We start from the raw sequence: 55,955 nt of genomic DNA, 5'->3' as shown, positions 1-55,955 counted from the left end.
TAGCCCGCGACCAAGGAGGTCACGCCGACATGCAAGGTACCGGACAGGGTTTCGGCCTCTTGCGTCAGGGCAAGGCGGGCATCCGAGACGCCAGCCAAAATGCCGGTCGCATGGCGCAGGAATTGATGGCCTTTGTGGGTGATGTCGAGACCGCGCGGATGGCGGTCAAATAGGGGCACGCCAAGGTCGGTTTCCAACTCGCGAATGGCCTCGGTCACCGCCGATTGCGAGATCGCCAAGGCCTGTGCCGCACCGGACACGGTGCCGACCTCCGCCACAGCGATGAAGTACCGCAGTTGTTTGAGTGTGAACGCCATGTGTTTCCCTTCCGCCGGTCCGTCTTGGGACAGACCGCGCCCGCCGCCTCCCGTGTCACAGGTAGGTTGCAGGCGGCTCGGCTTGTCAAGCGATGAGGTGACGCTGGGACGTGGCGTAGGGGGGGGCGCGGGTTACTGCGGCACTACGACAAAGCCCTGACGTTCGAACGCTGCGCGGGCGGCGCCGCTAAGCAGGTAATCCAGAAACGCCTGTGTCGCCTCATCATCATGCTCGGCAATTGCGGCGGCGGGGTAGACAATCGGCGGGTGGGTGTCTGCCGGAAAGGTTGCCACCACGCGCACGTCATCTTCGGCAACCGCATCTGTGGCATAGACGATCCCAAACGGGGTTTCTCCCAGCGCCACAAGCGAGAGCGCGGCGCGGACATTGTCGGCTTGGGCCACCAAAGGGGAGAGTTGATCCCATAATCCCAGCGCCTCAAGGGCAGACTTGCCATAAATTCCCGCCGGAACCGCATCGACCAGCGCCATCGCCAGCCGATCCTTGCCAAGCGCCTCTGGCAGATCAGAAATCTCCATCGGGGTGGCGTCTTGGCCATGGGCGATCAGCACGAGGGTATTGTTCAGGAGATCAAAGCGGGAGTCCTGCGCAAGCAGCCCGTCGTTTTCCAAAACATCCATCCAGTCGGGATTGGCGGAGATGAACACATCCGCAGGCGCGCCCTGTTGGATTTGTCGCGCGAGGGCGGAAGAGCCCGCAAGCGAGACGATGAGGTCATGCCCGGTGTCAGTTTCAAACGCCTGTTCGATTTCGGCCATCGCATTGGTCATGCTGGCAGCGGCAAAGACGATCACCTCTTCGGAATGGACGGTGAGGGGCGCGCAGGTGAGGAGGAGGGTGGCGGTGAGGCGGGCAAAGGGCAGGGACACAAGCAACTCCATTCAATATGTTTGTGAAAACATATCGCAGTCGATCCTTGGTCTGGCAAGCGTTATTTTCCTTCGGACATATCGTCTAGCAGTGCCGCAATCGCTTCGATCTGCTCAGACCCGGCCGCAAGCGCACGCTGCTCAAGCGTCCGATAATGAGATAAAACGGCTTCTCCCGCCTCCGTCAGATGTGCGCCGCCACCCTGCGCTCCGCCCCGCGACGAGATCACCAGCGGCGTCCCAAAGGCCGCATTCATCTCTTCGACCAGCGACCAAGCCCGTTTGTAGCTCATCGACATGGCGCGCCCAGCGGCGGAAATCGACCCGGTGTCACGAATGCCGGCAAGCAAATCGGCCTTGCCGGGGCCAAGCATCAACCTGTCCCCGAAATGCAACCGCAGGCGCATCCTGATCGCTGTGGTATGGTTTTGATCTGAACTCATAGCGTGACTGTGCCGTGTCTGCGGGACAATCGCAACGCCAACCTACCCGGCGCTTACGCCAAAGATCATCCCAACCCCCGCTGTGGCCGCCATGGCCAAAGCGCCCCAAAACGTCACGCGTAGCGCGCCTTTCAAAATGCCCGCCCCGCCGGCAGAGGCCCCAAGCCCGCCCAGCACAGAAAGCGCGACCAAGGTGGTGAGTGCGACGGTCAGAGAGATTTGGCTTGTGGGGGCCATCAGCGCCACGATCAGCGGCACAACCGCCCCCACGGCAAAGGTCACCGCCGAGACAAGCGCGGCTTGGATCGGATGGGCGGTCACTGTTTCGGAGATGCCAAGTTCGTCACGGGCATGAGCGCCAAGCGCATCCTTTTGCGTTAGCTGCACCGCCACTTGACGCGCCAAAGGTTCATCAAGGCCGCGCGCCACATAGATGCCGGTCAGCTCCTCCAATTCGGTCTCGGGCGTCTCCAACAATTCCTTGGTCTCGCGGGCCAAATCGGCCTGTTCCGCATCGGTTTGCGAACTCACGGACACATATTCCCCCGCCGCCATCGACATTGCGCCTGCGACCAGTCCGGCCAGACCGGCGATCAAAATCTCAGGCCTCCCCGAGCCCGCTGCGGCGACGCCAACCACAAGGCTGGCGGTGGAGACAAGCCCGTCATTCGCGCCCAGCACAGCGGCGCGTAGCCAGCCGATGCGATGCACCATATGGGTTTCTGAATGGGAAAGGCGGCTCATGTTATCTATCCTTTTCAAGGGTTATTCGGCGGCAAGGAGGCCCGTGGGCGTGATGCGTAAGGCCCGTAGCGCGTTGAGGATGACGGCCACGTCGATCACCTCTTGCAACAGCGCGCCTTGCACCGGCGTGAGGTATCCAAACGCCGCCGCGATCATGCCCAAAACCGACAGTCCGATGCCGGCCACCACGCTTTCAACAGCAATGCGACGGGCGGAGCGGGCAATCTCGATCCCCGGTCCAAGCCGGTCGATCCGGTCCACCAGCAAGACCACATCGGCGGCCTCAGCCGAGGCGGCGGCCCCACGCGCGCCCATGGCGACGCCGACATCGGCGGCGGCCAGGGCGGGCGCATCATTCACCCCATCGCCGACCATCATCACCGGGCCATTTTTGCGCTCGGTCAGAACCAAAAGCACCTTTTGATCGGGCGACAACCCGGCCCGAAGCGCATCAAGGCCCAGCCCCTCGGTCACCCGTTCGGCCACGTCTGCACGGTCGCCGGTGGCCAGTACGATCCGCAGGATCCCTTGTGCGCGCAGCCCGGCCAACATGGCCTGTGTGCCCGCGCGCAGCGGATCGGCCATGACGAGATGCCCGGCCATCTGTCCGTCTACCGCCAAAGCCACAAGCACCGACCCCGCAGACCGCATGGGGCGCGGGGCAGGTCCTGTCACGTGCTGGGCGATCAAATCCGTGCCGCCCACGACGACCGCATGGCCATCGACCCTGCCGCTGACGCCTTCGCCGGGGATTTCAACCACATTGGTGGGCAGGGGCAGGGACAGCCCCCTGGCTTTCGCGGCGGCGACAATCGCCTGAGCGACCGGGTGTTTTGACGCCTGATCAAGGGCTGCGGCGAAGCGCAAGATGTCGGTGTCGCTGTGCGTGTTTTGAGTGTCGATGCGGATAATTTGTGGCCGCCCATCGGTGAGCGTGCCGGTTTTGTCCAAGATCAACGTGCGACTGCGCGCCATGGTTTCAAGCGGAGCAGCGCCTTTGATCAACACGCCAAAATGCGCCGCACGCGACAGGCCTGCGGTCAGGGCAACGGGCACGGCAAGGATCAGCGGGCAGGGGGTCGCCACGACCAAAACCGCCACCGCCCGGATCGGATCGCCGGTCAGTCCCCAAGCGGCCCCGGCGATCACCACGGTGACGATCAAAAACCCCAAAGACCAACGATCCGCCAACCGCGCCATCGGCGCCTTTGAGCGCTGGGCCTCTTCGACCAGACGCACGATCCCGGCATAGGTGCTGTTTTTGGCCGGGTGGGTTGCGGTCAGATCAAACGGCGCGCCCGCATTGGTCGACCCGCTCATCGTCTCAGCGCCCTGCGTCAAACGCACCGGAAGCGACTCGCCGGTGAGCGCAGAGGTATCGACAAAGGCGGTCTCGGAGGCAATCACGCCATCAACGGGCACCACATCGCCTTGGCGGATCAGCAAAAGGTCACCGGGCTGGATGTCGTCCAGGGGCACGTCTTCCAGCCCGCCATTTCGATGTCGGGTGGCTGTGCGCGGCACGCGAGACAACAGATCATGCATTTCACGGCGGGCGCGGCCCTCGGCCATGCTTTCAAGGAAGGTGCCACCGGAATACATCACGGCAACTACGGCTGCCGCCATGGTTTCTCCAAAGCCAAGCGCCGCCGACATCGACAGGGCGGCGACAATATCAAGCCCGACCTCTCCAGCGCGCAGACTGCGCAGAATTTCGACCAAAAGCGCGATCAACACTGGGAGAACACCGAGCGTCCAGACAAGGTGTGCGAGGTCTTCGATCCCCGCGAGAAACAGGCCAAGCCCGATCACAAGCCCGGCGATCGCCAGCCCCAACAGTCCGGTTTTCATCCGGTCGATCCGCGCAAAGTCCATTATACGGCTCTCCTTGGGGCGTGTGCCGCCGCGTCCTCATCGGTAAATAAACGACCGACGCCAAGGCTGCGATACTCGGTTTGGCCCGTGCGGAGCAAGAACAGCGCCTCCAAGCCCCGCGCGCGGGCAAGGGCAGCGCCCTGTTCGGTGCCGAGCACCATCAGTGCGGTGGCCCAAGCATCGGCTTCGGCACAGGTTTGGGCCACAACGGTGACGGAGGCGGGAGAGTTCATCAGGGGCGCGCCCCGGTGCGGGTCCATGGTGTGCGACAGATGGCGGCCTTGGACTTCGACCCAATGGCGGTAATCGCCAGAGGTGGCCACAGCCGCGTCTTGCAAGGCCAACACCGAATGCGCGCTGCGGCTTTCTGCGTCCGGGGCCTCGACCGCGATGGACCAAGGCGCAGCGTCGGGGCGCAGGCCCATCGCGCGCATTTCGCCGTCGATGCCGACGAGCGCATTCATGATGCCAACGCCGCGCAGGGTCTCGGCCAATCGGTCCACGCCATAGCCTTTGGCAATGCCGTTGAGGTCCAAAGCGACGGGTGCGGTTTTGCGCAGGCGTCCTGCCGCGACATCCAGATCAAGCGCCTCAGAGGCGGGCACGCGATTGGTGTTCATCGCGGCCTTGATCCGGTCGGGTGCGGCCTCGGCGGGGCCGAAACCCCATGCCGTCACCGCATCCCCCATGCCAATATCGAACGCGCCCTTTGAGGCACGCCCGATCTCAAGCCCAAGGCTGATCACGGCCATCAGCATGGCAGGCACATCGCACCACTCGCCCACGGGCGCTGCGTTGAGGCGCATCAAATCGCTGTCGGCGGACCATGTCGACATCTGCGCGTCGACCTCGGCAACAGCCGCCTGAAGTGCGATTTGGATCACAGATGGGTCCACGTCCGGGGCGGTGTGAAACTGCGCCGACCAGCGTGTGCCCATGGTCGGGCCGTTGAGCGCGTGGCGGGTGAGATCAGTAGACATCTTCGACATAGCGTCCCTCTGACTTGAGCATGAACGGGGTGAGTCCCACAGGAGCCAATATATCCGTCAAGGCCTCGGACACGCCTTGCGCCATGTCACGTCCGCCACAGACCATCACACGGGCACCGTCGCGGATCAATCGGATCACGTCGCTTTGTTCGGAGCGGAGAGCATCTTGGACATATTGCGGTCGTGCGGTGCGTGATACGGCGGTGGTGAGATGTGTCATCTGCCCGGCGTTTTTCCAATCCCGCATATCCGACCCATACAGGAAGTCACTGTCCGGGTGGCGCATGCCAAAGAACAGATGCACCGGGCGTTTGCGGGTGTTGCCACGGATGATCCCGGCCAGCGGCCCGATGCCCGTGCCCGCCCCAATCAAGATCAACGGCGCGCGGCCTTTGTCCGGGTGAAACACCGTGTTGCGGCGCAAGAAGCCAGTGACCGTCTCGCCCACTTTCAACTCAATCAGTTGGCCGGAACACAGCCCGCCGGGATGTTTTTTAACCACGATTTCGACAAAGCCGTCATGGGTGCCAGAGGCCAGCGAGTACAGCCGGGGCACAGCGGAGCCTTCGGGCAGGATACCGATCAAATCACCCGCTTGGAACCGCCCAAAGCCGCGCCGCATCAACCGTTGCATGAGCGAGGTTTTGGGCAAGGCGAAGCGCAGGATTGCCGTCGGGGCCTGAACCTCGGCACCATAATCGCGGCGATCTATCAGGGTCAGAACCTGTGTTGCGGGTTGGACCGGATGGTGGGCCAGTTCAAGCGGGATTCCCATCGCCGTGCCAAGCGCACGGCCCCAGCGGGCGAATTCTTGTGCCGATTGCCGATCGACGGTGTGAAAGGCCAAAAGTTCGGACCAGCCCTTGGCCCGTGCCGCCTGTGAGACCGCTTGCGCATAGGCGCAATAGGCCGGAAAGCTGCGATCGCCCAGGCCAAGCACCGCCAGCGGAACATTTAGCAGGACCTCAGATTTGGCGAGTTGATCGAGAAAGCCCTTGGCGGTGCTCGGCGCGTCGCCATCGCCATAGGTGGCGGCCAAAATGAGGATGCGTTTGGCGTTGCCATAGCGGCTTGGATCAAAGGCGGAGAGCGCGGTGGCATGGACGGTTTGCCCGACCTCGGTCAAGGCTTTGTGCAGCGTCGCGGCAAAGCCCCAAGTGCTACCGCCTTCGCTACCGACCAAGAGGATCGTTTCGGCGCGACTGGCTGGGGCATTGTGATGCAAACGCGGCCGCCCACGGCGACCCGAGAGCCAGATCAAAACGCCGGTAAACCCCATCGCCGGAATGGCCAGCGCCATCATGCCAAGCACCAGGCCCAACAGTGCGGCCCCTTGACCCGTGTGCAGCATATAGATGGTCTCAGACAGGCTTTGCATGGGACTCAGATCGGCCCAAGCCAGCATCTTGCCGGTGCCTTGGTCGATAAACCCCGTGCCCTGATCGGTCGTCAGGGAGAACACGTCACTGGCATCATCGGGGTAGGGAAAGCTCAATTCGCGCAACTCAGACACTGGGGTGCTCGCAAGGCGCTCCATCGCGGCAAAGGCCGCGCCCGTTTCGCCGCTGGTTTCAGTGGGGAAGGCCGGGATCGCTTCGCCATCCGGCAAAAGATCAAAGGTTGAGGAGGTCATCCACAGGGCGGTCACCGACGAGAGCGCAAGGCCCAGAACCGCCACGCGGGCCAGTTCAACGTGAATGCGCCCCGCCCATGGCCCGCGCAGAGGCGCAAACCAGCGCCGCCAGCCGCCAACGCGCCGCACCACCAAAAGCGTGCCAGAGATTGAAAGGACCAGCATCGCCAAAGCCCCAACCGCCATGGCAATCCGTCCGCCATCGCCCAAAAACAGCGAGCGGTGCAAATTGGTCAACCAGCGCAGCACCGGGTTTGGATCGGCGGAGGCGACCGCTTGGCCGGTGAGCGGATCAATGATGCCGGCGCCGGGGGTGCCGTCTTTGAACCAATAGGCGGTGATCTGCCCCGAAGGCGCGCGTTTGATTTGCTCGACACCGGGGAGGGCGCTTTGGATGCGCGTGGCGAGATCCGCCACGCTTTGATCGCTGACCGTTTGCGGCGCGGACAGATGTTCGAGGCTTGGAAAGATCGACAAAGCCGCGCCACTGAGCGCCAGAAGGGTGACTAGAGCCAGAGCCAAAAGACCCGGCCAACGGTGGAGTTTGCGGATCATGGCTCTGTCCTTTTTACATGTCGTAGGTGAAATTGGCGATGTAGCTGCGGCCCGTCACGGCGGTTCCGGCCCCCTCGGAGGTCAAAGGCACAGAAATCTCATTCGGGCTGTCGCGGCGATCTTCGACGGCGGCGTCGATATGAAGCGTATAGCCAGCATCAAACAGCGCATCCGCCAGATCCAGCGAGATTTTCAATGATCGCCCCGCCCCCACACTTGCGCCGGTGATCCCATTGATCTGCGCCGTGTCGCCACCGGTGAACCGATACCAATCGGTCAGGTGTTTGTAATATTTCGACTTTCGACCCGCCATCCACAGGCTGCCAGCATAGGCCCCTTGGGGGTCGGTGACATACACCGCCAGATAGGCCCCATCGCCACCATAGTTTTTGAGCTGTGTTGTGAGGGTCACGGGGCGCGCCATGGCGAGGCCGGGCAGGGTCAGCGCCGTGGTGAGCGCCAGAGTTGCGAGAACAGATTTCATCTTGGGCTTTCCTTTTTTGTCACAGTTTATACGCGCTGCAGCGGCCGTCCCGGCGCAGCGCGGTGTCATTTAATTCACCTGAACTTGCGGTGGGGTGTCGGTGCCAAAGAGTCCGTTTTGCGGTGGGGCAACGGTGCCTGCGGCGGCAGGCGTGTTGGTGATCCCGCCGCAGTCATCATCATCGTCATCGTCGTCGTATCTGTTTTTACGGCGGTCCTCATCGTCATCGTCTTCGTCCTCGTCATCATCTTCGCACTCGTCATCATCATCATCATCGTCGTCATCATCCCCAAGCCAACGCAACCAACCGCGCCCCTCATTGTCATCATCACTGACAAACATGAGAGAGGGTGTGTTTGAGGCGTCGGCACCTGCGGACGCGGCGTCGAGCGGTATGCCATAAAGCGGAGCAGAGGGGCCGCTCCATGCGGGCAAGCCGAATGTGGCGGACAGGGCGGTTGAGGCGACAAGAAGGGTTACGGTCTTTTTCATGGGTACGGGTCCTTTGTTCATTTTGTGACACACTGTGGTGCCAAGCTGAGCGTCGCCTGACGCGGAAAAGATTTTTGCTTCAGCTTGCTGTCAGGTGCCAAAGTCAGGTCCAAAAAAAGGCCCCGCCGGTCAGGACGGGGCCAAGGGGGCCGAGGGGACACACGGCATGGGATACAAGGCGTGGGAAAACAAGGCGTGGGAAAACGAGGCGTCGGAAAACTAAGGCGCAGGCCTTCAGTCATCATGACGTTCGTCACGTTCAACGTGGTGATGATCGTCGTCCTCCGCCTCGTCTTCATATTCGAATTCAAGCACTTGAAGCGTTGCGGGGTGTACCGTCACTTCAATCGCGCGGCCCTCGGCATCGCTGCCGATGATTTCATAGCAGCCATCGTCGATCTTGATCCGGCGCACCGTCCAACCGCTTTCTTGCGCCAGTTGGGCCACCGCTTCGCGCGGTTGCCAATCGGCCATGGGCACGAAACAATCGTCCTCGGCCAAGGCCATCCCGGCGGGCAAGGCCAGGAGAAAGCTCAGAATTGTCAATGGTGTCTTCATGGGCCAAACTCCGTTTTGCGGCCATCTTGGGAGGACTGTGCATCTCCAAGCTGACGGGAACCTGACGCGAGACACATCTCTGCGTCAGCTTTGCGTCAGCCAGAAAGGTGATAGAAGATCATCAAGAGATAAAAGGGAAAGCCATGCGACTCCTGTTGATTGAGGATGACACTGTTTTGGGCGCCGCCGTGCGCGACCAGATCGCGGCGGATGGCCATTCGGTGGATTGGGCCAACCGTCTTGATGCAGCTATGGATGCGATCCATGGCGCGGCGTTTGATCTGATCCTGTTGGATTTGATGCTGCCCGATGGGCGCGGGATCGGATTTCTCAAAACCCTGCGCGCGCGAGGGGATGTGACCCCGGTGATCATCTTGACCGCCTTGGATCAGATTTCAGACCGGATCGAGGGGCTGAATGCAGGGGCCGATGATTATCTGGTCAAACCGTTCGATTTGGCGGAACTCTCTGCCCGGATCGGATCGGTCGCGCGGCGCTATTCCGGCAACCCAAATCCGATCATCAGCCACGGCGCGCTCGACATTGATCTCGCGGCGCACAGCGTGCATCGCGATGGCAAACAGGTGGCTTTAACCGCCCGCGAATGGGCCTTGCTGGAGGCGTTTTTGGCGCGTCCCGGCCAGCTTTTGTCGAAACCTCAACTCGAAGAAAAACTCTATGCCTTCTCCTCGGAGGTCGAAAGCAACACCATCGAAGTTCATGTCAGTCGCCTTCGCAAGAAGCTGGGCGCGGGGGTGATCGAGACGGAGCGTGGCATGGGCTACCGTTTGGGCAAACCATGAGAATGCCGCGCAGTCTTCAGGCCCGATTGGGGCTGTCGCTCGGCGTGTTGTTGACACTGTTGTGGATTGCGACGGCCTCTGTGACGGCGGTGATTTTGCGCCAGGAAATGGATGAGGTGTTTGACAGCGCATTGCAAGAAACCGCCCAACGAATTTTGCCACTGGCCGCCGTCGATATTGTCGGGCGCGATGACATCGGTGCGACGCAAAGGATCGGTGAGGTCCGCGAGCACAGCGAGTTTTTCACCTATGTCGTGCGCGACAGCGAAGGCCGCATCCTGTTGCAATCGCACGCCGCCGATCCGGCGATATTTCCCACCTATGATGGGCCGGGGTTTCGTCAAACCGCCACGCATCGGCTCTATAATGATGATGTGTTGCAAGGCAGCATTCGCATCACCATCGCCGAGCCTTTGGACCACCGCACACAGGTTGCGCGCGAAATTCAGATGGGGCTCGGCTTGCCGCTTTTGGTGGTGATCCCGGTGGCACTTTTGGCGATTGCTTTGGCGGTGCGGGCGAGTTTTGCGTCTCTACGCCATTTCCGCGCGCGGCTTGAGACGCGCAATGCGCGGGATTTGTCGCCGATTCCGGTGGATCATATGCCTGCCGAAGTCGCGCCGATCGCCGCCACGCTCAATGATCTGTTGCACCGTTTGAACGGTGCGTTTGAGGCCGAGCGCAGTTTTGCCGCCAATGCCGCGCATGAGTTGCGCACGCCTCTGGCCGGGGCCATCGCGCAGGCGCAGCGATTGCAAACGGAGACGGCTGATCCTGCGGCCCGCGCCCGCGCCGGCGAAATCGAAGCGACGCTGAAACGCCTCACCCGCCTGTCCGAGCGACTGATGCAATTGGCGCGCGCCGAAGGGGGGCGGTTGCGGTTGGATCAGGCCTCGGATTTGCGCGTGGTGGCGCAGATCGTCGTTGAGGATATTGCGCGCACCACCGCCCCGGATCGCATTGTTTTGACCCTGCCAGAAAGCCCGGTGATGTCTGATCTGGACCCGGACGCTTTGGGTATTCTGTGCCGCAATCTGGTTGAAAACGCGCTGCGGCACGGGTCACAAAGCGCGCCTATCTTGGTGACATTGACAGCCGATGGTCAACTGAGCGTGTCCAACGAAGGCCCCGTGGTACCGCCCGAAACGCTGGCCCGCCTGACCGCCCGTTTTGAACGCGCCAGCGCCCAAACCGATGGCAGCGGGCTTGGCCTTGCCATTGTGGCGGCAATTGCCGAACGGATCGGCAGTCCGCTTGTCTTGATCTCGCCGCGGGTGGGCTCGGCGTCCGGCTTTGAGGCCAGTGTGCGATTGATCGCAGCGGATTTGGTCACACCTGCGCGCTAGGTGTGCGGGCGAAGAGGCTCCTCAAATCAAAACCCGAAGCACGCCAGCTTTGGGAGTGTTGTGATAGTCCGAGTGGATGGGAAAGGCCGCATAGATGTTTTCTCGATAGATGTTTTCTCGCCTGTGGATTGGCCTTGTGAAAGCCTCGGTGGTTGTCGACCAGAGGGTGCCAGCCCCCGGAGCCAGTTGCCGTACCGGCAAAGCCGTTGGGTGTGGCCTACCTCATTGCGAACTGAACCGGATATGTGGCCGGTCGGCATCGGGCGATCCGCTTACATGCGCCGTGACCCGGAAGACATCGCGCAGGATTGCCTGTGTCAGCACAGCGTCGGGCGTGCCGCAGGCGCGAAGAGCCCCGGCCTCCAGTACCACGATCCGGTCGCAAAACATGGCGGCAAGGTTGAGGTCGTGTAGCGCGATAACGCTGGTCAGATCGAGATCGCGCACCATGCGCAGAATCTCTATCTGGTGGTGAATGTCGAGATGATTGGTCGGTTCGTCAAGGAACATCACCTGTGGGGTCTGCGCCAGCGCCCGCGCGATATGCACACGCTGACGTTCCCCTCCCGACAGGGTTTGCCAAGATTGCGTCCTGCGGGACGTCATGTCCACACGCTCAAGTGCGTGGGCCACCGCGGTCTCGTCGGTCTCGGACCAGCCCGCAAGGGCCGAACGGTGTGGTGTTCGACCCAGCCTCACAACATCGCGCACCGTGACATTGGTGTCGGTCGCCGCGCTTTGCTGGACAAAGGCAATCTGCCGCGACAGCGCTTTGCGGGGCACCTGCGCAATGTCCTGACCGTTGATTTCGACCCGCCCGGACAATGGGTGTCTCAAACCTGCCAGCAACCGCAACAAAGACGATTTGCCCGATCCGTTGGGGCCAATCAGGCCAAGCGTTTCACCCGGGGCGACTGTCAGTGATACGTCAGACACGATGGTCTTGCGCTTTACGCCCCATCTCAGGTTTTTCGCAACGACACTCATGTCTGAGGCCTCGCGCGGTAGAGAATGATCGCAAAGAACGGCACGCCGACCAGTGCCGTGACGACCCCAATTGGCACTGTTTGCTGTGTGGCGATGACCCGCGAGGCGATGTCGGCGATCACCATAAAGACCGCCCCCACGACCGCGCAGGCCGGTAGCAACCGTAGATGCAACGGCCCAACCACATATCGTGCCGCATGGGGCACGACCAACCCGACAAAGCCGATGGCACCCACCATGCTGACAATGGTCGCGGTCAGAAGGGCGGTCACCCCGAACAACACCAGCCGGATGCGGGCCACCGGCACGCCAAGCGCCGCGGCGTCTTCGTCACCGAAGGTAAATGCGTCAAGCGCCCGGCCCATCCAGATGCAGACGCTCAGGCTGACGATCACCACCACCAGAAGAAGCTGGACATCCAGCCAGCGCACGCCGCCGAAGCTGCCGAGAAGCCAGAACATCACGTCCCGTGCCTGTTGGGCATTACCGGACGTCGTAACGATGTAGGAGGTCAGCGCGTTGAACAGTTGCGACGCTGCCACACCGGCGAGGATCGTGTGGTTCGGGCCGCTCGTCGCCCCGTTGGACAAAAGCGCCACCAGCGCGAAGGCGGCGAAGGCGCCGGCAAAGGCTCCCAGCGACAGCGACAGTCCGCCCGCGCCGATGCCCAGCACGATCACGCAGACCGCCCCGGTCGACGCCCCTGCCGAAACGCCCAGCACGAAAGGCTCGGCCAAAGCGTTGCGCAACAATGCCTGTAGGATCGCGCCGCATATCGCCAGCCCGGCTCCGGCCAGTGCGGCCACCAGCGCGCGGCTCAGGCGCAGGTTCCAGACGACGCTCTGCTCAATCGGTGCGATGTCGGCGCCGGTCAAGCCCAGCTCGTTGGTGACCGACAGGAACACCGTCTTCAGACTGATGTTGTAATCACCAATCGCTGTCGCAGTGGCGACGGTGAAGGCCAGAACAATCAATGACAGGCACAGAAAGAGGGCAAGGCGGCCAGCCCCGCCCTCTGGCGCTTCGGACGCCATCATGGAAGATCGAGCGCCTTGAGTTGCTCGGCCACCTGCTCGGCGCCGTAGAGCGTGCGAATACTCGGGTTCATGGCGGCGCCGCTCATGACTACGATCCGTCCGTTGCGCACCGCCTCCATCTGGCTCACGGTTGGATCGGATTTCAGGAAGTCGATCTTGTTGTCTGCGGTGTCCAGATCCCAGCGGTTGCGGTCGACCTGTGCCACGACAAAAACCGTGGGATCGGCGGCCATAATGCCCTCCCAACCAACGGCTGGCCAGTCTGCTTCGGTTGTGATGGCGTTGGAGCCGCCAAGAACATCTGCGATGTAACCCGATGGCCCGTTGCCTCCGCCAAGATAGGCATCATCGGCGGGTGATGGGCTGGAGAACCAGAAAAGGAAGGTCAGGTCCTCGTTCTCGGAGAATTGTGTGCGCAGGGCGGCTTCGCGCGCTTTGAAATCCTCGATCAACGCTTGTCCGCGTTCGGGTACACCGAAGATTTGGGACAAATCCTTGATCTCTTTATAGAGCAGGTCCATGCTCCAGAGCGCGTCGCGCGAGCCATAGGCATCGTTTGCATCGAGCGTGGTCGAACAGGCACTTGGCGAAAGATATGTCGGGATTCCAAGGTCCTCGAAATCCGATCGCTTGGCGACCTTGCTGTCAGGGCCGAGCAGCGTCGTGAGCATTGCCGCCACGAAGTCGGGTTGCTTCGAAAGCACGGATTCCAGCGATGGAAATTCGACGGTAAGTAGGTCGATCCCGCTATTGGCTTGCGCCACTTCTGGCAGCACGGCATTGGGCCAGAAGGCGGTTGCGGCCATCTGGTCTGACAAGCCCAGAAGCAACATGATTTCTGCGCTGTTCTGCCCCAAGGCCACGGCATTTTGCGGGGCCTGTTCGAAGGTGACGGTCTGACCGCAGTTTTCGATCGTCAGAGGGTAGTCCGTTTCAGCCTGTGAGGCCAGGCTGGAAAACGCCAGCGCAGCACTTCCCAACGCCAGGATCAACTTGAGTCGCATCAACAGCCTCCTAATTCTTGAGTAGTTCAGTCGGAAATCGATTAATGGCATGCGAAACCAAGTTCAAGAGTGTTTTTGTCGGGAATTCACTGATGGATGTCTCACCTAGCGTTTCTCCTTCCCTCAGCACCCCCGAACGCCTGATGGCCGTCTCATTTTTCAGAAAAGAGTGCGGCCGCCAGAATCTGTAGCTGCCTGACCAGAGGGCCCGTACCCCGGAGCCAGCTTTCAATGAAAAAGGATCACTCATGGCGGATCGCGCGTTTGACTGGGGAAGGGCTGCAAAGCGATCAACACGCCGAAAGGCGCGGATCGAAGCCGCTTAGATTTTCGTAGGGAAAACAGCACCCGTCTTCGCGACAGAGGCAAATCCCCTGACACGAAAGGCAGAACTATCCGTCACTTTTCAATAGGAATTTGGTGGAGCCTAGCGGGATCGAACCGCTGACCTCCTGCATGCCATGCAGGCGCTCTCCCAGCTGAGCTAAGGCCCCATTTGACCGATTTTACCGCTGTGTCTGGCGGGGTGCGAGGGGCAATTTCCGCCCGCTCGCGCTTCCTAGGGTGTCTCGCTTGGGGTTGCAAGCGAAAAAATCCGGCCCCGTGAACTTTTTTACGAGGCCGCTTTCAGCCTTCAATCGTCGTCGTCTGCGGCCACGTCAGCGATCTCGTCGAGCGAGACATTGTCGTCATCGTCATCCACGAGCAGATCGTCTTCGATATCGACATCTGCATCATCATCAATCAGCAGATCTTCATCATCGGCATCGTCGTCGATCGGGGCTGTTTTTTCGGCAATGGCCACGCGCGACTTGTTGTTCATGTCAAACGTGACGGTTTCGCCGGTGTAGGGCGACACGATCGGAGTTTTGTTCAGGTCGTAGAACCGTTTGCCGGTGGTTGGGCATACGCGCTTTACGCCCCATTCCTCATTGGGCATGATAATCCCTTTCGTCATAACTGGTCCAGGTGCGGAGATTGACGCGCCATGCCATATCACGGCGGGGGTGTCAAAGCCTTTCGCCCTCATCTAAAGTAAACACTGGGACAGACGGGTGGTAAAGAGCACGGACTCTTTAGCCCTAACGGAGAAAAGAGACGTCGTGAGCGAGACCATTTTGTTGGGCCAGCCGCCTGTGCAGATCACCCTGCGCCGCTCTGGGCAGGCACGCAGGCTCTCGCTGCGCGTGTCGCGGCTCGATGGTCGTGTGACCTTGTCGATGCCAAAGCGGGTGCCTGAACGCGAAGCCATGGCGTTTTTGAGGGAAAAAGAACTTTGGATCAGAAAGCATCTTGAGGCCCGCACGCCCGACCAGACCGTGGGTTTTGGTCAGGCGATTCCTTTCTTGGGGCAACAGGTCAAGATCGTTCCCGGACAGGGGCGGGCGGCGCGTCTGATCGAGGGACAATTGCATGTGCCGGGTGCGGAGGATCGCGTGGCGGCCCGGGTGCAGGCCTTTCTCAAACTCCAAGCGCAACTGCGCCTCAGGGCCGCCTCCGATCACTATGCTGAGGCGCTTGGGACCACCTACGGGCGGATCTCCCTGCGCGACACCCGCTCGCGTTGGGGGTCATGTACCAGCGCGGGCAATCTGATGTATTCATGGCGGCTGGTGATGGCTCCGGCTGAGGTACTGGACTATGTTGCGGCGCATGAGGTGGCACATCGGTTGGAGATGAATCATTCGGACCGGTTTTGGGCGCATGTCGCCAGGGTTTGCCCCAATCATGCGCAACATCGGGCCTGGCTGCGTTCAGAAGGCGAAGGATTACATGCCTGGCGGTTCGAGACGGATTGACCTTGCGATGTTTTGTGATCACATTGCCCCCATGATCACACCCATCCCACGCCCCTCTGATACGCTCGGTGCCGCCCATGATCGGGTGTACCGCACTTTGCGCACGCGCATCATGCATGGCGAATTTCGCCCCGGCGAGGCGCTGACCCTGCGCGGGATTGGCAAAATGTTTGACGTGTCGATGACGCCCGCGCGCGAAGCGGTGCGGCGGTTGGTGGCCGATGGCGGGCTGAACCTCAGCTCCTCCGGTCGTTTGAGTACGCCGGAGCTGAGCAATGAGCGGATCGAAGAATTGGCCTCGATCCGGGCTCTGATCGAACCGGAACTGGCTTCTCGGGCCTTGCCGCGGGCGCATATGGCCCTGATCGAACGGCTGCAAACCATCAATGGCTCGATCGCGGAAATGGTCGCGAAACACGATGATGTCGGCTATATCCGCACCAATCTTGAATTTCATCGCACGCTGTATTTGCGGGCGCAAGCTCCGGCGATGTTGGCGCTGACGGAGACGGTTTGGCTGCAACTTGGCCCGACGATGCGCGCGCTTTATGCCCGTCTCAATCGCACGGAGGTGCCGCAAAACCACCGGCTGATTGTGGCCGCTTTGCGGGCGGGGGATGAGCCGGGATTGCGGCTTGCGGTGCGCTCCGATGTGACTCAAGGGTTACGGATGTTGGCGGTCTGAGGCGGGGTTTTGCCTAGAGTTCAATGCTTGACCTTTTCTGCTCTGCAGCGTCTTTTGGAGGGTAGGGTTTTGAAGGGATCGCCATGGCACGTTATTTAGAGATGACCGAACTGATGACGCCGGATATGGCGAATTTTTCCGGCAAGGTGCATGGCGGTGCTTTGCTCAACCATCTTGATCGCGTCGCCTTCTCTTGCGCCTCGCGCTATTCGGGCAAATATGCGGTGACCTTGTCTGTCGATCAGGTCACGTTCAAGGAACCGATTGCCGTGGGCGAATTGGTGCATTTTCGGGCGACGGTGAATTACGTCGGTCGCACCTCTATGGAGGTCGGCATCCGGGTCGAGGCCGAAGACATCCGCACCCAAACCGTGCGCCACACCAACTCCTGCTATTTCACCATGGTGGCGGTGGATGACGATGGTAAATCCGCCCCCGTGCCGCAGTTCGTGCCGGAGACGGAGATGGACCAGAAGCGTTGGAACTCCGCCGAACTGCGCAAAGTGTTGCGCCGCGAACATGCCGCACGGATGGCCAATATCGCCGCCACGGGCGAAGATAAGGCATGAAAAAAGGCGCCGGTTTAAGGCGCCTTTTCTTTGATCTTAGAACCGCTTAGGCGTGGATCGGACCGTCGCCACAGGCCAATGCCGCCTCACGCACAGCTTCCGAATAGGTCGGGTGGGCGTGGCAGGTCAGCGCGATGTCTTGGGCCGAACCGCCGTATTCCATCGCCACACAGATCTCGTGGATCATGTCGCCCGCTGCCGGGCCGATGATCGCGGCACCAAGCAAACGGTCGGTCTCTGCATCCGCGATGAGTTTGACGAAGCCATCGCCCTGGAACACGGCCTTGGCGCGGGCGTTGCCCATGAAAGAGAACTTGCCGATTTTGACCTTGCGGCCTTCTTCTTTCAGCTGCGCTTCGGTCTGGCCGACGGTGGCGACCTCGGGTGAGGTGTAGATCACGCCGGGGATCACGCCGTAGTTGACGTGGCCATGTTTGCCCGCAAGCACCTCTGCCACGGCCATGCCTTCGTCCTCGGCTTTATGCGCCAACATCGGGCCGACGATGGCGTCACCGATGGCGTAGATGCCTTTGACATTGGTGGCCCAATGGGCGTCGGTTTTGACCTGACCGCGCGGGGTGAATTCGACACCGAGTTCCGCCAACCCAAGACCGTCAGTGAAAGGTTTGCGGCCTGTGGCCACCAAAACGACATCGGCGTCAAGCGTGTGCTCAGAGTCGTCTTTTTTGAGTTTATAGGTGAGCTTGGCTTTGGTTTTCGAGGCATCCACACCCTGCACAGCCGCGCCAAGGATGAAGTTCAGGCCTTGTTTCTCAAGCAGCTTTTTGAAGGTGCGCTGGACGTCTGCGTCCATGCCGGGGGTGATGAAATCCATGTATTCGACCACGGTCACTTCGGAGCCAAGGCGGGCATAGACCGAGCCGAGTTCCAAGCCGATGACACCCGCGCCGATGACGGCGAGTTTTTTCGGCACTTTCGGCAACTCAAGCGCGCCGGTGCTGTCGACCACGACGCCGCCATCATTGTTGACCTCAACGCCCGGAAGCGAGGTCGGCACAGACCCGGTGGCGATCACGATGTTTTTCGCCTCATGCACCTCGTCGCCGACTTTGACTTTGCCGACCGCCGGGATGGTGGCCCAGCCTTTGATCCAATCAATCTTGTTCTTTTTGAACAGGAATTCGATGCCGCCGGTGTTCTGACCGACCACATCATCTTTGTAGGATTTCATCTGATCCCAATCGACGGACGGGGATTTGCCTTTCAGGCCCATCTTGGCGAAATTATGCTCCGCCTCATGCAGATGGTGGGTGGCGTTCAACAGCGCTTTCGAGGGGATACAGCCGACATTGAGGCAGGTCCCGCCCAAGGTGTCGCGGCCTTCGACCACGGCGGTTTTCAGGCCCAGTTGGGCGCAGCGGATCGCGGATACATAGCCGCCGGGGCCAGCACCGATGATGATTACGTCGTAGGAAGCCATGGTCTTCTCCTTGGTCTTGAACTCTATGCGGGGCCGCTCAGATCAGAGCGGCAATGAAAAGGACGGCGATGGAGAGCATCGCCACCATCCAGATATAGGACCGCCACGGCGCCCATCCGAGGGCATAGGCGGGAATGTAGAACGCGCGGGCAATGAGATAGACCCACGCCGCCGCCACGGTCACGCCGCTCGACTGACCCGTGACATGGATCAGGAGCACAGCGGCGGCGAAAAACGGGAACATCTGAATGTGATTGTCATAGGCGCGCAGCATCCGCGCCGTGACGGTGCGCATCTCGCGCGACGGTGCACGGTCGCGCGGGGAGGTGGTGTAGCCCGGCCCGACATCTTTGTTCGCCATGTAAGAGGCCACCACGAATTGCGCGATGTGCAAGAGGCCTGCGAGGGCGAGGGGGATGAGGGTTGGGGTCATCAAAAGAAGCTTGCGATGATCATGGCGAAGGTGGACAGCAGCCCCAAGAGGTAGAGGACCGAACGCCATGGCACCCAAGCAAACCGATAGGCAGGCACATAAAGCGCGCGGGCTGCGACAAAGAGCCAAGCGCAGATGCCGGTGAAGAGTGAGGTGCTGTCAGTGAATTCTACGAGCACCACGGCAATGATGAACAGGCCGATGTTTTCGGTGTGATTGGCCAAAGCACGGCGCAGACGTTTGGTGGCGTCCGAGAGGCTATCGTCCATGCCCTCGCGCGTGCCCACATTGCCTTCCCGCCCGATGTCTTTCTCAAGCGCGCGCTGGGACCATTGCACAATTGCGAAATGGAGAAAGGCAGTTGCGGCGAGGGCGGCGAGTTCTGGGGTCATTTTTTGTCCTTTCCGGCTTTATTGACCGGAGAGATAGGGCGGGGCCGGAAATTGTCCCGCCCCCGCAGTGATCAAATCACAAATCCATCAACAACCGACGCGGGTCTTCCAGCGCTTCTTTGACGCGCACGAGGAAGGTCACGGCGCCTTTGCCGTCGACGATGCGGTGGTCATAAGACAGGGCCAGATACATCATCGGGCGGATCACAACTTGGCCGTTGATCGCCATCGGGCGGTCCTGGATTTTGTGCATGCCGAGGATACCGGATTGCGGCGGGTTGAGGATCGGCGAGGACATCAGGGAGCCATAGACACCGCCGTTGGAGATGGTGAAGGTGCCGCCCTGCATTTCGGCCATGGAGAGTTTGCCATCACGGGCACGACGGCCTTTCTCGGAGATCGCTTTTTCGATCTCGGCAAAAGACATCGCATCGGCATCGCGAATGACCGGAACGACGAGGCCCTGCGGGGTGCCCGCCGCGACGCCCATGTTGACGTAGTTTTTGTAAACCACATCGGTGCCGTCGATCTCGGCGTTCACTTCCGGCACTTCTTTCAGAGCATGGACACAGGCTTTGGTGAAGAAGGACATAAAGCCCAAACGCACGCCGTGCTTTTTCTCAAACTCGTCTTTGTATTGGTTCCGAAGCGCCATCACCTCGGTCATGTCGACCTCGTTATAGGTGGTGAGCATCGCCGCGGTGTTTTGCGACTCTTTGAGGCGGCGCGCGATGGTTTGGCGCAGCTTGGTCATTTTCACGCGCTCTTCGCGGGCGGCATCCGAGGGGGCGGACGGTGCGCGCGGCGCGGCAGCGGGAGCCGGTGCGGCTTTCGGCGCGGCCATGGCTTTGAGCACATCGTCTTTCATGATGCGGCCATCTTTGCCAGTGCCGGTCACAGAAGAGGCATCTACACCGTTTTCGGCCATCATTTTTGTGGCGGAAGGCGCGTTTTCAACGTCTTTGCCTGTGGACGCAGCGGCAGGAGCAGCAGCGGCAGCCGGAGCAGCAGCGGACGCGCCCGCACCCGAGGAAATCACGGCGAGTTTGGCGGAGGCATCCACGGTGGTGCCTTCGGCGGCAACGATTTCGGTCAACACACCGGCGGCAGGGGACGGCACTTCGACGGAGACCTTGTCGGTTTCCAACTCGCAGAGCATTTCATCCTGAGCCACAGTGTCACCCACGGCTTTAAACCATGTGGCCACGGTCGCCTCGGTGACGGATTCGCCAAGGGTCGGGACCATGACATCGACAGAAGACCCAGACGAGGCCGGAGCAGCTGCGGGAGTGGCTTCGGCTTTCGGTGCGGGCGCAGCTGCGGCGCTGTCGCCGGCGTTCAGCGTGGCCAAGAGCGCATCCACACCCACGGTGTCGCCCTCTTTGGCAATGATGTCGCCCAACGTGCCAGCGGCCGGGGAGGGGACTTCGACGGTCACCTTGTCGGTTTCCAATTCGCAGAGCATTTCGTCAACGGCAACAGTGTCGCCCGGCTGTTTGAACCAAGTTGCGACAGTGGCCTCAGTCACGCTTTCGCCAAGGGTGGGGACGCGGATTTCAACGGACATGTGATTATCCTTCGATGTTGAGCGCATCATTCACGAGCGCCGTTTGTTGTGCTTTGTGTTGGGATGCGAGACCAGTGGCTGGCGACGCGGAGGCGGCACGACCAGCATAGACCGGACGCGTGTGTGTGGCATTGATCCGGGTGAGGACCCATTCGATATTGGGCTCAACAAAGGACCAGCCGCCTTGGTTTTTCGGTTCTTCCTGACACCAGACGACTTCAGCCTCTTTAAAGCGCTCAAGTTCCTTGACCATCGAAAGCGCCGGGAACGGGTAGAATTGTTCAAGGCGCAGGATGTAGGTGTCGTCTTTGCCGGCCGCATCGCGGGCTTCAAGCAGGTCATAGTAGACCTTGCCCGAACAGATCACGACGCGTTTGATGTCTTTGTCGGCTTTCAGTTTCAGTTCCGATTTCTCGGTGCCGTAGGTGGCATCGGCATCATCCCAAAGGACGCGGTGGAAGGAGGAGCCTTCGATGAAATCAGCGGCCACAGAGGTCGCCAATTTGTGACGCAGCAAGGATTTCGGCGTCATCAGCACCAGCGGCTTGCGATACGAGCGATGCAACTGGCGGCGCAGAATGTGGAAGTAGTTCGCAGGGGTCGTGCAGTTGGCCACGATCCAGTTGTCCTGACCACACATTTGCAAGAAGCGTTCAAGGCGGGCGGAAGAGTGTTCCGGGCCTTGGCCCTCATAGCCATGCGGCAAAAGCATCACGAGACCGGACATGCGCAACCATTTACTTTCACCCGAGGAGATGAATTGGTCGAACATGATCTGCGCGCCATTGGCGAAGTCACCAAACTGCGCTTCCCAAAGCGTCAGAGCATTCGGTTCGGCCAGAGAGTAGCCGTATTCAAAACCCAAAACCGCATATTCGGAGAGCATCGAGTCGATGACCTCGTAATGGGCCTGACCTTCGCGGATGTGGTTCAGAGGGTAGTAGCGATCCTCGGATTTTTGATCAATCAGAGCCGAATGGCGCTGAGAGAAGGTGCCGCGCGTACTGTCCTGTCCCGCCAAACGCACCGGATACCCCTCGGTCAAGAGCGAGCCAAAGGCAATCGCTTCGCCGGTGGCCCAATCAAACCCTTTGCCGGTTTCAAACATCTGTGCCTTGGCTTCAAGTTGACGGGCCACGGTTTTATGGATGTTGAAATCGTCGGGATGCGAGGTCAGCGACCGGCCGATTTGGGCCATCGTGTCTTGCGAAATCGCGGTTTGACCGCGCTGATATTCTTCGCCCTCACGGTTGATATGCGACCACCGCCCGTCAAGCCAATCGGCCTTGTTCGGTTTAAAGGTCTTGCCCGCTTCGAACTCGTCATTGAGCTGCGCCTGGAACGCCGCTTTCATGTCCTCGATCTCGCCCTCGGGGATGAGACCATCGGCCACGAGACGCTCGGTGTAGAGTTGCAGCGTGGTTTTGTGCCGCTTGATGCTGGTGTACATCTGCGGGTTGGTGAACATCGGCTCGTCGCCTTCGTTGTGACCAAAGCGGCGATAACAAAAGATGTCGAGAACCACGTCTTTGTGGAACTTCTGACGGAACTCCGTGGCGACTTTCGCGGCGTGCACCACGGCCTCCGGGTCATCGCCGTTGACGTGGAAAATCGGGGCCTCAACGACCAGCGCGTTGTCGGTCGGGTAAGGCGAAGAGCGCGAGAAATGCGGCGCGGTGGTGAAGCCGATCTGGTTGTTCACCACGATATGGATCGTGCCGCCGGTGCGGTGACCGCGCAGACCGGAGAGGCCAAAACATTCCGCCACAACACCTTGGCCCGCAAAGGCCGCATCGCCGTGCAGCAGGATCGGGATCACCGAGGTGCGCTCCGGGTCTTTGTTCTGATCGGTCTTGGCGCGGGCCTTGCCCAGAACCACCGGGTTCACCGCCTCAAGGTGCGAGGGGTTCGCGGTCAGCGACAGGTGGACCTTGTTGCCGTCAAATTCGCGATCCGAGGAGGCGCCGAGGTGATATTTCACATCGCCCGAGCCGTCCACGTCCTCAGGCTTGAACGAACCACCTTGGAATTCGTTGAAAATCGCACGGTAGGGTTTGGACATCACATTGGCCAAAACCGACAAACGGCCGCGGTGCGGCATGCCGATGACAACCTCTTTGACGCCAAGACTGCCGCCGCGTTTGATGATTTGCTCCATCGCCGGGATCAGGCTTTCTCCGCCATCAAGACCAAAGCGTTTGGTGCCCATGTATTTGACATGAAGGAATTTTTCAAAGCCCTCAGCCTCAACCAGCTTGTTGAGAATGGCTTTGCGGCCTTCGCGGGTGAACTGGATTTCCTTGCCGTAGCCTTCGATCCGCTCTTTCAGCCAACCGGCCTGTTCAGGATCGGAAATATGCATGTATTGCAGCGCGAAAGTGCCGCAATAGGTGCGTTTGACGATGTCCATGATCTGACGCATCGAGGCATGTTGCAGCCCCAAAACATTGTCGATGAAAATCGGGCGATCCATGTCGGCTTCGGTGAAGCCGTAAGAGCGCGGGTCAAGCTCCGGGTGCTGGGTCTCTTCACGCATTTTCAGCGGATCGAGATCGGCGGCCAAATGGCCCCGGATGCGGAAGGCACGAATGATCATGATCGCGCGGATCGAGTCGAGCACAGCGCGTTTGATTTGATCCTCAGAGATCTCAACGCCTTTTTCGACGGCTTTCTCTTTGATCTTTTTCGCGGCAGCAACCGGTTCGGCCCATTGCCCGTCCAACGCCTGGGTCAGGTCGTCATGCGGCACAGGCGGCCAATCGGCGCGCGCCCAAGACGGCCCTGCGGCCTCGGCGGTAACATCCGATGCGGCATCGCCCAGAGAGTTGAAAAACTCAGCCCAGGAGGCGTCCACAGAGGAGGGATCTTGGGTGTATTTCGCATAGACCTGTTCAAGGTACTCCGCGTTATGCCCCTGCATAAAGGAAGAGGCGTGAAGGATGTCGTTGGGGCTCTGGTCGTTCATGTTACTGACCTTCTGAGGGCGTCTGAAATTGGGTCGCTTTGACGTTTGGGCCGTTTTTGCGGCAAAGCCTGCGTCCGATGAGACCACCGGGCGCAGGCTGTTTTTAAGAGCTGAGCGCCGTTGGCTTAGCCTTTGTTGATCGCTTCCATCACAGCTTCGCCAAGGGTGGCGGGGCTGTCAGCGACCACGATACCAGCGGATTTCATCGCTTCGATCTTGGACTCTGCATCGCCTTTGCCGCCTGCCACGATGGCTCCAGCGTGACCCATGCGACGGCCCGGAGGGGCTGTGCGGCCCGCGATGAAACCAGCGGTCGGTTTCCAACGGCCTTTTTTCTTTTGCTCGGCCAGGAATTCAGCCGCTTCTTCTTCTGCGGAGCCGCCGATTTCACCGATCATGATGATGGAGGTGGTTTCCGGATCATCGAGGAACATGTCCAAGACGTCGATATGCTCGGTGCCCTTGATCGGGTCGCCGCCGATGCCCACGGCCGTGGACTGACCCAAACCGAGGTCGGTGGTCTGTTTCACAGCTTCGTAGGTCAGCGTGCCGGAACGGGACACCACACCAACAGAACCGCGACGGTGGATGTGACCGGGCATAATGCCGATTTTGCACGCATCAGGCGTGATCACGCCGGGGCAGTTCGGGCCGATGAGGCGTGATTTGCTGTCGATCAGGGCGCGTTTCACCTTCATCATGTCGAGCACCGGAATGCCCTCGGTGATGCAGATGATCAATTCCATTTCGGCGTCGATCGCCTCAAGGATGGAATCCGCGGCAAAGGGCGGCGGCACATAGATCACGGAAGCATTGGCTTCGGTCACAGCTTTCGCTTCGTGAACCGAGTTGAACACCGGCAGGTTGAGGTGGCTGGAGCCGCCTTTGCCGGGCGTCACGCCGCCAACCATTTTTGTGCCATATGCGATGGCTTGTTCCGAGTGGAAGGTGCCCTGCGAGCCAGTGAAGCCCTGACAGATGACCTTGGTGTTTTCGTTTACAAGAATTGCCATGGGTCTTAGCCTTTCACCGCTTTAACGATTTTCTGCGCGCCGTCTTTGAGGTTGTCAGCGGCAATCACGTTCAAGCCAGAGTTTTTGATGATCTCTTTGCCGAGTTCGACGTTGGTGCCTTCGAGACGCACAACGAGCGGAACGGTCAGACCAACGTCTTTCACGGCGGCGATGACGCCCTCAGCAATCACATCACAGCGCATGATGCCGCCGAAGATGTTGACCAGGATGCCTTTGACGTTCGGATCAGAGGTGATGATTTTGAACGCTTCGGTCACTTTCTCTTTGGTCGCGCCGCCGCCCACGTCGAGGAAGTTGGCAGGCTCTGCGCCGTAGAGTTTGATGATGTCCATGGTGGCCATCGCCAGACCCGCACCGTTCACCATGCAGCCGATTTCACCGTCAAGCGCGATGTAGTTCAGGTCATGCTGGGATGCGGCCAGTTCTTTCGGGTCTTCTTCGGTCTCGTCGCGCAGACCCACGATGTCGGGGTGGCGGTACAGAGCGTTGCCGTCGAAACCCGCTTTACAGTCGAGACATTTGATGTCGCCAGCCGGGGTCACGATCAGCGGGTTGATTTCCAGCATCTCCATGTCTTTTTCGACGAAGAGGCGGTACAGGTTCTGGATCAGTTGCGAACACTGTTTGATCTGTTTGCCCTCAAGGCCCAGAGCAAACGCGACGCGGCGACCGTGAAAGCCCTGAAGGCCGGTCGCGGGATCGACGGAGAAGGAGAGGATTTTGTCAGGGGTGTTTTCAGCCACCTCTTCGATGTCCATGCCGCCCTCGGTGGAGCACACGATGGACACGCGGGACGACTGACGATCGACGAGCAACGCGAGGTAGAGTTCGCGGGCGATGTCGGAGCCATCTTCGATGTAGATGCGGTTGACCTGTTTGCCAGCCGGGCCGGTCTGATGCGTGACCAGAGTATGGCCGAGCATTGCATTGGCTTCTTTCGCGGCTTCCTCGACGGATTTCGCAAGACGCACGCCGCCTTTTTCGCCAGCGCCAGCCTCTTTAAAGGTGCCTTTGCCGCGACCACCTGCGTGAATCTGCGCTTTGACAACCCAAAGCGGCCCGTCAAGTTCGCCCGCTGCGGTTTTTGCGTCGGCCGCGTTCAAAACGACACGACCGTCGGAAACCGGCGCGCCGTATTCCTTGAGGAGGCGTTTGGCCTGATACTCGTGGATGTTCATTAGAGATGTCCTCTCCCTGGTTCGATTGGCCCTGACATGACACACCGCTTGGCGCAAACGAAAGGATTTTTCGACCGTTAGCGATAAATAGCCGATGTTTTTGAATTTTGTGATCACAGCAATAATTCGTGTGATCACAAAATGCATTCTATGTGGCAATGGAGGCCTGAAAAAAGAATCGACGCACGGATGTGTTTGCCTTTCATGCGCAATTGGCTGATGTCGCATGTCAGTGTGGTTCGGGCGCGACGCTTGCGCGCATTCGCACAGCTTGGGGTCGCGATATATGCCAAATATGGTGTATGTAGAGGCAAAGAGACTCACTTGCGAAATGAATTGGAAACATGATGCGCAGCATTGCACTGAAAGCCACATTGGCCGCAACGGTGGCGACCCTTGCCCCACTGTCCGCGGCGCAGGCGGAGAATTTTACCATCTCTGTCTACTCCGGCTACCAAACAGCGCCACATAGTGGGGTGTCCGGCAACGATGGCGTGGAGGATTTTGATTTCACCACCGGTTGGGATGGCAAGAGCTTTGAAATGCCGCCTTATTACGGCATCCGTGGCACTTGGTGGGTGCGGGATAATTTCGGCTGGATCGCGGATTTCAACCACACCAAGGTTTATGCTGACGAAGACGACATGGCGGCAAACAAGTTTTCAACGCTGGAATTCACCGATGGGCTGAACAACCTGACGGTGGGGCCGATCTGGCGTTGGCCGGGGGCGTGGAACAAGCTCACCCCCTATGCAAGCGTCTCCGCCGGGATCGTCATTCCGCATGTCGAGGTGGTCACCGCCAATACGAACACCATCGAATACCAAATCGCCGGGCCGACCGTCGCCGTTGTGCTGGGTGCAAGCTATGCGATCAACGACACATGGGATGTTTTTGGCGAATACAAAGGCACCTATAGCCAAGTCAAAGCGGACCTGAACGGTGGTGGCACGTTGGAAACCGACATCATCACCAATGCGCTTAACTTCGGCGTGGCCTATAATTTCTAAACGATCCTAGGTTGAACGTCTTAAGCCGGGTCCGAAAGGGCTCGGCTTTTGCTTTGCGCTAAAGCTCTAACCCGGCTTTTGCGATCAGCGCCGCTTCACGCACCCGTAGCATGGTGTCGAACGTGGCGGGTGACAGGTCCAGATCGGCGCAGGCTTCGGGCACAAAAGGCACCTCGTACAACACACCCAAAATGCCAAGGATCGTCGCCTGATGCTCGGTCAGGCTTTGTACCCCGCGCGCCAGTTGGAGTAGCGCGTTTGGATCATTGGCGTGATCGCGGACAAAGCGAAATTGCGCGCTGCGTTCTTGGCCGATTTTTCGTTTTGGCCCCGCGTAGTTCTCAAAGGCTTTTCGAAGCAATTTCAAAGCGTAATGCAGTTCGGTCAGCCCATCGAAATGCAGCAGGAGCCGGGAGTCGGATTTGACCAGTTTGCTCGGATCAGGCCCATTGGGGGTGTGAATCCCCATGGTCCAATCGCGCCCTGTGCGCACAATGGTTTTGCCGACGCGATGGCCGGTCAGGCCAAAGTTGAGAAACGTGGCAAACCGTCCAAAAAGCGCCTTGGCGTCTGTTTCAGTGAACCCGACTGGGCCACGAAATGCGCCCTCGAAAATATGTATTCCGGGTTCTGAGGCACGGTGGACGCGCTCAAGATTGCCCAAGACGATGCCGTCTGCGACGTGTTCACGTGCCAATAGTGCCGACAAAGTTGGGCCGTCTGAGATGAATTCATCGACGTCGCAATGCAAAAGCCAGTCACAGCCAGTGGTGCGATAGGCGCGGGTGGCATTGAATTTTTGCCGCCCGAGGTGACGACCGGGGCGGCGACCTTGATTGACCTTTTCCCAGTAGGCCTGATCACAGCGAGTCAGGATGCACCCCTCAAGACCGTGGAGCAAAGCTTCGGCTTCTGGGTTGGGGCGATCGAGGAAAATATGCACTTCGCGCGCGCCAATGGCCAGGTGATGCCGGACAAAAGCGGCGATCAGCGGCGCGGGTTCGTCGGCCAGCGCGGCGATAGCCCAAGACGGTCCATCCAGTGTCACAGGTTTGAAACTCCAACAAAAAACCCCGCGCCTCGGGGAGGCACGGGGTCCATTTAGTAAGCTCTCAGAGCATCAGGCAAGGTTGCTGTCGATGCCTTTGCACGCGTCGACGAGACCTTTGACGGCCTCAACCGATTTGTCGAACATGACTTGTTCGTCTTTGGACAGTTTGATGTCCACGACTTTTTCGATGCCGCCGGCACCGATGATGGTCGGAACGCCAACATACATGCCGTCAAGACCCAGCTCGCCATCGCAATAGGCGGCGCAAGGCAGCAGACGCTTTTGGTCTTTCAGGTAGGCTTCGGCCATTTCAATGGCGGAGGTCGCCGGTGCGTAGAAGGCAGACCCGGTTTTCAACAAGCCAACGATCTCTGCGCCGCCATCACGGGTGCGCTGAATAATCGCGTCGAGTTTTTCCTGAGTGGTCCAGCCCATTTCGACCAGATCCGGCAGCGGGATGCCGCCAACGGTGGAGTAGCGGGTGGAGGGGACCATGGTGTCGCCGTGACCGCCCAGAACGAATGCGGTGACGTCTTTCATCGACACACCGAATTCGACCGAGAGGAAGTGACGGAAGCGGGCGGAGTCGAGAACACCGGCCATGCCGCAGACTTTGTTGGCCGGAAGGCCGGAGTATTGCTGAAGCGCCCAAACCATCGCGTCAAGCGGGTTGGTGATACAGATCACGAAAGCGTTCGGGGCATGTTCTTTGATGCCTTCGCCAACGGATTTCATAACTTTCAGGTTGATGCCCAAAAGGTCATCGCGGGACATGCCCGGTTTGCGCGGGACACCGGCGGTGACGATGCAGACGTCTGCGCCAGCGATGTCGGCGTAGTCATTCGTGCCAATCATGGTGGCGTCGAATTTTTCGGACGGGCCGGATTCAGCGATGTCGAGCGCTTTGCCCTGCGGGGTCCCTTCAGAGATGTCGAACAAAACGACGTCGCCGAGTTCCTTGATGGCTGCGAGGTGGGCGAGCGTGCCGCCGATTTGACCTGCGCCGATGAGGGCAATCTTGGGTCTGGCCATGGAAAGTCTCCAATCAGTTGGTAAGATTGGGGCATGGGTAGCCCTTCACGGGCGTTCACGCAAGGCTGCGCTGCGGCAATGCATTAAGGTTTTCTCTGGCGTTAGCGATAACCGCTCTGTAATTTCGAGAAAAATCTCCTTTTGCCGTCTGGGTCCCCCGCATGACGTTTGATCTGCATTTCTTTCTCTTCGCCGTTCCCGCTGTGATTTTTGCAGGCCTGTCAAAGGGCGGATTTGGGTCTGCGGCCGCTTTTGCGGCGACACCGTTTTTGGCACTGATTCTCACACCGGGACAGGCGGTTGGCCTGATGTTGCCACTGTTGATGGTGATGGATGTGACCGCGATCCGGGTGTTTTGGCGCAAATGGGACGGGTCGGCGGCGCGTGTGTTGATCGCGGGGGCTGTGCCGGGGATTGTGATCGGGGCCTTGGTGTATGGCATCGCCAAACCCGAGGTGTTCAAATTTTTGATTGGTCTCGTTGCCATTGGCTTTGTCGCTTATCAGGGCGCCAAGGCGAAAGGGTGGATCAAGCCGCCGAAACGCACCATCGGTAGGTTTGGCGGTACGATGTGGGGGTTGGTGACCGGGTTCACCAGCTTTATATCCCACGCCGGAGGCCCGCCTGCGGCTGTTTATATGCTGTCACAACGGATGGACAAAACCACCTATCAGGCAACCTCTGTGTTGGTGTTTTGGGCAATCAACCTGATCAAAGTGGTGCCTTATTCCATCGTCGGGATATTCACGCCCGAGACGTTAAAGGCCGACCTGATGCTCTTCCCCTTTGCCATTCTCGGCGTGTTGATGGGAGCATGGCTGCACCATAAAATATCGGATCGGTTCTTTTTCGCGCTGGCCTATGTGTTCTTGGTGATCACGGGGGGCAAGTTGATTTGGGAGGCTTTGGGATAGCGCGCTTATGCGTCGTCGCCCTTGGCCTGCGCCACCTCGGCGGTCATTTCAAACGCCTGACCCGAGGCGATGAGGCAGCTCACGCCAGTGGGGTGAGTCATCAAAAGCGTCCATGTGCCGGTCTCGGTGGAGGCAAAGAGTTCGACCACACCGTTGTTGGGCGCAAGGCCGATGGATTGGCGGCTTTCGCCATATTGGCTGCCCAGTCGCTCAAGCACTTGATCGCGTTGACCGCAGGATTGTTGCGCGGTGGCCGGGGCGGGGAGGGTGAAACACCCAAACGCCCCGATCAGAGCGGCAAGAGAGATCAGTTTCATCGTCTTATCCTTTTCTAGCGTGGGGCGTTCGAGGGTGAACATTGGACATCCTGAGAAAATTATGCGGAAATCCTGCTGCAAGAGCGCTAAAAATATGGTTAAGGCGACGGGCTGAGAGGTGATTTGTGATCGCCTCTGAATGTAAAGTTTCTGCGCTGCGGAAATTTTGACCTTGCATAAAGGTGCGCTTGTGTGGCCTCTTGCGCAACAATATTGCGGAGGAAAAGAATCAATGTCCCAAGTCACCAATCGCCCCTATCGGTCTGCTCTTTACATCCCTGGCTCGAAGGAACGGGCGCTGGAAAAGGCCAAAGGTCTGGCCTGTGACGCGATCTTGTTTGATCTCGAAGATGCGGTCGCCCCTGACGAAAAAGAAAACGCCCGCGCTCTGCTTAAAGCCACGTTGGCGGCAGGCGGCTATGGCAATCGGGCGAAAATCGTTCGGGTCAACGGCTTTGACACCCAATGGGGCCGCGATGATGTGGCGGCATTCGTCGGCATGGACATCGACGGCATTCTGTTGCCGAAAGTCGAAAGTGCGGCGATGGTCGACGCTCTGGCGCAGGCTATTCCAGACGTGCCGCTTTGGGCGATGATGGAAACGCCTTTAGGCATGATCAACGCCGCAGAGATCGCCGCCCACCCGCGCATGGCTGGGTTTGTGATGGGCACCAATGATCTTGCCAAAGAATTGAACACCCGCTTTCGCGCCGACCGTTTGCCGATGATGGGCGGGTTGCACCTGTGTCTGATTGCGGCCAAGGCCTATGGGATCGTTGCGCTTGATGGCGTGTACAATGCGTTCAAGGACGAAGAGGGCCTGAAATTTGAATGCGATCAGGGCCGCGACATGGGCTTTGATGGTAAAACCTTGATCCATCCGGCTCAGTTGGACGTGGCCAATACCGCGTTTGCGCCAACGGACGCAGAGATTGATTTGGCGAAACGTCAGATCGAAGCCTTTGAGGCGGCAGAGGCCGCGGGCGAAGGTGTCGCAGTTGTGGATGGTAAAATCGTGGAGAATCTCCATATCGTAACGGCACGGGCGACCCTCGCCAAAGCTGATGCGATCAAATCAATGGAGTGACCATGACCCTTCTTATTCTCGGGCTGCTGCTGTGGAGCGGCGCCCATCTTTTTAAACGTCTCGCGCCTGATGCACGCGCCAAACTCGGTGACAAGGGCAGGGGGGGCATCGCGATTGCGCTGTTTGTGGCGCTGATCCTGATGGTGCTGGGCTTTCGTGGCTCCGAGACCGTCGATCTCTATGCGCTGCCACCCTATCTGCGCCATGTGAACAACACGCTGATGATTGTTGCGGTGTTTTTGCTGGCGCTGGGCCATTCCAAAAGCCGCCTGCGTGCCAAAATGCGCCACCCGATGCTGACCTCGGTTATGGTCTGGGGCGTGGCACATCTTTTGGTCAATGCCGATGCGGCATCAATCGTGCTGTTTGCTGGCTTGACCCTTTGGGCCTTGGTCGAAATGGCACTGATCAACCGCGCAGAGCCGAAACCTGTGCCCTATGCTGGCGGGTCCATGGCCGGAGACATTCGCCTGGTGATCATCAGCCTCGTGGTCTTTGCCGTGATTGCGGGCATCCATATTGCGCTGGGCTATAACCCATTCGTGGGGACGGTCGCATGAAAGCCTACCGCCTTTTGACCGAGGACGACACATCGGCCTTTTGTCACAAGGTGACAGAGGCGTTGAACAAAGGCTGGGCGCTCTACGGATCGCCCTCCTACGCCTATGACGAGAGCACAGGAAAAATGCGCTGTGCACAGGCGGTGACGAAAGAGGCGGACGGGGACTATAGCCCGGACGTGAAACTGGGAGGACTTTAGGGTGAAAACCAATTCGGGACATTTTTTCGAGGATTATAAGATCGGGCAAGTGATCGAGCACGCTGTGCCGCGCACAATCTCGGGCGGCGAGCGGGCGATGTATCACGCACTCTATCCGGCGCGTCATGCGCTTTATTCCTCGGATGAATTTGCGGAAAATTGCGGGTTGGACAAAAGCCCGCTGGATGATCTGATCGCCTTTCATGTGGTGTTCGGCAAATCCGTCCCGGATATTTCCCTGAATGCTGTCGCCAACCTTGGTTATGCCGAGGGGCGGTGGTTAAAGCCCGTTTACCCCGGCGACACGCTGCGCTCTGTGTCGGAGGTGATCGGCCTCAAACAGAACTCCAATGGCAAATCCGGTGTCGTCTATGTTCGCACCACCGGCCTCAATCAATTTGACGAGCCGGTGTTGGAGTATGTCCGCTGGGTGATGGTGCGCAAACGTGATCTGGACGCGCCTGCGCCTGAAACGGTGATTCCGGAACTGAAAGCCGTCGTGGCGCCCGAGGATTTGAAAATCCCCGAGGGACTTGATTTCCTGCGTTACAATTTCACTCTGGCGGGGGAACAGCATCGCTTTGCCGATTATGAGATTGGCGAAAAGATTGATCACGTCGATGGCGTGACGATTGAAGAAGCCGAGCACATGTTGGCGACGCGCCTGTGGCAAAACACCGCCAAAGTGCATTTCGATGCGACCAACCGCGAAGATGGCAAGCGCTTGATCTATGGCGGTCACGTGATTTCCATGGCGCGGGCTTTGTCGTTTAACGGGCTGGCCAATGCGCAGATGATCGTGGGCCTGAACGGTGGCGCTCATGCCAATCCGTGTTTCACCGGCGATACCGTGCGCGCCTATACCGAAGTGCTTGATAAGGCCGAAACCTCTGCGCCGGGCGTTGGTGCGTTGCGGTTACGCCTTGTGGCCTACAAACACGGCGCGCCGGAGTTTGCCTATAAGGACGCGGCGGGCAAATATCACCCGGATGTTTTGTTGGATCTGGATTACTGGGCGGTTGTGCCGCTGTAATGCGTTGCAATTCTCGATTTGTGTCTTAGTTTTGTGATCGCAAAAAGGGCCGCGCAGGGGATGTGCGGCCCTTTTTCCATCCCTGCGGCTGCCGTGGCGTGGATTCGAGGAATTCTCATGTTGAGTAAAACCCTAAGAAAAATGATTTGCCTTGTTTTGTGATCACAGCATAAAATTAGTGATCACAAATGTAAAAATCTAAGGGTGAAATGACAAAATTTAGGCGATGTTAGCGCACTCAACTGATGACTTCGCTCCCGAAAGGTATCATACCGAAGCCAACCTATAACTGCACCCATCGTGAAAGGACGTCACCATGGCTGATGTGAACCGCGGCAATCGCCCGCTGTCCCCCTTCATGTTCGTCAAATATTATCGGCTTCAAATGACCGCGTTTTCCTCGGTCATGGTTCGGATCACAGGCAATGCGCTGATCGCGGCGTCTTTCCTGTGCGTCTGGTGGCTTCTCGCCGCCGCAACTGGCCCTGAGTATTTCGAATTCGTCGATTGGCTGATCCGCTCTTGGGTCGGTGACATCGTGATGTTCCTGTCCGTTTGGGCGCTTTGGTATCACCTCGGTGGTGGCATCCGGCACCTGATCTGGGATGCGGGCTATTGCCTCGATGTCGACGTGTCCGAAAAAATGGGGTGGGCCATGATCATTGGCGCAACCATCCTGACCGTTCTCACCGCTCTTGTGGTCTAAGGAGGCACCCATGTCATTTCTCACAGATCGCAAACTCGCAGTCGGCCTTGGTGCCGCAAAACACGGCGCAGATCACCACTGGTTCATGATCACCTCTTCGATCGGCCTGTTGGTTCTGATCCCGCTGTTCATCTTCACCTTCGGCTGCGCGCTGGGTGGCACCTATGAAGAGGTGCTGGCCTATTACAGCCGCCCATTCCCCTCCATCGTCGCAGGGCTGACCATCATCGTGTCGATGCTACACATGATGCGCGGCTGGCAAATGATGGTCGAGGACTACACCTCCGGATTTTTCCGCAAGTTCCTCGTGATCGGGATGAACTTTTTCTGCTACGCCTTGATCGCAGCAGGTCTGTTCTCCCTCGTGAAACTCGCGCTGTAAGGAAGACCGATATGACCGCTGCATATGAATATGAAACCCACGACTATGACGTCGTTGTTGTTGGTGCGGGGGGCTCCGGCCTGCGCGCCACATTGGGCATGGCCGAACAAGGGTTGCGCACCGCTTGTGTGACCAAAGTGTTCCCGACCCGCTCCCATACGGTTGCGGCACAGGGCGGCATTGCCGCGTCCCTGTCCAACATGGGCCCGGACAACTGGCAATGGCACATGTATGACACCGTCAAAGGCTCTGACTGGTTGGGCGACACGGATGCGATGGAATACCTCGCCCGCGAAGCCCCCAAAGCGGTCTATGAGCTTGAGCATTACGGCGTGCCGTTTTCGCGCACCGAAGAAGGCAAGATTTACCAGCGCCCCTTCGGCGGCCACACCACCGAGTTTGGCGAAGGCCCGCCCGTGCAGCGCACCTGCGCGGCGGCTGACCGCACCGGACACGCGATCCTGCACACGCTTTACGGCCAATCTCTGAAAGAGAAAGCCGAGTTCTACGTCGAATATTTCGCCATCGACCTGATCATGTCCGAAGACGGCCAATGTCAGGGTGTGCTGTGCTGGAAACTTGACGACGGCACCTTCCACGTCTTCAACGCCAAAATGGTGGTGCTGGCGACTGGCGGCTATGGCCGTGCGTTCTTTTCCGCCACCTCTGCACACACCTGTACCGGTGACGGTGGCGGCATGGTGGCGCGGGCGGGTCTGGCGCTTCAGGATATGGAATTCGTTCAGTTTCACCCGACCGGCATCTACGGCTCCGGCTGTTTGATCACCGAAGGCGCGCGTGGCGAGGGGGGGTATCTGACCAACTCTGAAGGCGAACGTTTTATGGAACGCTACGCGCCGACCTACAAAGACCTCGCGCCGCGCGACTATGTGTCCCGCTCCATGACCATGGAAATCCGCGAAGGCCGCGGTGTGGGCGAACATAAAGACCACATCTTCCTCAACCTCAGCCACCTTCCGCCGGAAGCCTTGGCCGAACGTCTGCCGGGCATTTCCGAATCCGCGAAAATTTTTGCCGGTGTGGATGTGACCAAAGAACCGATCCCGGTTCTGCCGACGGTGCACTACAACATGGGCGGTATCCCCACCAACTATCACGGTGAGGTTCTCAACCCGACCAAAGACGATCCGACAGCGATCGTTCCGGGCCTGATGGCCGTGGGCGAGGCGGGCTGTGCCTCTGTGCATGGGGCGAACCGTCTGGGCTCCAACTCGCTCATCGACCTCGTGGTCTTTGGCCGTGCGGCTGCCATCCGCGCCGGTGGGATCGTTGATCCGAAAACGCCGAACCCGGAGTTGAACCAGGCCTCCATTGACAAGGCCTTCGCCCGTTTCGACGGTCTGCGTTACGCCAATGGCAGCATCGCAACCGCCGAGCTGCGCCTTGAGATGCAGCGCACGATGCAATCTGACGCCGCCGTGTTCCGTACCGACAAAACCCTCAAAGAGGGCGTCGAGAAGATGACCGAAGTTGCCGCCAAAATGGATGATCTGAAAGTCACGGATCGCTCCTTGGTGTGGAACTCCGATCTGATGGAAACGCTGGAACTGGCCAACCTGATGCCCAACGCTTTGGCGACCATTCACGGCGCTGAGGCCCGCAAAGAATCCCGTGGTGCGCATGCCCACGAAGATTATCCGGAGCGGGATGATAAAAACTGGCGGATTCACACGATCAGCCGGGTCGAAGGCAACAAGGTTGATCTGAGCTATCGCCCGATCATCGAGGCACCTTTGACCACTGAGGCCGAAGGCGGCATCAGCCTTGCAAAAATCGCGCCCAAAGCGCGGACGTTCTAAGGGGATCAGAAATGGTACAGTTTAACCTGCCGAAGAACTCCAAAATCGTCACGGGCAAGACTTGGCCGAAGCCCGAGGGCGCGACCAATGTCCGCAAGTTTCAGATTTATCGCTGGAACCCTGATGATGAGAAAAACCCAAGCGTTGATACCTATTTCCTCGATATGGATCGGTGTGGCCCGATGGTTTTGGACGCGCTCATCAAGATCAAGAATGAGATCGACCCAACCCTGACCTTCCGCCGCTCTTGCCGTGAAGGGATTTGTGGCTCCTGTGCGATGAACATCGACGGGATCAACACGCTGGCCTGTATCTATGGTCTGGACGAGATCAAGGGCGATGTGCGCATCTTCCCGTTGCCGCATATGTCAGTGGTCAAAGACCTTATCCCCGATCTGACCCATTTCTACGCGCAACACGCGTCGATCATGCCCTGGCTGGAGACCAAGACCAACCGCCCGGCGAAAGAATGGCGTCAGTCGATTGAGGATCGTAAGAAACTTGATGGTCTGTATGAATGCGTGATGTGTGCGTCCTGCTCCACCTCCTGCCCGTCTTACTGGTGGAACGGCGACAAATACCTCGGCCCGGCCGCGTTGTTGCATGCTTACCGCTGGATCATCGACTCGCGCGATGAGGCGACGGGGGAACGTCTGGACGAATTGGAAGATCCGTTCAAACTCTACCGTTGCCATACCATCATGAACTGCGCCAAGACCTGCCCCAAAGGTCTGAACCCGGCCAAAGCCATTGCGCATATCAAAAAGCTGATGTTGGAACGCGCGCACTAAACGCGTGTGTCAGAGATGAAATATGACGCGCTTATCAAATGCGGCAATACAGTCTACAAAAGGCGCATCTTAGGATGCGCCTTTTTCGTTGAGGCAGGGAGAGCGTTTGGGCCGAGACAGGTTGCCAATGTTGGCAAAACTTGCGATGGGCAATGTCACAGATGTATCAATGAGGTGGTGAGATGAGTGCCAGCCCCCCAGACCTGACCTTGCTGCCTGCAACGTCCGTGCCGGTAGAGGACACGACCGCACCACTCCGGTTTTCTTTTGTCAGCCTTGTCACAAACCCAGAGCAATATACTGCGATGGTGGAAAGTTTTATCGCCAAAGGGTTTACCACCGACATTTGCGAATATCTTTATGGCGATAACAGGGGCGGGAACGCGTTTGACGGGTTTTCCGGGCTCAACCGACTGATCCGCGCGGCGCGCGGCACATATGTTATTTGCCTCCATCAGGATGTTGTGGCCAGTGACGATGGTATCGACGTTCTGGAAGAGCGCCTTGCCGATTTGCACCGCTGTGATCCCAACTGGGGCGTTGCTGCGAATGCCGGGCGGGTTGGCAAGCAGTACCATCTTCGGATCAGTGATAAACACGGGATGCAGCGCAAGCGTGGCGATTTACCATCACAGGTCAATGTTGTGGACGAGAATTTCTTTATTCTGCGACGCGATCGCCTGGTCTTTCTGTCCTATGATCTCAAAGGGTTTCACCTGTACGGCCTCGATATTGTACTCAAGGCGCAGGCCCTTGGTCTGACAGCTTATGCCATTGACTTCCTCGTGACTCATATGGGGGCTGCAACCGTGGATGAACGCTATTTGGCCTGTCAGGATCAATTCGAAGCCAAGATGGAAAAACTGATGCCCAACCGTGTTGTCCAAACGTTGGCAGAGCCGATCGAGCTGCGTGGGCACCGGTATCGGTTCTTCTATCGGTCATTGCGCCGCTATTTGCGCAGACAGAAAATACTTCGGCGGGCCGAGCGGCAAAAACGCTAAAGCGTTTCAGCCCTGTACGCGTCTCGTCCAAACCTGTGTGTCAGTCTCTTCGAACCGCTCTTTAGGTGTCGCTCCTTTGCCTGGTAAGGCCGCGGCCGGATCACCATCATGCTTCTCCTCGCCCCCATTCTCATCATTGGTTTCTATGTCGCCATGTACAGCCTGCGCACGGAGAAAACCGGCGCGTGCAAATGGCGTCAGGTGAACAAGGATGCGGAGGGTGTGGAGTGGGCGTGTCCGGTCTGTGGCGCGAGCGCGCGCACGGTTGCGGGGGAACCAAAGCACTGTGGCGGACAGATGCCGCAGCTCTGATTTTGTCGTCCAATTATGGTTTACACATCGTTAAAAGTTTCTGCATTGCAGCGGTCGCATGGCGAGTATGCGTGTTTTAGGGGCTGCATTGTGCCGCAGCGCGGCATATCTCAACGGTAAGGGAGGGCCACCCGGCGCATTTGCGCGCGGACCCTTATTGGAGTATCGACTATGACCTTGCACGATGTTGCACTGACCGCAAAAGACACTGCAGACTCGGCGATGAAAGTCACGGAGTGGCTTGAATATTACGCCCCGGCCACACCGGCTGCGCAATCGAGCGAGCAAATCGTTCCGAGCAAACTTGCCGTTTTGGATCAGATGTACGCCTATTACTGCGCGGACTGATGTCGGCTCTCACAGAATTCAAAAAGCCCCGCACAGGATGCGGGGCTTTTTCATATTTGGATTTGGGTGGCGCTTAGCAATAGCGTTCAACACCGACCATTTGAACGTCCGAGTAACGATCTCCATGGGCCCAGCCCACGGGCAGAACTTCTTCGATGTCCCAAAGATCGTCCTCGGAGAGAGAAATCGACGTAGCACCGACCCATTCGGCCAAATGCGCCGCCGTGCGGGTGCCGGGAATGGGCATCATGTGATCGCCCTGATGCAGCACCCAAGCCAGTGCCAAGGCCGATGTGGTCACGCCTTTCTTGGCAGCAAAGGCACGGAAGGCGCGGACATGATCCATATTGGCGGACCAATTGGGTTTCATAAACCGTGGGTTCACCTTGCGGAAATCATGGGCTTCGAAATTGGGCGGATCAAGATCGACATCGCCCAATACTCCGCGCCCCAAAGGAGAGAAGGGGATAAAAGCAATGCCCAAATCCTCACAGGTCTGAATGACGCCCAACTCTGGCTGACGCGACCAAAGCGAATACTCGTTTTGCACCGCTCGAACGGGCACCACGCGATGTGCGCGCTGAATGGTTGACGGCGCGACCTCAGAGAGGCCCCAAGCATCAATCAAGCCCTCTTCGATCAGCCGCCCCATGGTCTCGGCCACCTCTTCGATGGGACGTTCCTGTTCGCGGCGGTGGATGTAATAAAGCTCAACCTTGTCGCGGTTTAGTTTCTCAAGCGAGTTTTCAAGTTCGGCACGGATGTAATCCGCCTCATTGGAAAAGCCGCGTGGCGGTCCGGGCACGATGCCGACCTTGGTGGCGAGCGTCACTTTTGCTTGGGTTTCTTTCAAATACTGCCCAACGATGCGCTCAGAGCGCCCCATGCCGTAGATATTGGCGGTGTCCCAAAAGTCGATGCCAGCGGCCTCAACCGCGGCCAGTGTTTCGAGACTGGTGTCATCATCGGCGGGGCCAAAAAAGCCGGCAAAGCTCATACAGCCAAATCCGATGGCGCTGACCATTGGACCGTCTGTCCCCAGTTGGCGTTTGGGCATGGACATGAAAGGCCCTCCTTATCGTCTGATTTTATGGGAAAGGGCCACCCGTCTGGGCAGCCCTTGGATAGTTAGGTTGCAGGTGCAGAAAAACAAGCCGCAGAGCGCGATATTTTAGGCAAAAGCCGCCTCAAGTGCGATTTCGACCATGTCGCCGAAGCTGCGTTCGCGATCCGTCGAGGGCAGGGCCTCATGGGTCAGTAAATGGTCCGAGACGGTCATGATGCCAAGCGCGCGCACGCCATGACGGGCGGCGAGATTATAAAGTTCGGCGGCCTCCATTTCGACGCCCAAGATGCCGTGGCGTACCATGATCTCGGTCAGGTCGGGCCGCTCATCATAAAACACATCAGAGGAATAAATTCCGCCGACATGCACGCCGGTGTCTTTGGTCCGTGCGGCAGCGACAGCGGCCTCAAGCAGGCCATAATCGGCACAAGGCGCAAAGTTCAGCTCTTTGAAAATGCCGCGCGAGGGGGTCGAGAGCGTGGTGGCGGTCATCGCGATCACCACGTCACGCACCTTGATGTGATGCTGCATCGCGCCACAAGACCCGATGCGGATCAGGGTTTTGGCACCATATTCGGTGATCAATTCATTGGCGTAGATCGACAGGGAGGGCATCCCCATGCCGGAGCCGTGAATGGTGACGCGATTGCCTTTGTAAGTGCCGGTAAAGCCTAACATGCCGCGCACTTCGTTGACCAAAACGGCGTCATCAAGAAAATTCTCAGCCGCCCATTTGGCGCGATAGGGATCGCCCGGCATCAAAACGGTTTCGGCAATCTCTCCGGCTTTAGCGGCAATATGGGGGGTCGGCATCAGGGCACCTCTTTGTTTGAGTTGCCCCGACTATAGCTTTGATTTTCGCGGGGGCCAGCCTTACTCGGCAGCCTCTGACGCAGGATCGACCAAACCGACGATGTCAAACATGATGCGGTTGAGTTCAAAATCTTTCGGCGTGTAGACACGGGCCACACCCATCGCCAAAAGCGCCTTTTCATCCGCTTCGGGAATGATGCCGCCCACGACCACCGGAATATGGCCGAGACCGGCCTCTTTCATCCGCTCCATCAAGTCCGCCATGAGCGGCATATGCGACCCCGACAGGATCGACAGGCCCACCACATGGGCCGCGTCGCGCCCTGCGGCTTCGACAATCTCAGAGGGGGTCAGGCGGATGCCCTCATAGGTGATGTCCATCCCTGCGTCGCGGGCGCGGGCGGCGATTTGTTCGGCACCGTTCGAGTGGCCATCAAGGCCGGGTTTGCCGACGAGGAATTTGAGTTTACGGCCCAAAGAGGTCGACACACGCGCCACCTCATCACGGATTTCGTCCAGGCCTTCGGTGCGGTTCGACGGGTTCACGGACACCCCGGTCGGGCCACGGTACTGACCAAAGGCCGCGCGCACCATGTCACCCCATTCGCCGGTCGTCGCCCCGGCTTTGGCGGCCTCAATCGAGGCAGGCATGATGTTGGCGCCGGATTTCGCCGCCTCGCGCAGCTTGGTCAGCGCGGCTTGCACGGCGGCCTCGTTGCGCGACTGCCGCCATTCTTGCAAACGCCCGATTTGATCGGCTTCGGCCTCTGGGTCGGATTTCATGATCGAACCATCACCAGTGGTCAGTGGCGACGGTTCGCCCACGGTCCACCGGTTCACGCCGACGACAACGGTCTCGCCGCCTTCGATCTTGGAAATGCGCTCGGCGTTGCTTTCGACCAGACGCGATTTCATATATTCAATCGCCTCAATCGCGCCGCCCATGCCGTCCAGCGTGTCAAGCTCGGCGCGTGCGCCTGCTTTCAACTGGCTCACCTTGCGGTCCACGGCGGGGTTGTTGTCGAACAGGTCGTCATATTCCAACAGGTCGGTCTCATAGGCGAGGATTTGTTGCATCCGCAGCGACCATTGTTGATCAAACGGGCGTGGCAGGCCAAGCGCCTCGTTCCATGCTGGCAATTGCACAGCGCGGGCACGGGCGTTTTTGGACAGGGTCACGGCGAGCATTTCGATCAAAATACGGTAAACGTTGTTTTCCGGCTGCTGTTCGGTGAGGCCCAATGAGTTGACCTGAACGCCGTAACGGAAGCGGCGGAATTTCGGGTCCTCGACGCCGTAACGTTCACGGGTGATCTCGTCCCAAAGCTCGACAAAGGCGCGCATTTTACACAGCTCGGTGACGAACCGGATGCCCGCGTTGACGAAAAACGAAATCCGCCCGACCATTTCCGGGAAGGCCTCGGCGGGCACTTTTTCTTTCAGATCGTCCAAAACGGCGATGGCAGTGGCCAAAGCAAAAGCCAGTTCCTGTTCCGGCGTCGCACCCGCTTCCTGTAGGTGATAGGAACAGATGTTCATCGGGTTCCATTTCGGCAGGTGCTTGCGCGTATAGGCGGCGACATCGGTGATCATTCGCAGCGATGGGCGTGGCGGGCACACATAAGTTCCGCGCGACAGGTATTCTTTGATGATGTCGTTTTGAACCGTGCCTTGGAGTTTCGACACATCCGCGCCTTGTTCCTCAGCCGCTGCAATATACAGCGCCAACAACCAGGGGGCGGTGGCGTTGATCGTCATCGAGGTGTTCATCTGTTCTAGCGGAATGTCTTTGAACAACATCCGCATATCGCCCAAATGCGCCACCGGTACACCGACCTTGCCGACCTCGCCTTTGGCAAGCTCATGATCGCTGTCATAGCCGGTCTGAGTGGGCAGATCGAAGGCCACGGACAGACCGGTCTGACCCTTGGACAGGTTGGTACGATAGAGCGCGTTGGACGCTTTCGCGGTCGAATGGCCCGCATAGGTGCGGAAGAGCCAGGGTTTATCCTTTTTCGTATCAGTCATGGCGGGCCTCGTTAGCTTTGACATCTTTCGATGGGCAATAATATTTCTCAGAAGCGTTTATGCGTGGAATAATGTGCCAATGTCAATTCGCCGCGATGCGGCAGGGCGTGAAAAGAGGCGGTTTTCTTAGTGACGTAAGGATATTGTCTCGCCTTTTGGTCGTATGTGGCCTTGTTTTTGTGGGGAATTTTTTGAAATGCTGCGGTTGCTCGGTTATAAAATTTCAAAAATTGCTGCATCAGCATTGCATAATTACTTTTCAAATCGTATCTAGGAGGCAGAGAGCCCGCGATTCTGCATTGCGGCGCAGGGCGGGGCCCTTTCGATGAAACACAGATGGTGTCGTCAAAAGGGTCCCAAACAAAACAGATTAAAGATGAGCCTTTGGGTCTGTTCAGCCCCGAAGATATGGAGGACAAAAGATGGCGCTTGCTACGAAGCTGACAACTTACACAGCCGAAGAAAAAGATCTCTATGAGGTCGGTGAAATGCCTCCCATGGGCTATGTTCCAGCGAAAATGTACGCTTGGGCGATCCGCCGCGAACGCCATGGCGAGCCGGAAACTTCCTTTAAACAAGAAGTCGTTGAAACGCCGACGCTTGAGCCGCATGAAGTGCTTGTGCTCGTGATGGCGGCTGGCGTGAACTACAATGGCGTTTGGGCCGGACTCGGCGTGCCGATCTCGCCGTTCGACGGTCACGGCGCAGAATATCACATCGCGGGCTCCGATGCCTCCGGTATCGTTTGGGCGGTTGGCTCGGCGGTGAAAAATTGGAAAGTCGGCGACGAGGTTGTGATCCATTGCAACCAAGACGACGGCGACGACGAAGAGTGTAACGGCGGCGACCCAATGTATTCCCCGTCGCAGCGGATTTGGGGCTATGAAACCCCGGATGGCTCTTTCGCGCAATTCACCCGCGTTCAAGCACAACAGCTTTTGCCGCGTCCGACCCACCTGACGTGGGAAGAGAGTGCGTGCTACACGCTGACGCTGGCCACCGCGTACCGGATGCTCTTTGGTCACCCGCCGCATGAGTTGAAACCGGGGATGAACGTTCTGGTTTGGGGCGCGTCTGGCGGTCTGGGCACCTATGCGATCCAGTTGATCAATGCCGCAGGCGCGAATGCGATTGGCGTGATCTCGGACGAAAGCAAACGTGATTTCGTCATGGGGCTGGGCGCAAAAGGCGTACTCAACCGCAAAGATTTTAATTGCTGGGGTCAACTTCCGACGGTGAACACGCCGGAATATACAGCTTGGTTCAATGAGGCGCGGAAATTCGGCAAAGCGATCTGGGACATCACCGGCAAAGGCAAGAACGTCGATATCGTGTTTGAGCACCCCGGCGAGAGCACCTTTCCGGTCTCCAGCTTCGTCTGTAAAAAAGGCGGGATGGTTGTGATCTGTGCCGGGACCACCGGCTACAACCTGACCTTTGACGTGCGCTATATCTGGATGCACCAAAAGCGTTTGCAGGGGTCGCATTTCGCCCATCTCAAACAGGCGGCTGCCGCCAACCTGATGATGATCGAAAAGCGCATTCATCCGTTCCTGTCGGAAACCTTCACTTGGGGGGAAATCCCCGCAGCCCACACGAAAATGCTGCGCAACGAACATAAGCCGGGCAACATGTCTGTGCTGGTGCAAGCGCCGACAACCGGGCTACTCACGCTGCAAGACGTGATCGACGCAGGCAAATAAGCCCTCTGAACCAAGCTGAGATGGTTCAATGTCCCGCCCTTTGTCAGAGGGGCGGGATTTTTTTGGCGGTGTGCTTTCTCGTGGAATGGAGATCAATCTGAGGTTGATAAACGCGTTTGCGCTGACGAATCTTTTGTGAGCCGGTTTTGACCGGAAAATTTCATTGCGCAACTCGCAGAAAATAAACGAAATATTATAATTCATAGGGTTATTAAGGTCAGGCTCGCTATTTATGGGGAGGCCATATCCGCGAATTTCAAAATGCAAAAGCACCGTCTAGGGTTGTACTTGCAACCACTTTGATAACCGAAAGAGGGTTTACATGCACAACGATTGGATACTTGATGTACTCACAGACCTGCGAACGTTTGCAGAGCAGAATGGCCTGACAGCGAGTGCTGAGCAGTTGGGTGATGTTTGCCTTGTCGTCGCGGCGGAGCTCTCTAACACGGGCCCGGAGTCGGAACAGGTGGGGGTGCATGACGGCGGATTTGCAAGACTTTCTGGAGGATATCCAGCGAGTTGAAACGTTCGAAGGCTTTCAAAGCGCAACAGAGGTTCTGCGTGACCTCTTAGCGATTTCCCATGTGGTCTACCATTGGGTCAATAGCGTGGGGGAAAGGTTTGGTGCAGGCACATATTCCTCCGAATGGGTCGACCGCTACCTGGAAAAAGACTACCTACGCATGGACCCGGTAATTTATGGATGTTTCCAACGCTTCACGCCCGTCAACTGGAAGCAACTGGACTGGTCCTCTAAGGCCGCAAAAACATTCTTTCGCGACGCGTTGGATTATGGGGTTGGGAACCAAGGCTACACCATCCCCATCCGGGGACCAAACGGTCAGTTCGCCCTGTTTACGTTAAACCATACGGCTACGGATGAGGAATGGGATCGTCTGATCTCCCGCATCCAAAGAGATATCGTCGTTGTTGCTCACGAGTTTAACAAAAAGGCTTTGGCTTTTGAGGCTGTCGACGAAAACCAAACGACTCCGGCGCTATCTCCGCGTGAATTGTCCGCGATCACCCATATTGCCAAAGGGTTGAGCCGGGCGCAGGCGGCGGCGGAGCTCGGGATTTCCGAACATACGCTGCGGGTCTATATCGAATCGGCACGCCACAAACTTGGGGCGTTGAACACGACTCACGCGGTTGCGCGGGCCCTGTCGATGGGGGTGATCATCGTTTAAGAGGCTCTATCAAGGGTGGTTTGTCCCGTGTTGCGCTTAAATAATACGCATAGAACGCAAGGTGAACATATGTCACACTCTTGCGTACGCTTTGGATAGGCTATGGTTAACACTTGGACCGTAGCGTCCTCTCCAGTTGATGGAGACAGGAGCACTCACCCCATGCTGCGCTATATCTACGGCGATGACCTTTACCGTTTTCCGCGTCTGCGCGACACCATGTTTCGCGACCGCGCCGATCAGTTCAAAAATCGTCTTGGATGGGACGTGCATGTGAACGAGGCCGGTGAAGAACGCGACGAATATGATGACATCAATCCGCTCTATGTGATTTGGCAAAAAACCGACGGCACCCATGGCGGGTCGATGCGGTTTTTGCCGACAACGGGCGACACGATGGTCAATGACCATTTCTCCCATCTCACGGACGGCGTGCGCATTGAAAGCCCGTTCATTTGGGAGTGCACCCGGTTTTGCCTTGCCCCCGGTGCGGAGCGCCGGGTGACCGCCGCACTGACCTTGGCGGCAGGCGAGATCATGGAGGAATTCCAACTCAAACATTTCGTTGGCGTTTTTGATCCGCGCATGGAGCGGATTTATTCCCTCATGGGGCTGGTCCCGGATGTGTTGGGCCGTGTTGGTGAAGGGCGTGACGTTATCGGCGTTGGCCTATGGGAAATGCGCGAAGAGATTTTTGCCCCCACTTTGGCGCGTGCGGGGATTGATCGGGCGACCTCAAAACGCTGGTTTCGTACCGCCTTTGATCATCCGCAATGGGATGATATGCGCGCCATCGCCTAATCTTTCCCTCTGGTGTCGCTGACGGCGGGTCTTTAAAGCGTAGTGCCTTAAGCCTGACATAAGGGAAGGGGGTGCGCCCAGGATCATTTTGGGCGTTTCGACCAAATCTCTGATACAGGTTTGCTTCGAAACGCTTTAGGGTCGCCGCCATGACTGGAACCGCGCTTACATTCTCCGATGATCAGGCCGACGCCTATGATGCCATCAGCGCCGTGCTGAAACAGGTGGGGGTTGATCTTGAGGATGGGCTGATGTTGCCCATGGCCTCAACGGACACGCAAATTCGCGCGGTGATCGGCAAGGCGGGATCGGGTAAAACGCTTTTGTTGGCCGAGCTGTACAAGGCTCTGGACGAGGCGGGCGTCGATATCGTTTCCGGCGATTGGGAAGGCCGCAAGAAAAAGGAGCGCCGCACCTTGGCGATTCTTGCGCCAACCAACAAAGCTGCCTCCGTCTTGCGCACCCGCGGCGTGCCTGCAACCACCATCCATCGCATTCTCTACACCCCGGTCTATGACCCGGAATATGAGAAAATCGCCGAATGGCTGGCGGGCAATGGCGAGCGCCCGGATGTCGAAGCCCTTTCGGTCGAGGGTCTGACAGATGAGGCCTTGGACCGCGCCTATGCCTTTTATCAAACCCATAAATCCATCCCCGGCGCTTTGGCGGCGGCGGGTCTGCGTGGCTCTGATTTCATCACCGGATGGAAACGCCGCGAAGACCCGCTCGACATCGGTTTCGTCGATGAAAGTTCGATGTTGGACAAGCGCCAACTCGATGATCTCAAAGAGATTTTCCCGACGCTTGTGCTGTTTGGTGACCCGGCGCAGTTGGCCCCGGTCAACCAAGCCGGCGAAATGGTGTTTGAAACCTTGGGCGCGGAAAACACCCATGTGCTGCACCGTATTCACCGCCAAACCCAAGACAGCCCGATCCTCGATCTGGCCCATGCTCTGGCCGATCCGCAGTTGGGGTTTGATCAGTTTGACCGCATGATCCAAGAGGCCGCCGCGAGCGACGAGCGGGTGGTCTATGCCAGCCGGGTCGAAAGCGATCTGATGGCGCGCTCGCCCGTTCTGGTCTGGCGCAATGCGACCCGCATCCGGTTGATCCAAGCGTTTCGTAATGTCCATGACGCACCTGTAGATGCGCTGTTGCCCGGCGAGCCTTTGATCTGTGATGGCATCGAATTGCCCGCGAAACACCGCAAAAAACGGTTGGACCTTGAGGCGCGGGGCTTGATCAAAGGCGCGCAGGTCGTCTACCTCGGCCCAGGGCGCAAACCCGGCTTTTCGCGGCTACATGTGATCGGCGCGGAGGACCCGAATATCTCGGCGGCCTCCATTGTTAAAATCGAAATTCCCGATGAAGAAGAACCGTTTATCCCCTATGCCGCGCGCATGGGAGCGGCGTTTTTGCATGGAGCGGCCGTGACGATTCACAAGGCGCAAGGCTCGCAATGGGACAGTGTTCAGGTCTTTGCCCCCGACATCATGGCCGCCGCGCGCGCTGGCCGGATGGAGGCGGGGATACCGCTTTGGAAACGGCTGACCTATGTCGCCATCACCCGTGCCGAAACGCGGCTGTTGTGGGTGACGCAGGCGCGGTTGGCCAAACCGACCGCGCCGCTGTCTGTTGCGGATTTGACCGCCAAAGAGGCGGCACCTTTGACACTTGAGGCACAGGTCGACGCGCTGCTGTGATCAACGCCGAAGAATGCGAAACGCCTCTGAGGCCCCCCAGCCAAACAGCCCGGCAATCGCCAGCGCCATCACGCCATAGATCAACGCATGTTGATAGGCCAAATTATAAAGCCAGCGCTCAATGCCAACTTTTTGCACGTTGATCGTGGTGCCATAACTGTCGATCACCTCACCGCCACGCAGCAAAAAGATCCGCGTGGTGTAGCCGCCTTCAACGATATTGGAGGGCAGCGTGATCGAGGTTTGAAACAGCGTGTCCTCGCTCAGCGTGACCACGCCTTCGCGGGTGCGGTACAGATCATCCGCCTTGCGCAGCCGGATCAAAGCCTCGCGCGCCGGAAGCCCGCGCATCCCCGGTAAAATACGTTTGTCGGCGGTGATTTTCCAAAGACTGTCGGTCAAGGGCGGCAGTATATCGGCCAGCTCCCGCGTCGAGGTGACCGTGTAAAAGGTGGGCGTGTGGCCAATCACCTGTGCCTCGACGTTGATCCAAATACCAAAACGGCGGTCTTTGCGGCGGATGGTTTCGACCTTTTCAGGCCCCGCGACGGTGATGATGACATCGAGCGGCTCTCCCTCCGGCGTCGGTTGGTTGCGCTTCACAGCCCCAAAAATCAGAATTTCAGAGCCGTCAAAATTGGCCGTGATGGAAATCCGGCTTTGGCTCAGCGCGGCGACGACTTCTTCGGCACGGCCCGCACCGGGCAGCATCAACAAAGCGAACAGCAGGGCAAAAACGCGTGTCATCATGCCCCCAGCGAGTAGAGTTCTTTGGGCGGCAACAACAGATCGAAACCCAGTTTGAGACAGACGGCCAGGACCAAAAGCGCAAGCCAAATCCGCAATTGCTCGGCCTTCATTTTCAGCCCGATTTGGGTGCCGATTTGCGCGCCAATGACGCCGCCGACCAGCAACAGAAACGCCAAAAGCACGTCCACCGTATGGTTGGTATAGGCGTGCAGCAATGTGGTGAAGCCTGCGGTGAAAATAATCTGAAACAGCGAGGTGCCGATCACAACCTTGGTGGGCATTCCAAGCAGATAGATCATCGCAGGCACCATGATGAACCCGCCGCCCACGCCCATAACCGCGCCCAACATGCCCACCATCATGCCCACTGCAATCGGCGGAATGGCGGAGATATATAGCCCAGAGGCGCGGAACTTCATCTTCAGCGGCAGATTGTGAACCCAAAGGTGCTTTTTACGCTCCGGACGACCACCGGGGCGGCCCTTGGCGCGTTTGATGGCGCGGATGGATTCGATCAGCATCAGAAAGCCGATAATGCCCAGAAATACCACGTAACAAAGGGTCACAAGCAAATCGACCTGACCCATGGCTTTGAGCATGTTGAAGATCTGAATGCCGATGGCGGAGCCGACAAGGCCGCCGCCCAATAGCACAAGCCCCATCTTCAAATCCACCGTCTTGCGTTTGAAATGGGCAAGCACACCGGAGACCGAGGAGGCAACAATTTGGTTGGCGGAGGTGGCGACAGCCACGGCGGGTGGGATGCCGACAAAGAACAGCAGCGGCGTGATCAAAAATCCGCCGCCGACGCCAAACATGCCCGACAACACGCCCACAATCCCGCCGATGCCGAGCAGGGTGAAGGCGTTCACCGAAACTTCTGCGATGGGGAGGAATATTTGCATGGGGGACTTTCGCGACGTCTTTCTTCAGCAATGCAGTGATTTGGCGCGCGCGTCAAATGATCCGCGGCGTATGAGACAGAAAAGCGGACCCGAAGGCCCGCTTTCGTGTCATTTACGGATGCTTATCGCTCTTTCACGTAGGGTGTGCCGCCCGCGCGTGGCGGGATGGCTTTGCCCACAAAGCCCGCCAAAATGATCACCGTCAGGATGTATGGCAGGGCCTGCATGAACTGCACGGGGATGGTGAAATCTCCCATGGTGATGGATTGGTAACGGTTGCCAATGGCCTCCAGCAGGCCGAACAACATCGTGGCGGAGAGCGCATACCAAGGCCGCCATTTGGCGAAAATCAACGCAGCCAGGGCGATGTAGCCGCGTCCTGCCGACATGTCTTTGACGAAACCCGCCGCGAGAGAGGCAAGGTAAGTGCCGGCCATGCCGCACAACACGCCCGCGATGACCAGTGCCGCAAAGCGCAGTCTGACCACCGACACGCCCGCCGTATCGACCGCTGAGGGGTTTTCCCCCACGGCGCGCAGGCGCAGACCAAAGCGGGTACGATAAAGCACCCACCACGACAGTGGCACAGCAAGCAGCGCCATATAGGTCAATGCGGTGTGGCCAGAAATCAGCTCATGGTAGAGAGGCCCGATGAAGGGCACATTCGCCAAGGCATCGGAAAACGGCAGGTTCCATTCGCCAAACCGCGCATCCGTGGGGAGCGAGGGCGTGCGTCCGCCGAGCTTAAACCAACTTTGGCCCACGACAACGGTCAGACCGGCGGCGAGAAAGTTCAGCGCCACGCCGGAGATCAGTTGATCGCCTTTGAAGGTGATCGAGGCCAGCCCGTGGATCATGGAAAACGCCAAAGACCCGGCCACGCCTGCCAAAAGGCCGATCCAAATCGACCCGGTGACAGAGGCCGCAGCCCCGGCCAAAAAGGCCGCCGCCAAGAGTTTGCCCTCAAGCCCGATGTCAACGACGCCTGCGCGTTCGGAAAACAGCCCGGCGAGACAGGTCAAAAGCAAAGGCGTGGCAAGGCGCACGGTGCTGTCGAGGATTTGGATGATCGTGAGATAGTCCATGCTCACGCCTCCTTTTTCTTGTTGAGGGCGATGAACAGTTTTTCAAGCGGCGCGCGCACCATATTGTCGAGCGCGCCGGTGAACATGATCACCAAAGCCTGAATGACCACGACCAGTTCGCGCGGGATCGATTCCCAAAATGAGAGCTCGCCGCCGCCTTGGTACAAAAAGCCAAACAAAAGCGCGGCCAAGACGATCCCGATCGGGTGGTTGCGACCCATCAGGGCCACGGCAATGCCAATAAAGCCCGCGCCCTCGACCGCGTTGTCGATCAACCGTTCGGCCTCGCCCATCACGTTGTTGATTGCCATCAGGCCGGACAAAGCGCCCGAGATCAGCATGGCGATGACGACGATGCGCACCGGGTTGATGCCAGCGTATTTCGCCGCCGTTTCCGATTGGCCATAGGCGCGGATTTCATAGCCGAGCCGGGTGCGCCAGATCAGGAAATAGAACCCAACAGCCGCCAAAAGCGCGATCAGGAAGGACACGTTGACGGGGGCGTTTTTGTTGAACTCGATGCCAAAGGGCGCCAACATTTCATGGAAAGTCGGCAAATGCGCCCCAGCACCAAAACGTGCGCTTTCCGTCGACATGGACCCCGGAACTTTGAGGTAATTCAACAGGATGTAGCCGATTAGCGCGGAGCCGATAAAGTTGAACATGATGGTGGTGATGACGATATGGCTGCCGCGTTTGGCCTGAAGATAGGCGGGGATAAACGCCCAAGCTGCGCCAAACACAGCGCCACCGATCATCGCCGCAGGCAGGGCAATCGCCCAATGCGGCCAAGGCACATAAAGGCACACAAGTGCCACCCCCAAACCGCCCAATGCGGCCTGACCTTCAGAGCCGATGTTGAACAAGCGGGCGTGATAGGCGACGGCGACCGAGAGGCCGGTGAAGATGAAATTGGTGGTGTAATAAAGCGTGTAACCGATGTTGTTTGAGTTGCCAAACGCGCCTTGCACCATGGTTTTGATAGCCATCACCGGGTCTTTGCCGATGGCCATGATCACGAGGCCCGACAGCAAAAAGGCCAAGAGGATCGAGATCAACGGAATGAGGACGGCGTCCGCCCATTTTGGCATTTTGTTCATTGACCTGCCTCCCCCGGGTTTTCTTCGGCAATCCCGGCCATCATCAGGCCAAGCTCGCCTTCATTGGTCTCAGAGGGCAGGCGTTCGCCCATGATCTTACCGTCAAACATCACCGCAATCCGGTCACTCAGCGACAGGATTTCATCGAGTTCCACCGACACCAATAGGATGGCTTTGCCCGCGTCGCGCAGATGTACGATCTGTTGGTGAATGAATTCGATGGCGCCAATATCGACCCCGCGCGTCGGCTGGCCGATCAACAACAGGTCGGGGTTGCGCTCGATTTCGCGGGCCAACACGATTTTTTGCTGGTTGCCGCCGGAAAAACTTTTGGCCTCCAGCTTGGGGTTCGGCGGGCGCACGTCGAATTTGGTCATGCTCTCTTGGGTCATTGCCTTGATTGCGGCATTGTCCATCAAAAAGCGGTTTTTTTGATATTCAGGTGCGTGGTGATAGCCAAACACCATGTTTTCCCAGGCTTGGAAGTTCAGGATCAGCCCCTCATCATGCCGGTCCTCCGGCACATGCGAAATCCCGCGGGCACGGCGCGATTGGCCGTCGGAGTTTTTGCCCGTCAGGTCGATCTCTTCGCCGTTGAGACGGATCGTGCCCGTGCCGTTTTGATAGCCGCCCAAAACCTCCAATAGTTCGGTTTGACCATTGCCCGCCACGCCACAAATCCCAAGGATTTCACCGGCGCGCACATGCAAATCAATGCCTTTTACCCGTTCCACACCCTGCTCATCAACAACATGCAGGTTTTCAATTTCCAGAATCTGCGCGCCCGGTGTGGCGGGTTTTTTCTCAACATGAAGCAAGACTTTGCGCCCGACCATCAGTTCGGCCAGGTCTTCGGGGGTGGTGTCGGCGGTCTGCACTGTTGCGGTCATCTCCCCCCGGCGCATCACGGACACCGTATCGGTGATCTCCATGATTTCGCGTAGTTTATGGGTGATCAAGATGATGGTTTTGCCCTGTTCTTTCAGCCCTTCGAGAATACGGAACAAATGGTCCGCCTCGGCTGGGGTCAGCACCCCAGTGGGTTCGTCCAAAATCAGGATGTCCGCCTGCCGATAGAGCGCTTTGAGGATCTCAACCCGTTGCTGATGGCCCACAGAGAGATCTTCGATCAAAGCGTCTGGATCGACAGAAAGTTGATATTCATCAGAGAGTTGCTTTAAAAGTGTGCGGGCTTTCGCCAGCGAGGGTTTGAGCAATCCGCCATCTTCTGCGCCCAGAATGACATTTTCGAGTACGGTGAAGTTTTCGACCAGTTTAAAATGCTGGAACACCATGCCGATGCCAGCGGAAATCGCGGCTTGGCTGTCGGCAATCTGGACCTCTTGGCCCTTGATGTGGATGGTCCCCGCATCGGCTTTGTAAAAGCCATAGAGGATCGACATCAGCGTGGATTTTCCCGCGCCGTTTTCGCCGATGATGCCGTGGACCGTGCCTTTTTTGACCGTGATCGAGATGTCCTTATTGGCCTGAACCGGGCCAAAGGCTTTGGAAATCCCGCGCAGTTCAATCGCTGGCGCGTCAATGGGGGCGGTGGAAGCGGTGGGGGCGGCAGTTGCCTGCCGCCCCGCTTCAGACTGGACGCTCATGCGACAGCTGCCCTTAAAATGCCGGGCAGGATTCGTCGGACATGTAGTCGTGCACCACAACTTCGCCGGAAATGATTTTTGCGGTGGCCTCGTCGATGGCCGCTTTCATCTCAGGCGTGATCAGGGCAGCGTTATATTCATCCATCGCAACGCCAACACCGTCGTTGGACAGGCCCATGACATTGATGCCAGTCTCAAGGTTCTCGCCTTGGGTGAAGGCATCATACACAGCGTTGTCGACGCGTTTGACCATGGAGGTCAAAACCGAGCCGGGCTGGAGGTAGTTTTGGTTGCTATCGACGCCGATGGACAACATGCCCTCATCGGCTGCGGTTTGCAGAACACCAAGACCGGTGCCGCCAGCCGCCGCGAACACGACTTCAGAACCCGCGGATTTTTGCGCGCGGGTCAATTCGCCGCCCTTCACCGGATCGTTCCAAGCCGCAGGTGTGGTGCCGGTCATGTTGACGATGACCTTGCCTTCGGGTTTCACGGATTTGAAGCCTTCGGCATAGCCACAGGCGAATTTGGAGATCAGCGGGATGTCCATGCCGCCCACAAAGGACACGGTGTCGCCTTTGGCGGCATAAGCTGCGGCGATCCCGGCCAGATAGGAGCCCTCTTGTTCGTTGAACACCACGGAGCGCACGTTCGGCGCATCCACGACCATGTCAATGATGGCGAATTTGGTGTCCGGGAAATCGGCGGCAACGGTTTCAAGCGCGGTGGCGAAGGAGAAGCCTGCCATCACGATCGGGTTAAAGCCTTTTTCCGCGAAGTTGCGCAGGTACTGTTCGCGCTGCGCGTCCGATTGCAGCTCGACGTCGCGGTAGCTCCCGCCGGTTTCCTTGGCCCAACGCTCGGCACCATTAAACGCGGCTTCGTTAAAAGATTTGTCAAATTTGCCGCCAAGGTCAAAGATGATCGCCGGATCGGCCAAAGCTGCACCAGAGGTCAGGGCCAGAGCAGCAGCTGCGCCGAGGAGTGTTTTGGTCAGGGTCATGGGTATCTCCCGTTGGGTATTTAAACTATTGGGGCAGTCCCTCGTCTGAAAACAAGTCACATGCCCATGGAGCGAGCAAATCGTCTCGCAGTATAGCGAGATTAGGGCGCGTCACAGAGGGAGGGTCAATACACATTTTACCATTTTTGACCGTTTGGTCGCGCAATGGAGGGAGATTGGGCATTCCAGCGCTTTGTGACGTGGGGTCACGTATGTTTTAGAGGCTTGGACAGGACCAATGCGTCGATTTTCTCATTCTTGGAGGTGGTGTAGTAGTGCGGACGCCGACCAGATTCGCTATAGCCTTCGGAAAGATAGAGCGAAATGGCGACGGTGTTATTCTCCGCCACTTCCAAGAATGACATCAAGGCGAGGCGCGATCTTGCCTCTTCCTCATAGGCGCGCAACATCACCCGGCCCAAGCCACGGCCCCGAGCTTCGGGATGGACGGCGAGGGTCAAAACTTCGGCCTCATGGGCGGCATAGCGTCCCATGATGAAAGAGGGGCCATCGCCTGTGATGATAAAATTCTCGCGCATAGACAAAAGCCCCGCGAAGTCTTTGGCAGACCATGGGCGGGGCGTTTGAAAACTGGCAGAGTGGAGCGCGGCAAGCTCCTCGGCTGTCATCTCAGACACTTAGGCCGCGACGGGGCGCACTTCGAGCACCTCGGGGATGTAATGGCGCAACAGGTTTTCGATGCCCATTTTCAACGTCAGGGTCGAAGAGGGGCAGCCCGCGCATGCGCCCTGCATATGTAGGTAAACAATGCCACGATCAAAACCGTGGAACGTGATGTCGCCGCCGTCTTGGGCCACGGCGGGGCGCACACGGGTGTCGAGCAATTCTTTGATCTGTTTGACGATCTCGCTGTCGGGTCCGTCATGCTCTGCATGCCCGCCAGCGGCACTGGCGTGTGTGTCCATGACCTGTGCGCCGGATTGGAAATGTTCCATGATCGCGCCAAGGATGGCAGGTTTGATATGGTCCCAATCGGTGGCGTCCTCTTTGGTCACGGTGACGAAATCGGAGCCCAAAAACACGCCGGTGACGTTGCCGACCGCAAACACACGCTGCGCCAATGGCGATGCAGCGGCAGAGTCTGCTGTGGGAAAGTCTGCAGTTCCGGCCTCAAGCACGGTCTGACCGGGCAAGAATTTCAAGGTTGCGGGGTTCGGTGTGGATTCGGTCTGAATGAACATTTCGGATATTCCTTAGGATCATAGTCGGATATGCGCGTTTGGTCCGCAAAAGTCAAGTTTTAGAATGATTCTAATGCCGGGGCAAAGTCAGCACACCTAAACGATCTGTTGCTGCAACTCTTTCTCCGACACTCCCGGCACATGCCAAAACATCACAGCCTCAGGGCCAATATGGGTTAAAACCCGCGTCAAATCGCGATGGTTTACA

At 58.4% G+C, this 55,955-nt stretch carries 58 protein-coding genes and 1 tRNA gene (2 of these 59 cut by a window edge); 22 read left to right on the top strand and 37 right to left on the bottom strand.

The window, feature by feature from the left end; genetic code table 11:
• From B30_RS17145 to B30_RS17100, 10 genes are all read right to left on the bottom strand, one after another.
• Positions 1 to 317: the beginning of a LysR family transcriptional regulator gene (locus B30_RS17145; RefSeq protein ID WP_009573413.1), read on the bottom strand. The gene continues 586 nt to the left of window position 1, outside the view; only the first 317 of its 903 coding nucleotides appear in the window; it begins with the start codon at positions 315 to 317; its stop codon lies beyond the left edge, outside the window.
• Positions 318 to 449: 132 nt separating this feature from the next.
• Positions 450 to 1,220 (bottom strand): molybdate ABC transporter substrate-binding protein, encoded by a 771-nt coding sequence (gene modA / locus B30_RS17140; protein WP_009573412.1) that lies wholly within the window; start codon positions 1,218 to 1,220, stop codon positions 450 to 452.
• Positions 1,221 to 1,270: 50 nt separating this feature from the next.
• Complete coding sequence (locus B30_RS17135) at positions 1,271 to 1,651, bottom strand: winged helix-turn-helix domain-containing protein (RefSeq protein ID WP_040402830.1); 381 nt, start codon at positions 1,649 to 1,651, stop codon at positions 1,271 to 1,273.
• Positions 1,652 to 1,693: 42 nt separating this feature from the next.
• Positions 1,694 to 2,395: a VIT1/CCC1 transporter family protein gene (locus B30_RS17130; RefSeq protein WP_009573410.1), complete on the bottom strand. Its 702-nt coding sequence runs from the start codon at positions 2,393 to 2,395 to the stop codon at positions 1,694 to 1,696.
• Between the two features lie 21 nt (positions 2,396 to 2,416).
• Positions 2,417 to 4,270, bottom strand: a complete 1,854-nt coding sequence (locus tag B30_RS17125; protein WP_009573409.1) for a heavy metal translocating P-type ATPase — start codon at positions 4,268 to 4,270, stop codon at positions 2,417 to 2,419.
• Entirely contained in the window at positions 4,270 to 5,259 is a 990-nt protein-coding gene (locus B30_RS17120) for an FAD:protein FMN transferase (RefSeq protein ID WP_009573408.1), read from the bottom strand. The genes B30_RS17125 and B30_RS17120 overlap by 1 nt, the downstream gene beginning before the upstream one ends.
• Entirely contained in the window at positions 5,240 to 7,447 is a 2,208-nt protein-coding gene (locus B30_RS17115; RefSeq protein ID WP_009573407.1) for a PepSY domain-containing protein, read from the bottom strand. Before B30_RS17115 ends, B30_RS17120 begins: the two co-directional genes overlap by 20 nt.
• 13 nt (positions 7,448 to 7,460) lie before the next feature.
• Positions 7,461 to 7,931, bottom strand: a complete 471-nt coding sequence (locus tag B30_RS17110) for a DUF2271 domain-containing protein (protein WP_009573406.1) — start codon at positions 7,929 to 7,931, stop codon at positions 7,461 to 7,463.
• 69 nt (positions 7,932 to 8,000) lie between these two features.
• Entirely contained in the window at positions 8,001 to 8,423 is a 423-nt protein-coding gene (locus B30_RS22395) for a hypothetical protein (protein WP_009573405.1), read from the bottom strand.
• 234 nt (positions 8,424 to 8,657) lie between these two features.
• Complete coding sequence (locus tag B30_RS17100) at positions 8,658 to 8,981, bottom strand: PepSY domain-containing protein (protein WP_009573404.1); 324 nt, start codon at positions 8,979 to 8,981, stop codon at positions 8,658 to 8,660.
• 143 nt (positions 8,982 to 9,124) lie between these two features.
• Here B30_RS17100 and B30_RS17095 point away from each other — a divergent pair, with 143 nt between their 5' ends.
• Both B30_RS17095 and B30_RS17090 read left to right on the top strand, forming a co-directional pair.
• Positions 9,125 to 9,784 carry a response regulator transcription factor gene (locus B30_RS17095; RefSeq protein WP_009573403.1) on the top strand — a complete coding sequence of 220 codons (660 nt, stop codon included), beginning with the start codon at positions 9,125 to 9,127 and terminating at the stop codon, positions 9,782 to 9,784.
• Positions 9,781 to 11,130, top strand: a complete 1,350-nt coding sequence (locus B30_RS17090) for an ATP-binding protein (protein WP_040402826.1) — start codon at positions 9,781 to 9,783, stop codon at positions 11,128 to 11,130. The genes B30_RS17095 and B30_RS17090 overlap by 4 nt, the downstream gene beginning before the upstream one ends.
• 222 nt (positions 11,131 to 11,352) lie before the next feature.
• Here B30_RS17090 and B30_RS17085 read toward each other — a convergent pair whose 3' ends face one another.
• The 5 genes from B30_RS17085 to B30_RS17065 all read right to left on the bottom strand — a co-directional run bounded on the left by B30_RS17085 (position 11,353) and on the right by B30_RS17065 (position 15,098).
• A complete protein-coding gene (locus B30_RS17085) occupies positions 11,353 to 12,117 on the bottom strand; it encodes an ABC transporter ATP-binding protein (protein WP_009573401.1) in 765 nt (254 codons plus the stop codon).
• Entirely contained in the window at positions 12,114 to 13,154 is a 1,041-nt protein-coding gene (locus B30_RS17080) for a FecCD family ABC transporter permease (protein ID WP_009573400.1), read from the bottom strand. Before B30_RS17080 ends, B30_RS17085 begins: the two co-directional genes overlap by 4 nt.
• Positions 13,151 to 14,158: an ABC transporter substrate-binding protein gene (locus tag B30_RS17075; protein WP_009573399.1), complete on the bottom strand. Its 1,008-nt coding sequence runs from the start codon at positions 14,156 to 14,158 to the stop codon at positions 13,151 to 13,153. Before B30_RS17075 ends, B30_RS17080 begins: the two co-directional genes overlap by 4 nt.
• A 418-nt stretch (positions 14,159 to 14,576) precedes the next feature.
• Positions 14,577 to 14,652 (bottom strand) — tRNA-Ala (locus B30_RS17070).
• A 140-nt stretch (positions 14,653 to 14,792) separates the two neighbouring features.
• A complete protein-coding gene (locus B30_RS17065; protein ID WP_009573398.1) occupies positions 14,793 to 15,098 on the bottom strand; it encodes a TIGR02300 family protein in 306 nt (101 codons plus the stop codon).
• 163 nt (positions 15,099 to 15,261) lie between these two features.
• Here B30_RS17065 and B30_RS17060 point away from each other — a divergent pair, with 163 nt between their 5' ends.
• The 3 genes from B30_RS17060 to B30_RS17050 all read left to right on the top strand — a co-directional run bounded on the left by B30_RS17060 (position 15,262) and on the right by B30_RS17050 (position 17,211).
• Positions 15,262 to 15,957 carry a M48 family metallopeptidase gene (locus tag B30_RS17060; protein ID WP_009573397.1) on the top strand — a complete coding sequence of 232 codons (696 nt, stop codon included), beginning with the start codon at positions 15,262 to 15,264 and terminating at the stop codon, positions 15,955 to 15,957.
• A gap of 31 nt (positions 15,958 to 15,988) precedes the next feature.
• On the top strand, positions 15,989 to 16,642 hold the full coding sequence (locus B30_RS17055) for a GntR family transcriptional regulator (RefSeq protein ID WP_040402851.1): 654 nt from the start codon (positions 15,989 to 15,991) through the stop codon (positions 16,640 to 16,642).
• An 83-nt stretch (positions 16,643 to 16,725) separates the two neighbouring features.
• Positions 16,726 to 17,211, top strand: a complete 486-nt coding sequence (locus B30_RS17050) for an acyl-CoA thioesterase (RefSeq protein WP_009573395.1) — start codon at positions 16,726 to 16,728, stop codon at positions 17,209 to 17,211.
• A 46-nt stretch (positions 17,212 to 17,257) separates the two neighbouring features.
• On the opposite strand, the gene lpdA is transcribed toward B30_RS17050, so the two are convergent.
• From lpdA to sucC, 7 genes are all read right to left on the bottom strand, one after another.
• Complete coding sequence (gene lpdA, locus B30_RS17045; protein ID WP_009573394.1) at positions 17,258 to 18,652, bottom strand: dihydrolipoyl dehydrogenase; 1,395 nt, start codon at positions 18,650 to 18,652, stop codon at positions 17,258 to 17,260.
• Between the two features lie 37 nt (positions 18,653 to 18,689).
• The gene (locus tag B30_RS17040) at positions 18,690 to 19,085 is read right to left on the bottom strand and encodes an MAPEG family protein (protein ID WP_009573393.1); all 396 of its coding nucleotides are present in this window, start codon (positions 19,083 to 19,085) and stop codon (positions 18,690 to 18,692) included.
• Complete coding sequence (locus B30_RS17035) at positions 19,085 to 19,477, bottom strand: MAPEG family protein (RefSeq protein WP_009573392.1); 393 nt, start codon at positions 19,475 to 19,477, stop codon at positions 19,085 to 19,087. Before B30_RS17035 ends, B30_RS17040 begins: the two co-directional genes overlap by 1 nt.
• A gap of 76 nt (positions 19,478 to 19,553) precedes the next feature.
• Entirely contained in the window at positions 19,554 to 21,044 is a 1,491-nt protein-coding gene (gene odhB / locus B30_RS17030) for a 2-oxoglutarate dehydrogenase complex dihydrolipoyllysine-residue succinyltransferase (protein ID WP_009573391.1), read from the bottom strand.
• Between the two features lie 4 nt (positions 21,045 to 21,048).
• A complete protein-coding gene (locus B30_RS17025) occupies positions 21,049 to 24,009 on the bottom strand; it encodes a 2-oxoglutarate dehydrogenase E1 component (protein ID WP_009573390.1) in 2,961 nt (986 codons plus the stop codon).
• Between the two features lie 125 nt (positions 24,010 to 24,134).
• Positions 24,135 to 25,022, bottom strand: coding sequence for a succinate--CoA ligase subunit alpha (gene sucD / locus B30_RS17020; RefSeq protein ID WP_009573389.1), 888 nt, complete (start codon positions 25,020 to 25,022; stop codon positions 24,135 to 24,137).
• A 5-nt stretch (positions 25,023 to 25,027) separates the two neighbouring features.
• Positions 25,028 to 26,221, bottom strand: a complete 1,194-nt coding sequence (sucC, locus tag B30_RS17015) for an ADP-forming succinate--CoA ligase subunit beta (RefSeq protein WP_009573388.1) — start codon at positions 26,219 to 26,221, stop codon at positions 25,028 to 25,030.
• Between the two features lie 344 nt (positions 26,222 to 26,565).
• Here sucC and B30_RS17010 point away from each other — a divergent pair, with 344 nt between their 5' ends.
• On the top strand, positions 26,566 to 27,231 hold the full coding sequence (locus B30_RS17010) for an outer membrane protein (RefSeq protein ID WP_009573387.1): 666 nt from the start codon (positions 26,566 to 26,568) through the stop codon (positions 27,229 to 27,231).
• A 58-nt stretch (positions 27,232 to 27,289) separates the two neighbouring features.
• Here the strand turns inward: B30_RS17010 and B30_RS17005 are convergent, their stop codons facing one another.
• Positions 27,290 to 28,279, bottom strand: coding sequence for a glycosyltransferase family 2 protein (locus tag B30_RS17005; protein WP_009573386.1), 990 nt, complete (start codon positions 28,277 to 28,279; stop codon positions 27,290 to 27,292).
• A 72-nt stretch (positions 28,280 to 28,351) separates the two neighbouring features.
• Positions 28,352 to 29,314: a malate dehydrogenase gene (gene mdh / locus B30_RS17000; protein WP_009573385.1), complete on the bottom strand. Its 963-nt coding sequence runs from the start codon at positions 29,312 to 29,314 to the stop codon at positions 28,352 to 28,354.
• Between the two features lie 161 nt (positions 29,315 to 29,475).
• Between mdh and B30_RS16995 the strand changes: the two genes are divergently transcribed.
• On the top strand, positions 29,476 to 30,228 hold the full coding sequence (locus B30_RS16995) for a sulfite exporter TauE/SafE family protein (RefSeq protein ID WP_009573384.1): 753 nt from the start codon (positions 29,476 to 29,478) through the stop codon (positions 30,226 to 30,228).
• Positions 30,229 to 30,233: 5 nt separating this feature from the next.
• On the opposite strand, the gene B30_RS16990 is transcribed toward B30_RS16995, so the two are convergent.
• On the bottom strand, positions 30,234 to 30,545 hold the full coding sequence (locus B30_RS16990) for a hypothetical protein (RefSeq protein WP_009573383.1): 312 nt from the start codon (positions 30,543 to 30,545) through the stop codon (positions 30,234 to 30,236).
• Positions 30,546 to 30,777: 232 nt separating this feature from the next.
• Between B30_RS16990 and B30_RS16985 the strand changes: the two genes are divergently transcribed.
• The 11 genes from B30_RS16985 to B30_RS22235 all read left to right on the top strand — a co-directional run bounded on the left by B30_RS16985 (position 30,778) and on the right by B30_RS22235 (position 38,788).
• A complete protein-coding gene (locus tag B30_RS16985; protein ID WP_009573382.1) occupies positions 30,778 to 31,632 on the top strand; it encodes an HpcH/HpaI aldolase/citrate lyase family protein in 855 nt (284 codons plus the stop codon).
• A 2-nt stretch (positions 31,633 to 31,634) separates the two neighbouring features.
• Positions 31,635 to 32,192, top strand: a complete 558-nt coding sequence (locus tag B30_RS16980; protein WP_009573381.1) for an NnrU family protein — start codon at positions 31,635 to 31,637, stop codon at positions 32,190 to 32,192.
• The gene (locus tag B30_RS16975) at positions 32,189 to 32,392 is read left to right on the top strand and encodes a DUF1737 domain-containing protein (RefSeq protein ID WP_009573380.1); all 204 of its coding nucleotides are present in this window, start codon (positions 32,189 to 32,191) and stop codon (positions 32,390 to 32,392) included. Before B30_RS16980 ends, B30_RS16975 begins: the two co-directional genes overlap by 4 nt.
• 1 nt (position 32,393) lies before the next feature.
• Positions 32,394 to 33,425, top strand: a complete 1,032-nt coding sequence (locus tag B30_RS16970; RefSeq protein ID WP_009573379.1) for a MaoC family dehydratase — start codon at positions 32,394 to 32,396, stop codon at positions 33,423 to 33,425.
• 316 nt (positions 33,426 to 33,741) lie between these two features.
• On the top strand, positions 33,742 to 34,131 hold the full coding sequence (sdhC, locus tag B30_RS16965; RefSeq protein WP_009573378.1) for a succinate dehydrogenase, cytochrome b556 subunit: 390 nt from the start codon (positions 33,742 to 33,744) through the stop codon (positions 34,129 to 34,131).
• Between the two features lie 10 nt (positions 34,132 to 34,141).
• Complete coding sequence (locus B30_RS16960; RefSeq protein WP_009573377.1) at positions 34,142 to 34,513, top strand: succinate dehydrogenase, hydrophobic membrane anchor protein; 372 nt, start codon at positions 34,142 to 34,144, stop codon at positions 34,511 to 34,513.
• A gap of 11 nt (positions 34,514 to 34,524) precedes the next feature.
• Positions 34,525 to 36,333, top strand: coding sequence for a succinate dehydrogenase flavoprotein subunit (sdhA, locus tag B30_RS16955; RefSeq protein WP_009573376.1), 1,809 nt, complete (start codon positions 34,525 to 34,527; stop codon positions 36,331 to 36,333).
• A gap of 11 nt (positions 36,334 to 36,344) precedes the next feature.
• Positions 36,345 to 37,124 (top strand): succinate dehydrogenase iron-sulfur subunit, encoded by a 780-nt coding sequence (locus B30_RS16950; RefSeq protein ID WP_009573375.1) that lies wholly within the window; start codon positions 36,345 to 36,347, stop codon positions 37,122 to 37,124.
• 182 nt (positions 37,125 to 37,306) lie between these two features.
• The gene (locus B30_RS16945) at positions 37,307 to 38,128 is read left to right on the top strand and encodes a hypothetical protein (RefSeq protein WP_009573374.1); all 822 of its coding nucleotides are present in this window, start codon (positions 37,307 to 37,309) and stop codon (positions 38,126 to 38,128) included.
• Between the two features lie 108 nt (positions 38,129 to 38,236).
• Positions 38,237 to 38,440 carry a hypothetical protein gene (locus tag B30_RS16940; protein WP_009573373.1) on the top strand — a complete coding sequence of 68 codons (204 nt, stop codon included), beginning with the start codon at positions 38,237 to 38,239 and terminating at the stop codon, positions 38,438 to 38,440.
• A 171-nt stretch (positions 38,441 to 38,611) separates the two neighbouring features.
• Positions 38,612 to 38,788 (top strand): hypothetical protein, encoded by a 177-nt coding sequence (locus tag B30_RS22235; protein WP_157789832.1) that lies wholly within the window; start codon positions 38,612 to 38,614, stop codon positions 38,786 to 38,788.
• Positions 38,789 to 38,861: 73 nt separating this feature from the next.
• On the opposite strand, the gene B30_RS16935 is transcribed toward B30_RS22235, so the two are convergent.
• The 3 genes from B30_RS16935 to B30_RS16925 form a co-directional block, all read right to left on the bottom strand.
• On the bottom strand, positions 38,862 to 39,845 hold the full coding sequence (locus B30_RS16935; protein WP_040402846.1) for an aldo/keto reductase: 984 nt from the start codon (positions 39,843 to 39,845) through the stop codon (positions 38,862 to 38,864).
• A gap of 114 nt (positions 39,846 to 39,959) precedes the next feature.
• The gene (gene deoD, locus B30_RS16930) at positions 39,960 to 40,667 is read right to left on the bottom strand and encodes a purine-nucleoside phosphorylase (RefSeq protein WP_009573371.1); all 708 of its coding nucleotides are present in this window, start codon (positions 40,665 to 40,667) and stop codon (positions 39,960 to 39,962) included.
• Between the two features lie 60 nt (positions 40,668 to 40,727).
• Positions 40,728 to 42,695: a methylmalonyl-CoA mutase family protein gene (locus tag B30_RS16925; protein ID WP_009573370.1), complete on the bottom strand. Its 1,968-nt coding sequence runs from the start codon at positions 42,693 to 42,695 to the stop codon at positions 40,728 to 40,730.
• 422 nt (positions 42,696 to 43,117) lie between these two features.
• Here B30_RS16925 and ccrA point away from each other — a divergent pair, with 422 nt between their 5' ends.
• From ccrA to B30_RS16900, 4 genes are all read left to right on the top strand, one after another.
• Complete coding sequence (gene ccrA, locus B30_RS16915) at positions 43,118 to 44,398, top strand: crotonyl-CoA carboxylase/reductase (protein ID WP_009573368.1); 1,281 nt, start codon at positions 43,118 to 43,120, stop codon at positions 44,396 to 44,398.
• A gap of 479 nt (positions 44,399 to 44,877) precedes the next feature.
• Positions 44,878 to 45,591: a helix-turn-helix transcriptional regulator gene (locus B30_RS16910; protein ID WP_009573367.1), complete on the top strand. Its 714-nt coding sequence runs from the start codon at positions 44,878 to 44,880 to the stop codon at positions 45,589 to 45,591.
• A gap of 162 nt (positions 45,592 to 45,753) precedes the next feature.
• A complete protein-coding gene (locus B30_RS16905) occupies positions 45,754 to 46,392 on the top strand; it encodes an acyl-homoserine-lactone synthase (RefSeq protein WP_009573366.1) in 639 nt (212 codons plus the stop codon).
• A gap of 149 nt (positions 46,393 to 46,541) precedes the next feature.
• Positions 46,542 to 48,095, top strand: a complete 1,554-nt coding sequence (locus B30_RS16900; protein ID WP_009573365.1) for an ATP-dependent DNA helicase — start codon at positions 46,542 to 46,544, stop codon at positions 48,093 to 48,095.
• Here B30_RS16900 and B30_RS16895 read toward each other — a convergent pair whose 3' ends face one another.
• From B30_RS16895 to B30_RS16855, 9 genes are all read right to left on the bottom strand, one after another.
• Positions 48,096 to 48,842: a TIGR02186 family protein gene (locus B30_RS16895; RefSeq protein WP_100220143.1), complete on the bottom strand. Its 747-nt coding sequence runs from the start codon at positions 48,840 to 48,842 to the stop codon at positions 48,096 to 48,098.
• Entirely contained in the window at positions 48,842 to 49,750 is a 909-nt protein-coding gene (locus B30_RS16890; RefSeq protein ID WP_009573363.1) for a sulfite exporter TauE/SafE family protein, read from the bottom strand. Before B30_RS16890 ends, B30_RS16895 begins: the two co-directional genes overlap by 1 nt.
• Positions 49,751 to 49,872: 122 nt before the next feature.
• Positions 49,873 to 50,835: an ABC transporter permease gene (locus B30_RS16885; RefSeq protein WP_009573362.1), complete on the bottom strand. Its 963-nt coding sequence runs from the start codon at positions 50,833 to 50,835 to the stop codon at positions 49,873 to 49,875.
• 2 nt (positions 50,836 to 50,837) lie between these two features.
• A complete protein-coding gene (locus B30_RS16880; RefSeq protein WP_009573361.1) occupies positions 50,838 to 51,935 on the bottom strand; it encodes an ABC transporter permease in 1,098 nt (365 codons plus the stop codon).
• Positions 51,932 to 53,542 carry an ABC transporter ATP-binding protein gene (locus B30_RS16875; protein WP_009573360.1) on the bottom strand — a complete coding sequence of 537 codons (1,611 nt, stop codon included), beginning with the start codon at positions 53,540 to 53,542 and terminating at the stop codon, positions 51,932 to 51,934. The genes B30_RS16880 and B30_RS16875 overlap by 4 nt, the downstream gene beginning before the upstream one ends.
• Positions 53,543 to 53,555: 13 nt before the next feature.
• Positions 53,556 to 54,545 carry a BMP family lipoprotein gene (locus B30_RS16870; protein WP_009573359.1) on the bottom strand — a complete coding sequence of 330 codons (990 nt, stop codon included), beginning with the start codon at positions 54,543 to 54,545 and terminating at the stop codon, positions 53,556 to 53,558.
• Positions 54,546 to 54,751: 206 nt separating this feature from the next.
• The gene (locus B30_RS16865) at positions 54,752 to 55,174 is read right to left on the bottom strand and encodes a GNAT family N-acetyltransferase (RefSeq protein ID WP_009573358.1); all 423 of its coding nucleotides are present in this window, start codon (positions 55,172 to 55,174) and stop codon (positions 54,752 to 54,754) included.
• Between the two features lie 9 nt (positions 55,175 to 55,183).
• Positions 55,184 to 55,747 carry a NifU family protein gene (locus tag B30_RS16860; RefSeq protein WP_009573357.1) on the bottom strand — a complete coding sequence of 188 codons (564 nt, stop codon included), beginning with the start codon at positions 55,745 to 55,747 and terminating at the stop codon, positions 55,184 to 55,186.
• 96 nt (positions 55,748 to 55,843) lie between these two features.
• Positions 55,844 to 55,955: the 3' portion of a DUF2267 domain-containing protein gene (locus B30_RS16855; RefSeq protein WP_269771051.1), read on the bottom strand. 347 nt of this gene lie beyond the right edge of the window; only the last 112 of its 459 coding nucleotides appear in the window; the start codon falls outside the window, past its right edge — the gene reads right to left on this strand; it ends in the stop codon at positions 55,844 to 55,846.

This window comes from Celeribacter baekdonensis B30 (genome assembly GCF_000299875.1).
GTDB classification, from domain to species: domain Bacteria; phylum Pseudomonadota; class Alphaproteobacteria; order Rhodobacterales; family Rhodobacteraceae; genus Celeribacter; species Celeribacter baekdonensis_A.
This window is presented reverse-complemented; position numbering and strand designations above follow the sequence as displayed.

Bases quoted from the DNA above. Each gene is read 5' to 3' on its own strand.
- B30_RS16945 (WP_009573374.1), top strand. From the start codon at position 37,307: ATGAGTGCCAGCCCCCCAGACCTGACCTTGCTGCCTGCAACGTCCGTG.
- B30_RS16995 (WP_009573384.1), top strand. From the start codon at position 29,476: ATGACGTTTGATCTGCATTTCTTTCTCTTCGCCGTTCCCGCTGTGATT.
- B30_RS17035 (WP_009573392.1), bottom strand. From the start codon at position 19,477: ATGACCCCAGAACTCGCCGCCCTCGCCGCAACTGCCTTTCTCCATTTC.
- B30_RS17040 (WP_009573393.1), bottom strand. From the start codon at position 19,085: ATGACCCCAACCCTCATCCCCCTCGCCCTCGCAGGCCTCTTGCACATC.
- B30_RS16870 (WP_009573359.1), bottom strand. From the start codon at position 54,545: ATGACCCTGACCAAAACACTCCTCGGCGCAGCTGCTGCTCTGGCCCTG.
- B30_RS16960 (WP_009573377.1), top strand. From the start codon at position 34,142: ATGTCATTTCTCACAGATCGCAAACTCGCAGTCGGCCTTGGTGCCGCA.
- sucC (WP_009573388.1), bottom strand. From the start codon at position 26,221: ATGAACATCCACGAGTATCAGGCCAAACGCCTCCTCAAGGAATACGGC.
- B30_RS17080 (WP_009573400.1), bottom strand. From the start codon at position 13,154: ATGATGGCGTCCGAAGCGCCAGAGGGCGGGGCTGGCCGCCTTGCCCTC.
- B30_RS16910 (WP_009573367.1), top strand. From the start codon at position 44,878: ATGACGGCGGATTTGCAAGACTTTCTGGAGGATATCCAGCGAGTTGAA.
- mdh (WP_009573385.1), bottom strand. From the start codon at position 29,314: ATGGCCAGACCCAAGATTGCCCTCATCGGCGCAGGTCAAATCGGCGGC.
- B30_RS17100 (WP_009573404.1), bottom strand. From the start codon at position 8,981: ATGAAGACACCATTGACAATTCTGAGCTTTCTCCTGGCCTTGCCCGCC.
- B30_RS16885 (WP_009573362.1), bottom strand. From the start codon at position 50,835: ATGGACTATCTCACGATCATCCAAATCCTCGACAGCACCGTGCGCCTT.
- B30_RS17120 (WP_009573408.1), bottom strand. From the start codon at position 5,259: ATGTCGAAGATGTCTACTGATCTCACCCGCCACGCGCTCAACGGCCCG.
- B30_RS17075 (WP_009573399.1), bottom strand. From the start codon at position 14,158: ATGCGACTCAAGTTGATCCTGGCGTTGGGAAGTGCTGCGCTGGCGTTT.
- B30_RS17050 (WP_009573395.1), top strand. From the start codon at position 16,726: ATGGCACGTTATTTAGAGATGACCGAACTGATGACGCCGGATATGGCG.
- B30_RS17125 (WP_009573409.1), bottom strand. From the start codon at position 4,270: ATGGACTTTGCGCGGATCGACCGGATGAAAACCGGACTGTTGGGGCTG.
- B30_RS16935 (WP_040402846.1), bottom strand. From the start codon at position 39,845: ATGCCCAAACGCCAACTGGGGACAGACGGTCCAATGGTCAGCGCCATC.
- modA (WP_009573412.1), bottom strand. From the start codon at position 1,220: ATGGAGTTGCTTGTGTCCCTGCCCTTTGCCCGCCTCACCGCCACCCTC.
- B30_RS17010 (WP_009573387.1), top strand. From the start codon at position 26,566: ATGATGCGCAGCATTGCACTGAAAGCCACATTGGCCGCAACGGTGGCG.
- B30_RS16900 (WP_009573365.1), top strand. From the start codon at position 46,542: ATGACTGGAACCGCGCTTACATTCTCCGATGATCAGGCCGACGCCTAT.
- B30_RS16860 (WP_009573357.1), bottom strand. From the start codon at position 55,747: ATGTTCATTCAGACCGAATCCACACCGAACCCCGCAACCTTGAAATTC.
- B30_RS17065 (WP_009573398.1), bottom strand. From the start codon at position 15,098: ATGCCCAATGAGGAATGGGGCGTAAAGCGCGTATGCCCAACCACCGGC.
- B30_RS17055 (WP_040402851.1), top strand. From the start codon at position 15,989: ATGATCACACCCATCCCACGCCCCTCTGATACGCTCGGTGCCGCCCAT.
- B30_RS22395 (WP_009573405.1), bottom strand. From the start codon at position 8,423: ATGAAAAAGACCGTAACCCTTCTTGTCGCCTCAACCGCCCTGTCCGCC.
- B30_RS17135 (WP_040402830.1), bottom strand. From the start codon at position 1,651: ATGAGTTCAGATCAAAACCATACCACAGCGATCAGGATGCGCCTGCGG.
- B30_RS17110 (WP_009573406.1), bottom strand. From the start codon at position 7,931: ATGAAATCTGTTCTCGCAACTCTGGCGCTCACCACGGCGCTGACCCTG.
- B30_RS16940 (WP_009573373.1), top strand. From the start codon at position 38,237: ATGCTTCTCCTCGCCCCCATTCTCATCATTGGTTTCTATGTCGCCATG.
- ccrA (WP_009573368.1), top strand. From the start codon at position 43,118: ATGGCGCTTGCTACGAAGCTGACAACTTACACAGCCGAAGAAAAAGAT.
- sucD (WP_009573389.1), bottom strand. From the start codon at position 25,022: ATGGCAATTCTTGTAAACGAAAACACCAAGGTCATCTGTCAGGGCTTC.
- B30_RS16875 (WP_009573360.1), bottom strand. From the start codon at position 53,542: ATGAGCGTCCAGTCTGAAGCGGGGCGGCAGGCAACTGCCGCCCCCACC.
- B30_RS16990 (WP_009573383.1), bottom strand. From the start codon at position 30,545: ATGAAACTGATCTCTCTTGCCGCTCTGATCGGGGCGTTTGGGTGTTTC.
- lpdA (WP_009573394.1), bottom strand. From the start codon at position 18,652: ATGGCTTCCTACGACGTAATCATCATCGGTGCTGGCCCCGGCGGCTAT.
- B30_RS17090 (WP_040402826.1), top strand. From the start codon at position 9,781: ATGAGAATGCCGCGCAGTCTTCAGGCCCGATTGGGGCTGTCGCTCGGC.
- B30_RS16895 (WP_100220143.1), bottom strand. From the start codon at position 48,842: ATGACACGCGTTTTTGCCCTGCTGTTCGCTTTGTTGATGCTGCCCGGT.
- B30_RS16925 (WP_009573370.1), bottom strand. From the start codon at position 42,695: ATGACTGATACGAAAAAGGATAAACCCTGGCTCTTCCGCACCTATGCG.
- B30_RS17095 (WP_009573403.1), top strand. From the start codon at position 9,125: ATGCGACTCCTGTTGATTGAGGATGACACTGTTTTGGGCGCCGCCGTG.
- B30_RS22235 (WP_157789832.1), top strand. From the start codon at position 38,612: ATGACCTTGCACGATGTTGCACTGACCGCAAAAGACACTGCAGACTCG.
- B30_RS16975 (WP_009573380.1), top strand. From the start codon at position 32,189: ATGAAAGCCTACCGCCTTTTGACCGAGGACGACACATCGGCCTTTTGT.
- B30_RS17130 (WP_009573410.1), bottom strand. From the start codon at position 2,395: ATGAGCCGCCTTTCCCATTCAGAAACCCATATGGTGCATCGCATCGGC.
- B30_RS16890 (WP_009573363.1), bottom strand. From the start codon at position 49,750: ATGCAAATATTCCTCCCCATCGCAGAAGTTTCGGTGAACGCCTTCACC.
- B30_RS16880 (WP_009573361.1), bottom strand. From the start codon at position 51,935: ATGAACAAAATGCCAAAATGGGCGGACGCCGTCCTCATTCCGTTGATC.
- B30_RS16980 (WP_009573381.1), top strand. From the start codon at position 31,635: ATGACCCTTCTTATTCTCGGGCTGCTGCTGTGGAGCGGCGCCCATCTT.
- sdhA (WP_009573376.1), top strand. From the start codon at position 34,525: ATGACCGCTGCATATGAATATGAAACCCACGACTATGACGTCGTTGTT.
- B30_RS16905 (WP_009573366.1), top strand. From the start codon at position 45,754: ATGCTGCGCTATATCTACGGCGATGACCTTTACCGTTTTCCGCGTCTG.
- B30_RS16950 (WP_009573375.1), top strand. From the start codon at position 36,345: ATGGTACAGTTTAACCTGCCGAAGAACTCCAAAATCGTCACGGGCAAG.
- odhB (WP_009573391.1), bottom strand. From the start codon at position 21,044: ATGTCCGTTGAAATCCGCGTCCCCACCCTTGGCGAAAGCGTGACTGAG.
- B30_RS17085 (WP_009573401.1), bottom strand. From the start codon at position 12,117: ATGAGTGTCGTTGCGAAAAACCTGAGATGGGGCGTAAAGCGCAAGACC.
- B30_RS17025 (WP_009573390.1), bottom strand. From the start codon at position 24,009: ATGAACGACCAGAGCCCCAACGACATCCTTCACGCCTCTTCCTTTATG.
- deoD (WP_009573371.1), bottom strand. From the start codon at position 40,667: ATGCCGACCCCCCATATTGCCGCTAAAGCCGGAGAGATTGCCGAAACC.
- sdhC (WP_009573378.1), top strand. From the start codon at position 33,742: ATGGCTGATGTGAACCGCGGCAATCGCCCGCTGTCCCCCTTCATGTTC.
- B30_RS16985 (WP_009573382.1), top strand. From the start codon at position 30,778: ATGTCCCAAGTCACCAATCGCCCCTATCGGTCTGCTCTTTACATCCCT.
- B30_RS16865 (WP_009573358.1), bottom strand. From the start codon at position 55,174: ATGACAGCCGAGGAGCTTGCCGCGCTCCACTCTGCCAGTTTTCAAACG.
- B30_RS17115 (WP_009573407.1), bottom strand. From the start codon at position 7,447: ATGATCCGCAAACTCCACCGTTGGCCGGGTCTTTTGGCTCTGGCTCTA.